Genomic DNA, 57,671 nt, shown 5'->3' on the forward strand with positions numbered 1-57,671 from the left:
AAGCCTACAAGCCTACAAATAGCTTATTCCCTAAATATCAACCTTGCAAATTTATTTTGGGAGGTTGTTAATGAAATCTGAGCAACTAATACAAAATGAATTGTTTTCTCATAGCGTTCATATTCTTGATAAATATGAATGTTTTAGCTTAGGTTCAACTACGATCTCAAGCTTAATGAAGTCAAAATACATAAAAAAATTTTCAATAAGTAGAAATTTATTAAGAAAAAAACCTGATGTATTGATTATTGATAACCATAAAAATATCGTTATATATTGTGAACAAAAGCATCCTAATAAATTCAAAACAAATAAAGACATATCAAATGCAATAAATCAAGAAATTGATGTAGCTAAAGCTGTTAATGCTCTGATTTATGTAGTAAATGATGGAGATAGATTTATTTGGGTTAACCCAAATACTGGTAATCCTATATTAGATGAAGATGGGAATATCGTTGATTTACAAATAAAGCCAAAAGAAAACGCCAAACAAATAGCTAAATTAATAAATGATATTAGCCAATCTATTAGTAATGATAATGATAAGATATTAAAAAAGGAAGAGTTAGATCCAACCGATTTAGCAGTAAAGATAAATAGAATTTTAGTTAACCTAACATTTGCATCATCAAAGAAGTCACTCTATACATTTGTTGAATTATTCTTATTTAAATACTTGTCTGATATTGGTGTATTAAAAGGAGAAAACTCTTTTTCTTATATATCTAAAATGTACTCTAATGAATATAAAAGAGAGAATCCAGTTACAACTGATGCTGATGTTTTAGGAAAATATATTGATGGAGCAAGGGAGACTATGAAAACTTTGTTTCCAGAAGGTGAGGATGGGACCAGTATTATTAATGGACAAGTATTTCATGTTGAACGAGGTGATTATAATGAATACATCAGTATTGATGATACTGATAAAATATTTAAACAAGTTATTGAAGAATTTGAACGCTATGAAAAAAATAATGGGAAATTTTTAAGGATATCAAATGACTTTAAATCAAAACTATTTGAAACATTTATGAAAAATTCAAATGAAACTTCTAATATGGGGCAGTTTTTTACTCCATTAAAGATTGTTAATGAAATGGTTTCAATGGTCGATATAAAGGAAGGTATGAAAATCTGTGATCCTGCTTGTGGTGTTGGAAAGTTTCTTCTCGAAGCTGTTGAAACAAAAATACAAGATCTTTACAGTTATCATGATGGTGAACTGAAAAGTAAGATAGAACTTTATGGCTTTGATAAAATGATGTCAGATAAAGATGATTTAACTATTATTTTAGCTAAAGCCAACATGCTTATTTATTTTTCGCAACTATTTCAAGATAATAACTCATTACAAGATGTTAAAAATATTGCTAATGAATTATTGAACAAAACTTTTAATTTACATAAAACTATGTTAGGTACTTTATCAAATCTTGAAGAAAATAAATACGATCTAATATTAGCAAACCCTCCATATTTTCAGTCCAAACCAATGATGGATTCAGCTAAAGAGACTGATAAATATAAATTAAACGGAGGAGGAGTTGAAAGTTTATTTTTAGAATGGATAATGAAGTCTTTATCACATAACGGGGTCGCATCAGTTGTATTACCGGATGGAATATTCTCTAATTATATAAATCATAATCTAAAGAAATATATGTTAAATAATTTCTTTATAGAAAATATTATTTCACTACCTGTTGGTGCATTCTTTAATACACCTAAAAAAACATATATTCTTACTATAAGAAAGAAAACACATCAAGAAATAAATGAACATGCAAAACAAGATTATCCAGTTTTTACATATATAGCTAACTCTATTGGTGAAAGTCTAGATTCTTATAGGTTTGATATAGACGATAATGACTTAAAAGAAGCCGCTATAAAATATAACTTTTTTAAAAACTTTAATAAAAAAGAGCTTATTGAGCCAATTAAATCTTATATTGAAGATGATCGTAAACTAAAATTGATACCAATTGATGAGTTTGACCCTGACAAGTCTTGGATAATCGAAAATTGGTGGACAGAAGAAGAAAAAGTTGAAATTGGTTTAAAAAAAGCTAAAACTTTTGTAAGTCCTACAGAGTTTCAAGATCTATTATCAGATATGATCTCAACTCTAAAAGATTTTAAGGAAGAAATTGAATGGCTAAATTAAACTATAAAAGTATAACGCTAGAAAAACTATTTGATTGTAAAAGAGGAAATAGCAAATATACTAAAACATATTGTAATCAGCATAGTGGTGATTACGAAGTTTTCACTGGAACAACAATTGGGCATTTTGGATTTATTGATTCTTATGATTATGACTGTGAAAACTTAACATATTCAACAGATGGGGAATACGCAGGTACTTTGAAAGTATTACATGGTAAACATAATGTTGGGGGACATAGAGCAATTCTAATACCTAAAGTTGAAAATTTGGTATTAGAGTATTTTAAATATATTCTTCAACCAATATTTTTTCTCCATAAAAAGAAAGGTGATGTCCCATCATTATCGTGGAGAAATATTAAAGGATTATTAATTGAAGTTCCTATTGATGATAATGGGAACTACGATATTGAATCACAAAATCTAATTATTAGTAAATATAAGTCTATAGAGATTAAAAAGAAAGAGCTTGAAGATAGACAAAATTATATCAATAGAATTGATGTGAAAATACCTCATTCTGATAAATATAATTATATAAATGAACCCATCCATAAACTTTTTTATGTAACTAGAGGAAATAGTCTATATACAAAGAATTATTGTAAGCAAAATGCAGGGGAATACCCTATTTATTCTGCCGCAAATGATGAGCCTTTAGGGTATATGAATACTTACGACTATGATGGTCGTTATGTTTCAATATCAATAAATGGTATTGCTGGAGTTACAAAAATAATAGAGGGGTGTTTTTCTATAAATGCAGATAGAGTAATTTTAACACCTAAAACATTTGATATCGATTTAGATTACGTTGTATATATTTTAGAGCCAATATTAAGAAATCTATCAAAAGGTAGAAAAGGCATTAATAATAAAAATGAGTTTTCAAAATTAACACCACGAATGATCGATAATGTTAAGATTTCAATACCTATAGATAGTAATGGTGACTATTGTTTAGATGAAATGAGAGAGGTTTCCAAAAAGCATTTGAATATATTAGAAATAAAAAAACAATTAAATGATAAAGTTAGTGAGCTTTTATCTACTGAAATTAGTTTTTAATGTCTTGAATTTACTAAAGGACGAGAATCTACTAAATTATATAATTAGTCAAAGAATACAATTTTATTCAATCACCAATTAATACACATTAACAGGTGTGTAGCGAATGTTTAGGTGGCAGAAAATTTCATCTTGTAAATTTCCTGTTTTAACAATCGCAATTTCACTCATTTTAAATGAGCCTTCCACAAGTTCCTTGTGGGTAACGGTATTCGAGGCATAAACGCTTTGAGCCGACCTGAAATTCAGGTGGGCTATTTTTTATGTCTAGCGTTTGGCTTTGAGTACCTTGTACACACAAGGAATACTTATGGCGCAGCATTATCTGCTTTCAAGCAAATCTAAAAATTTAAATCTCAAACAAATCTTTCGTTTAAGTGAAGACGAAGCCTTGCAACTTTTAAAAGCCAACCGTCGGGAAAATCCTGATAAAATCCTCCAAAGTAGTACGTCTAAATTATAGAATAAGCCACTTAAGATAATCACTCAATGTGTTTAAAATATCAGCAATTAAACTTATCGAAAAATTTCTCTTGACAGAACTAAGACCTTTTTTGAACTGGTCACATTCAAAAACACAAAAAAATTCAAAAAACACTTGACAAAAGAAAGTGCTTGACAAATACTAGTATTTATTATACCTTTTTGCTCACAGAGAATAGTCCCTTCATTATGACTTTGTTTTTTAAGCCTAAAAAGGCTTGGAGATTTCGGAGTTTTAATGAAGGGATTTTTGTTTCTATGGCACAACATTTTCGGTTATCAGCGGCAGCACGCCAGCTATCTGTAGATAGCTTGGCGAGTTTGTCTGATACCGAGATTTTTCAGCTATTGAAACAAGCTCGTTGGGGTAATGTAGATGAAATGAATGATGTTATTTGTCCGCATTGCCATACTCGCCACCACGCCTATTTCATTTCTACTCGTAAACAATGGCAGTGCAAACATTGCCAGCATCGTTTTTCTATTACAGCAGGCGCAATTTTTCAAGGTGCAAAACTTTCCTTGCGTAAAATTGTATTGGCAATTTTCTATTTTGTGACTGAAAGCAAGGGATTATCCGCTATTACGTTATCACATAAGCTCAACGTGCAATATAAAACGGCATGGGTACTGTTGCATAAATTTAGGGAAAGTTTAGAAAAAGCCAAAGATTTAACGCTGTTAAATGGTGAAGTACATATCGACGGTGCTTATGTGAATTACTACATTCGCCCTAAAAATTTCTGTCATAAACGTATTGATAGACGGAAGAAACACTATCAGCGTGTGGATAAGTCTTGTGTATTGGTATTCCGCCAACATGCGGCGAATCAAACCGTGATGAAAGGGGCTGATAGAAGTATTGTCGCCCTAATTAAAGAGGAAAATACGCAAGATATACTTGATTTAACGCAACGCTTAGTCAAGCCGAACAGCACCATTCATGCTGACGAAAACCCTGCTTATGACAGTCTCGCCTTTCATTATGATTTATGGCGAGTAAACCATTCACTGGAATACTGCTCGATTGACGGTATCACGAATAACCTTGCCGAATCCTTTTTTGCACGGTTACGGCGCGCAATTACAGGTATCTACCACAAAATGAACAATAAATATCTGATGTTCTATGCCAATGAAATAGCGTGGCGAGAAGATAATCGCCGAAAAAGTGTAAAAGAGAAATTTGAGCAATTACTAAAATGTTGCTTAAACACCTTGCCATCACGAGATTTTACAGGGTACTGGCAAGGTAACAAAAAAGCCGAAGCATTGTTTGGCGTAGCAAGCCTGACAGCTTCAAACGATTCACACTACCTAAATGCAGCCTAATAAGGAAATTAATATGGAGATATTTCTTTTTATTTATATGTTAGGGATTAGCTTTATCTATCAGCGATTAAGACGATTGCTGATTATCCACTATATGCTTTCAGTCTTGATTATTTTGCTTGTGAGCAAAGGGTTAGAATATTTCTACCCTAGTGTGGAGAGTATTCAGTTTATTGCTGATGTAAATACCTTTTTTATATCTCTTGATGTAACGGTACTGTTTATTAGTGCTGTGTATCGCTTTAGTTATCTCAAAACGAAGGTTATTAATCAAGCCCAACTTGATTCATTGTCCTTAATGCCAACGTTCGCTCTCTTTCCTAGAATACTGTTACATCCATCAGCAAGAGATATTCACGATGATTTTTGGCAACGGTATAAAAACCTGAAATAGCCACTATTTTTACTGCAACAAAAAGGAATACAAATGACTGAAAAAAGAATCAATACAGACCTAACAAAAATGTCTTACGAGCAGTTTCAAGCGTTTATGCAAGGGATTGCTTTGCTTTATTCTAACGTGAGCTTTGAGCGTAATTACATGTCTTTATTTAGTGACTTAAGCTCAATGGCGAAACATGTTGAACGACTACCTTCGGATTTCTTTACTTTTTATGGGGCGTATGAAATTGCGGATAATCAAGTTGTGCTTGCTGTGTTTGGAATTAACCTCTCTGAATCAGAGAGCGATGAAAGTCCAAATATCTCAGATATTGAAGTGAGTTTTGCAGAAGATGAACGTAATCTACGATGCTTGGTTCGAATCAGAAAATATCTCACCCAATCGGATTTTGTAGCAAGGGCAAATGTTGCCTATCCACCAGTAATGGAAGATTTGTTATGGGAAAAAGATTCTGTCAGTAAAAAAACATCTAAAAAGACATCTTCTACTGAAATGGAAAATCCTGTTTGGGATTTCGATGACGATGTTTCTTTTTAAGTGAGTTATATTTTTCAATATCCTTTAAATCAGAAAGCCTTTAACTTATCATCAAACTAAAGGCTTTCTTTTCAACGGTTAATTATTCAAGTTTTGGTTTTGTGCAACTGCTACATAATACCGTGTACTATAAGGCTTTAGCCCACTTTTTACCAACACTTTTGTCTACTATGCCTGGAAAATTATAAGTTTAAGTGTTGAAGATGGCGGAACGGACGGGACTCGAACCCGCGACCCCCTGCGTGACAGGCAGGTATTCTAACCAGCTGAACTACCGCTCCGCAAAAAAATGACTAAACTAAATGGCGGAACGGACGGGACTCGAACCCGCGACCCCCTGCGTGACAGGCAGGTATTCTAACCAGCTGAACTACCGCTCCGCATTTGTGGTGCGCATAATAATATCGTTGAGAGATCTCGTCAACCTCTTTTTATGAAATTTAGTTTAATTGATGAATTGATAAGCTAAAGAGCAAAATTTACGACAATTTCTTGCAACAAAAATGTCTTAATGGCGAATTTTTTGCCATTTTAGAAAGGTGGCATTTTTTGATTTTTCAGAAAGTAACTTTGCTTAAAGCAGAATCATTTGAAAATAAACAGCTAAAAAGATGAGCAAAATTATCTTTTTATCCAATTTTCAGCAATTAGCAAACATAATCAATAACAGATATTTTCACCTTTATCCGTATTCAGTGTTTTACTCAAATTTATAGTGACTTTTACTATTTATTATCAGATATGTGAAATACTGATTAGAACACTTCGTTTTCAAGCCTTTGATTTTTTTCGGTAATACTTTTCTATTACGCTGTTTTTAAATTTTACACCGATGTTTCATAAACGATATGAGCAGTTGTTTTATCATTTTTACCACTATCAATATCATTAAGTAAAAAATAAAATCTACATTTGGTCGAAACCAAAAAATTACATCCAATTCAACTGCTTCAAAATCACAATCCCAATGGCAGAACTCACAATCGCGCTAATGGTGGTGATGCCAACAATATTAGCGGCGGTTTTGGCATTGCCGCCCATACTCCGCACCATTGGGTAACTGGCGACGGCAACCGGTGTGGCGCTCATTAAGAAAATCACGCCTAAACTGATGTTGTCTAAATTAAACACTCGTGCGAAAACCACCATCACTAACGGTGCAAAAAAGATGCGCCCGATACTGGATTGAAAAGCGATTTTTGAAGAGGTATCCATTCCTTTTAAATCCAAGCTGGCGCCGGTGCAGAGCAGTGCCAACGGTAATGTCATTCGGGAAAGATAATCGCCGGTGCTGATCAGCGGTTTAGGAATAGTGAAACCGAGTTTGCTGATGAGTAATGCCAACACAATCGAAATGACCAATGGATTTTTCGCAATTTGGCGCAAGATGTGCATAAGGTTCGGTTTGCCGTTGGCAGCAAGTGAACGGCTTAGGGTAATCACAGCTAAAATATTGTATAAAATGGTGATGACCGCCGTATAAACCGATGCGGTGGCGATGCCGGCGGAACCGTAGGCATTGGCACAGAGCGATAAGCCGATAATGCCGCTGTTGCCACGAAAAACGCCTTGTACAAAGGTGCCGCGTTCACGTTTATCTTCAATATATTTGGCGGCGTAAAATTCAGACAGTAAGAAAATAATGATACAGCCGAGATAACCGACAGACACCATTTTGAGCTGTGCGGCATAATCGGTCGGATGTTGCACAATGCTGAGGAAGAGCAGTGCCGGCAAGGTGATGTTGAAAACTAATTTTGATCCCTGTTGGCTGAATTGATCGTTGATCATTCCGATACGGCGCAGATAGATTCCTAAAAACAGCATTAAAATATTGGGCAAGGTGACGCCGATAGAAAATGATATGGATGCTAGAAATCCCTCCATTTTTACCTCACTTGTCGGGTTAATATAGCAACGAGGAGTTAGCTCATTGTGAGTAAAAAAAGTGTGCTGATGAAATTGATCAGCACACGTTGCCATTATTTTATGTTTCGTTGCGAAACCAATTGAAAGGAAATTAACCTAAAATTTCTGCCAATTTTGCACTGACAGCGTCAACGGTTAAGGTGCCGTCAAGACGGAAATAGGCAGTTTTACCGGCATCCGCTTCTTTTTTATAGTAATCAACTAATGGTTGTGTTGTTGAGTGATAAACTTTTAAACGATCCAATACAGTTTCAGGTTTGTCATCGGCACGGATAATTAAATCTTCGCCGGTAACGTCATCTTTACCTTCCACTTTAGGCGGATTGTAAACAATGTGGTAGCTGCGTCCGGACGGTTGGTGTACACGGCGACCGCTCATACGTTCCACAATCACTTCATCCGGCACATCAAACTCCAATACGAAGTCGATCGCAATACCGGCAGCTTTTAAAGCGTCCGCTTGTGGAATAGTGCGTGGGAAGCCGTCTAATAAGAAACCTTTTGCGCAATCAGGTTGTGCAACACGATCTTTAACCAATGCGATGATTAAATCATCCGGCACTAATTTACCGGCATCCATTAACACTTTTGCTTGTTTGCCTAAATCAGAACCGGCTTTGATTGCGGCACGCAACATATCGCCGGTTGATATTTGTGGAATACCGTATTTATTCATAATAAATTGGGCTTGTGTGCCTTTGCCTGCGCCCGGTGCGCCTAAAAGAATAATTTTCATAGATACCTCTTGTCGTTCAAAAATGTGAATACCTTACCTGTATGTGGTAGTAAACACAAGCTAAATTAAAAATTTATTGCTCAGTTGTTGTTGCTTTGTAAGGAGCAACCCAAAGCAAGCATAACATCCCTGGAATCGCCAACACGAAACAGAGTAGATAAAAATGATAATAACCTAATTGCTCAATCAGCCAACCTGCGCTTGAGCCCAATAATGTGCGGGGCAGTGCCGCTAAACTGGTGAATAAGGCTAATTGGGTGGCGGTATAAAGCGGATTGGTTTCTCTTGCCATAAAGGCAACAAAGGCGGCAGTACCCAAGCCGATACCGATATATTCGCCGCCGACCACCAACGCTAACGCGAACAGTTCAAAATGTCCGACTTGTTGGAATTGTCCGAAATGCGCCAACCAAGCGAAGCCTAAAATGGTGAGAATTTGCACCAGCCCGAACCACCATAACGCTTTATTGATGCCGATTTTTAACATCAAAATACCGCCGACAATACTGGCGATCAACATTGGCCATAAACCGGCGTTTTTGGCGATGAGCGCAATATCCAAACTGCTGTATCCCATATCGATATAAAAAGGGGTCAGTAATGCGGTTGCCATTGTGTCGCCGAGTTTATACAGGCACATAAACGACAACACTAAAATCAGCTGTTTTGCACCTTTGCGTTGGTAAAATTCGGTAAAAGGTTCGATCACGGTCTGTTTTAAGGTTTTCGGCGGTGCTGCTTTCAGGAGCGGTTCACGAGCGATAAAGAGTGTTGCCAGTAAACCGGGCAGCATAAAAAGAGCGGTGATAATAAAGACGCTGTGCCAGCTGTAATAAGCACTTAAAAAGATCGAGAGCGAGGCTGGCACTAATCCGGCAAGACGATAGGCATTAACGTGAATCGAGTTCCCTAGCCCCAGTTCATTGTCGCTTAAAATTTCACGTCGATAGGCATCCAGAACAATATCTTGCGTTGCAGAGAAGAAAGCCACAATGGTGGAAAGTGCGGCTATCATTGTTAAATCTTGTTGCGGTGTCAGCCAAGCAAATGTCAGCAGAGTAAACAGCAACAGTAATTGAAACAGAAAAATCCAACCTCGCCGCCGACCTAACAGCGGTAAGGCGTAACGGTCGAGCAGTGGCGACCACAAAAATTTCCAAGTGTAGGGTAAGTTGATTAAGGTGAACAGACCGATCGTTTTTAGATCGACCTGTTCGCTGCGCAGCCAGTAGGGAATCAGGCTGACTAAAATATAGAGCGGTAAACCGGAACTAAAACCGGTAAATACACAAATAAGCATATTACGGCTAAAAATTTGCTTGGAAACGGAGGTATTTACCGGCATAGGTGGTTCCTGATTAATCTTTATATCCGTTCGGATTATTTTTTTGCCAATTCCAAGTGTCGCGCATCATCTGTTCCAAATCACGCTCGGTTTTCCAACCCAGTTCTTTTAATGCCAATGACGGATCGGAATAACAGACGGCAATATCGCCCGCACGGCGTTCGGTTAGACGATATGGAATCTTGATGTTATTCACTTTTTCAAAGGCGTGCACCATATCCAATACAGAATAACCGGTGCCTGTGCCTAAATTGTAGATATGCAGACCGGCATCATTTTCGTGACGATCCAACGCTTTAAGATGTCCGATGGCTAAATCGACCACGTGGATATAATCACGCACACCGGTGCCGTCGTGGGTCGGGTAGTCGCTGCCAAAGACGGAAAGTTGTTGTAATTTACCGATTGCCACCTGGCTGATATACGGCAGTAGATTATTTGGAATACCGTTCGGATCTTCACCGATCAAACCGCTTTCGTGCGCACCGACCGGATTGAAATAACGCAAGATGGTCATACTGAATTGTGGAATGGCTTTCACCACATCCATAATGATACGTTCCACCATAAATTTTGATGTGCCGTAAGGATTGGTTGTGCCTCCAACATTGCATTGTTCTGTAATAGGGATAATTTCCGGATCACCATAAACAGTGGCTGATGAACTGAATACAAAATTGAAAACATTAGCTTGACGCATTTCATCAAGTAGAGTCAAAGAACCTTCGACATTATTACGATAATACTCAATCGGTTTCACCACGCTTTCGCCTACCGCTTTTAAGCCGGCAAAATGGATCACGGATTCAATTTTATGGTCGGTAAAAATGCGTTTTAATAAGGCACGATCCAACACATCGCCTTGATAAAATGTTACCGCTTTGCCGGTGATCTGTTTAACACGATCCAAAGATTTAGCAGAGGAGTTGGAAAGATTATCCAATACCACCACTTCACGATTGGCATTGAGTAGTTCGACAACAGTGTGCGAGCCGATATAACCGGCACCGCCTGTAACCAAAACCGCCATTGTTACCTCCTTCGGTAAATTAATTTAATATTTTACGGTTAAGCCGAATTGTTCCAACTGAGCCTTAATTTTTTCCAATGACTCTTTTGTTGGCGGCTTAACATCTTCCAATTCATATTTTAAGCCGAGCGTTTCCCATTTATGTTTACCCAACTGGTGATAAGGGAGCAGTTCGACTTTTTCGATATTCTTCATATCTTTAATAAATTCGCCCAATAACTGCACCGAGTGTTCATCATCGGTGTAACCCGGCACGACAACATAGCGAATCCAAGTTTTTTGATTACGTTTTTGCAGATATTTAGCAAATTCTAAAGTGCGTTTATTGGATACACCAATCAAATCTTGATGAATACTGTCATCAAGCTGTTTTAAATCCAACAGAACAAGGTCAGTTACATCAAGCAATTCATCGATCACCTGATTATAATGACGCACAAAACCGTTAGTATCCAAACAAGTGTGAATATCCTCTTTTTTGCAGGCACGGAACCAGTCTCGAATAAATTCTGGCTGCAAAATAGCTTCCCCACCAGAAGCGGTCACACCACCTCCAGAGGCATTCATAAAGTGGCGATAGGTCACCACTTCTTTCATTAATTCTTCAACAGTAATTTCCTTACCGCTATGTAAATCCCAAGTGTCACGATTATGACAATATTTACAGCGCATTAAACAGCCCTGAGTGAATAAAATAAAACGGATTCCCGGGCCATCAACCGTACCGCATGACTCAAAAGAATGGATTCTTCCAACTGCTGACATTTTACCTGCCTTTATGATTATAGTATCTTCAAAAATTTTTTAATTTTAACTGAATTTGTTGTAAATGTCAGGCAGCATATGCACTAGCTCTACTGTAGAAGATCTGATGATATTAAATCTGCCATTGCGAAAGGCACTGCTAGAGATATAGCAACAGCTGTCGTTATTTCTGCTCTGAGTTGCTCTGTTTCCGTTTTCTGTATTGTATTTCCTTGAGAATTATAGAATCCCCAAATTTGCCCTCCTATCAAATCATGTGTCCCAGCAAAAGATTCTACTAATCTATCTGAGAAACTTCCCACTTTATACGGTATAGTTATATTAGATGGTAGATACCAACCACCTTCAATCGCCTGAAAGCCACCCGTAGAACCATATAACTCTTGTACTATTTTCGATTGGTTATAACTGGCGGAGGCGGAGAAGCCGTAACCGATACATCCCCCCTAAAATGTTAATTTCTATACTTCATATTTTCTATGCAAGTTCTAGTATTATTTCCATCTTGAGCTAAGCACCATTTTAAAGGAGGTCTAAAACGATATCCTATATCATATAAGCATTGATTAACTAAAGCATTTTTTTTTCGATAAAGCTTCATAAACTCATCATCTTCCCTTTTATCAGAAGTTGAATTATTAAATTTATTTTCCAAATAAAAGTAATGATTTCCCATTTGTGCTTTTGCAAAATCATCACAATTTTTAAAATATTTAAATGGTATTTTTTCGCCATCCTTAACCCAGTAATTTGTTGGATCAGGAGACCCGTTGGCTAAATAACATCCTGATAATAATAAAGAAAATAAAAATATAATTTTTTTCATTGTTTTTTACCCGCTTCATTATTAAGAAAAATTTCTCTATTGAAATTTATACGTTCTGTTTTTGGACCTACTTTCCCCCAAATATTTTTCTGATAATTTATTATTTCTTCGGATTTTTGGGGAGAAATAAATTTAATTGCCTCCTCATCCCGATAATATGCCTTAGTATGATTCCCCATTAGCATATCCCATAACGGAATGCCTACACTATTATCTCCTGTAGTGTTGGTATTTCCTATCCCAATACTTAAACTCCCCGGTACAAACGGTAAATTAATCCCCGTTGCAACAATATCCCTCGGTGCTGAAGCATATTCCACGCTTCCATCTTTGAATAAACCGGCTGCTGTTTCGGTGTAGCCTTTGTCATATAAACCACCGGTTAATTTGCTGCCTAACGTATCATTGGTTATTGGATAGGATGTTCCTACGATATATGCATTTAATGTCGTATTTTTGAAAGACATTCCTTCATGTTTTGCCCAATTCATCGCATTTTTTGTACCTGAAGCGCCTAAGCTATGATTGACTGGGGATAAATTTACTCGGTTTGTTGGGTTCTGACGATTATATTCATCGACTAATCCCCAAATTTTAGCTTGGTCTCGACTTGCATTTGATGCACCAAAAATACTCGGCATATCCAATCCTCCTCTTAATCGTTCAAATATCGTAAATGTGAGTTCTGCTGGTAGACTGGAATACGCTCTACGTACAATTAAAGTATCATTGTTTAAGTATTCCTTTCCACCATATTGAATGGCGCCTATTGTTCTATCCTCATCAGACTGATTCATGATGCCGTGAACATAAAGACGTGCTAGTTGTTCCGCTTCCTCTTTCGTTTGCGGTACGCTCAGTCTATCAACATCAATTTCACTGGTCTTAATACACGATATATTGTCACAATCCGACGCTTTCTTATGTTTTAGATAGATATTCTGTTCATTTTTCTCAATTCGATAGTAGATTTCATCTCCAATTTTATTGGTATTATTGACAAACTCGGTTGCAGTGTTTAAATCACTTTCTAAATCTGAACGAATAGTTTCAACAGCTTGTTTTTTAAGTGCCTGATGAAGATTAGTTTTTTGAATGGCTTGTGCTGTTTCAGCCGCACTTTTTCCGGTTAAAGCGAGCTGTGCCTCGTTATCACGAATGACGATATTTTTCGTGTTGATAGCACTGTTGGTGATGCTGCTTTCACTGCCTTTATCATTCACTTGACCTAAAAGGGCAGTAGCTAACCCTTTCGCTATTCCCCAATTACCTTGTGTGCCCACGCCTGCTACACCACCATATTCTACTTTTGAACTGCCGTCTTTATGATTTTCACCCACTTGTTGCAGCTTCATTCCGCCGATTTCTTGCGGTGCATCGCCACCACTTATTGTTACTCCGCCACTTAGACTAAATCCGCTTGCCGAGTAATTGCTATAGTTTTGAATATCAGAATGCGAAAGCGTCCCAGTGCTGAAGCTGTTTTTTCCGTCTGCTTCCGCTTGAGCAGTGGAGGTGATTAAGCCACCGGTTAAATCCGTATGCTGACGCACATTGACTTGATAGCCCTCATCACCGGCAAACAGTCCGGACTGTTCTTGCACGCTGGCATAGTCGGCATTTATTTTTGATTGGTTGAAACTAGCTGAAACAGAAGCACCATAACCCACTGTCGCTTGCCCACTGATATTCTTCTGTTTGCCGGTATAACTCATTGTGTCCTGCACGCTTGCTATCGTGAGATTTTCAACGTCACTAATAATGCTTTTACCGAGTACTTGCGCCCCTTTGACGGTAGTGTTGCCACCACTTACCATCACGGTGTTGCTGGCTTTATCACCAATATGGCTGGTGCGCCACGTGGTTTCATCGCCATTGCCGTAACCTTTGCCATAATTACCGCCCGCGGTCACGCCAAAGGCAAAGCCGTCAGAACCGTAACTCGCTGATACCCCGGCATTCCAGCCGCTTGATTTATTATTGCTGCGTTCTTGGTGGGTTTGTTTGGCTGCCAAGAAATTAATTTCATCATCAGCGAGGAAGCGAGTGCCTTGTTTGCCGGAGACATCTGAGCCGACAATATTAATATCTGATGCGTTGTCTGCGCCGGTGGCGGTAATGGTCACATTTCCGCCGGCATTAATTGCACTGTTTGTAGCGGTGTTGCCTTGGATATGCTGCGTTTGCACATTCTTTTGCTCGCCATAGGTGAGGGAAACACTCACATTGGCATTTTTTATATTGCCATTTGCTAACGCCTGTGCTGAATACAAGGCACTGCCGACACTTTCCGCCGCTCGCATCGCTGCCCAAGCAGTATTCGCCGCTGCCAGTGCATTAATGCGGTTGTTTTTGCTTTCGCCTACTTGGTGGGTTTGTTCAACCACAGCCATTACATTTTGTGCCGCCTCATCATGAGTATTAATCATTTTTTTCCAAGTGTAATTAGCTTCTTGAGCGACTTGAATGATTAGACGAGCCACTGTTGTTTTTTCGTCTATTTTTTGTTTTTGAGCAAAATGTTTTGCATTTTATTTTATCCATTTTCATTTCACTCTGATGTAACTGGCGATTATGCCAATCCGTATTTGCCACTGCAATGTGTAATGCCGTTCTACCAATGTTTTACCGTGCAGTTTCGTACTTTCTTCCGGATTTGTGGTGCTTGATAATGCTGCTTCAACCTGTGATTTTCGCGCAGATAAAATTTCATAATTTTGCACCGCGCCGAGTTGTTCTGAAGCTAATGCAACACCTTGTACAACTAGCGAATAATCTTTGATTGTTATTCATTACAAAGCCCTTTGTCTGTTTTAGTATTTTTACGTCCACAACTTTTAATCCAAATATAACCTTTTTGCATTAAGCAATCATTAAACTCTGTCCATCGAGGTCCTGATGTGCCATAAATTGTAGCTGATCTAATGAACATAAAATATGAATCCCTTTTATCTCCTCCACAGGAAATCACATCTTCCCATCGTTGTTTTGAATCAGTTTTACCAATACTATATGGTTTTTGAAGCCTTGCTATTTTTGTATATTTTTCTTCTTTATCACAGGGAAATTCTAAAGGCATACCTCGACAATAATCAAATCCAATTCCCCATCCCCAATGATAAGAACAACTTGATAGAAATAATACAAATGGTATTAAAATAAATTTTTTCATTTGTATCTCACTCCAAACAGTAAATACATAGCTTCTAATGGTAAAGCATGGGGAACTGTGGTTGGCGTTACGCCTATAACAGCTGCTTCAGCTGCTCGATCAATCCAAAATTGTTGTCTCTCTGTTAAATTTCTTTTTCCATTCCCTAATTCATCATAGAAAAACAGTTGTCCCCCAATTAAATCATGCTCACCAGAATAAGTTTCCGTTAGACGGTCTAGGAATGAACCTGGTTTATATTTAATACCAAACATTTCTCCCTCTATCGCTTGAAAACCACCTGTTGCTCCAAATAATTTTCCTGATTTACTTCTATCATTTAATAAATCAGATACCGTTGTATATTTGTCTTTAGCATTATAAACAATATGACCTTGCTCATTCAGTTTTAGATTCCCTTTCCCATCTGTTTCACATCTTTCATTATTTTTGCCACAAATAACATCATAATTCATTCTTACACCCCCTAATTTAATCCCATCAAATGAGCCTGAGTTATGCCCAACATTACTATATAGTTTCCCACCATCCTTTATATCTTCAATTGGTATTGCCAATAGAGAATTCCTAAGAGACTCTTTTCTTGCCTCTGTATCAATAATAGAAATTAATGTTTTAGCTGACATAACTTTAGGTGCTCCCGTAATTAAACCAGTTGCTAAATCTAGTCCAGTACGAATATGCTCAAGAGTGTAAATATCTCTGATTAATTCATCTATTTTATTTTCATATTGAGTTTTACCTTCTGCTTTTGCATTATGATAATCTGTTATTGCTTGTCTTAGAGCTTTACGTTTAGGCTCTTGATAATAATCAATAATCTGATTTTTTGCTTCTTGAGCATTATCAATAAAATTACTAGTTGTTTTTACCTGAAGTTGAATTTCTCTAATTATTTCATCTTTATTAAAATGATTTTCTAATTTGCCTGAATTCTGCTCGGCAGACTCTGCTGTAATATCAGTTTTGATACCTTTCAACGTTTCTTCAACAGATTTTCCTGCCAGTGATTGTTGTGCCTTTTCATTGCGGATATGAATATTCGCCGTATTAATCCCGCTTTTTGTCACGTTGGATTGACTTGAACTATCCGAGCCGAAGCCAAACGAAACATCGCCGGTTAACGAGTCCAGCCCTTCTGCTAATTTTGGTTTATTTGCATTGCCTGCACTATCTCGGCTTGCCGTTGTTGAGTTGCCTTGGCTGTTAATATAGAGCTTCTCGCCTTGTTCATTAACGGCTTGTTTATTGCTTTGTGCTTGTCCATATTTACCAAGCGGTGTGTTGAAATTCATTGCCACAGAACCACTTACACCAAACGCACTGCCGCTATAATTGGTGTGGTTTTCAATATCTGAATAGCTCAACGTCCCAGTGCTGAAGCTGTTTTTTCCGTCTGTTTCCGCTTGTGCAGTGGAGGTGATTAAGCCACCGGTTAAATCCGTATGCTTCCGTACATTAACTTGATAGCCCTCATCGCCGGCAAACAGTCCGGACTGTTCTTGCACGCTGGCATAGTCGGCATTTATTTTTGATTGGTTGAAACTAGCAGAAACAGAAGCACCATAACCCACTGTCGCTTGACTTAACTCATCAGAACCTACAATATTAATTTCTATACTTCATATTTTCTATGCAAATTTTAGTATTGTTCCCATCTTGAGCTAAACACCATATTAAAGGAGGTCTAAAACGATAGCCCGAATCATATAAACATTTATCGACAAACTTAAATGCTATACTTAAATAAGAATCATATTCTTCAGCTTCGCCTTTATTTTTATAAAATTCAATCCAACCTAATTGTTCTTTTTTTATAAAGATAAATATATCTATCTCCTAGACTTGGAAAAACTTTCTTAGCACAAACATTATATTCTTCAAAAGAAATTTTTTTGCCATCTTTTACCCAAAAATTCATTTCACCTGGAGAACCATTTGCCAAATAACATCCTGATAATAAAAAGCAAATAATAAAAACTATATACTTCATTATGGATTTATTCCTGTTATTTTTATTTATAAATTACATTTTCCCGTATTATATTTTGGATTTTGATAACCACATTGTGCAGGGGAAAGATGAATATATCCTTTACCCAGCATACAATAATGAAAAGTTTCTTGTTTATTGAAAGGGATACTTGTTTGGTCATAATCCAAATATTTGCCACCACAAGAAATTACGTCTTTCCAACGTTGATTACTATCAGTTTTTCCTAAACTATACGGTTTCTGATAACGAGATATGGGGGGAAATACTTCCCCTTTTTCTATATAGCAGTTAACCATTTGGGGGGAATAAATACATCCATCAGAGTAATAACAATTTGACAATACACTACAGCATATAATAAGAAATAGAATTCTCACTTTATTGCCCTCCAATTTTCATTAATGTTTCAACAAAATCAGATGACATTAAATCTGCCATTGCAAATAGTCGGAGACAAGAGCTGAAATCATTATTATCTGTATAGCCTATCATAAATATAACCTTTATTTCTCATACACATACTAAACTTATGTGCTATATTTTCATTGGGGTATCTTTCATATAAATCATGAAAGATGTATTTTCTATAATCAATATTATTATCATATTTTCCAAGGCAACTTTTCATATCTATAATTTTTTGCTCATCAGTAACTCCCTTTTTCTGATAAGAATCAAAATCACTTTTATATTTACGTCCACAATAAACTGATTGAGGAGCATAAAAACAGCCTGTCTTAAAATTGTAATAACACCCATTCAATAGAAAAATAAACATATATTTTTTCATATTAATTTCCACCCAGTTTATATAAAACCTCAACAAAATCAGATGACATTAAATCTGCCATAGCAAATGGAGCAGAAACTGGAATTGCTGTTATTGCTGTAATAGATGAAATTTTTTCATCATTTTTATTAGGACTGTTATCTAAACCTCTACCTCTAGTAGTATTACCAGCAGCATCGTATAAGCCCCAAATTTGCCCACCGAGCATATCGTGTGTTCCTGCAAAGGATTCAACTATGATATCTTGCCAACTACCAACCTGATATTTTCCTAACATTTTTCCATCAATAGCTTGGAAGCCACCTGTTAATCCATACATATTTTAGTGTCAGGATGTAAATATTGTTTATAAGACATTATTAAAATATATTTTAACGATAATGAAGTTAATATTTTAATTTTTATGTTTTTCAGACAGGAGAAATTAAATAAATAACTATTATTTCGGTGCTTATAACATTCATAAAGAATTAATTTTTTCCATGCCTTTATCATCATAATAGGATGTACTAAGACTTTATTTCTTTCTTGTTTTCCAGTTCTATACAGCTATTTTTATTCCAATCTAAAAAACAATTATCAAAAGGATTTATAAGTTCTATGCAACTAGAAATAGAAAATAAAAAATAATTATAAATTTAAAAAGAACTTTTATCATATAAATTCTCACTTTGAAATTTAGTTGGTTTTACAAGTCTGGAAAATAGTTTATTCATTTCTGAATGGAAAACTTTTGGTCTAAAATAAATTCATATTTCCCATAAGTGCTAAAACACTGATTAGATATATATATCTGAATTATACTTCTCTTTTAATATTTTTTCTGCTTGCTTTTGTTGTTTTTTCTTGCATAAAAGAGACGCCTTATACCAGGGATCGTTAACTACAATATCGTCACTATTCCATTCTAAAAAATTATGATTATAATTGTCAGAGCATCTATTTATTATATAAGTTTGAATTTCCTTGTTAAATTTATTTCCAAGTTTTTTTTGTGCAAGAAATGTCTGCTCATTATCACATTTTTCAAATCTCTTATACCATATTGTATCTTGTATATGATTGCAATTCCAATCTAAAAAAGCACAAGGATAACATCCGGTTAATAAGAAAGATAAAATAACATTAATAAGCATTTTTCTCATATAAGTCTCCATCTTTTACTTTTGTTGGTAAGACTAACTTAGGTTGACTTATATTATTTGTTCCATCAAATTCTCCCCAGGTATGTTTAAAATTTTGATATAGATCTCTATTTAAGATTAGATCAGGCACTTCCGCAAAATAACTACTATGCGAATAACAGATCCAACAATTTCCACCCGTAACCTCATTGCTTCATAATAAACCTAGTGGCAATTTATTTCTCAAAAAATCTGTTTTATAAAAATAACTATGATTAACATAATATTTTCATGCTAATGATTCAAATATTTATCATTATTTTTAAATTTATAATCAGAATTGTCAATACATTGATTTATTATATAAATATGCAGCTTTCTATCAAATTTATATTCTAAGATTTTCTTTGCTATACTTACTTGCTCATTAATACATTTTCGAGAATCTCTATGCCATTTCGAATCATGATTATTGCAGTTCCAATCAAGGAAGCGGCAAGGATAACATCCGGTTAATAAGAAAGATAAAATAACATTAATAAGCATTTTCCTCATATAAGTCTCCATCTTTTATTTTTGTTGGTAATACTAACTTAGGTTGGCTTCTATTATTTATTCCATCAAACGCTCCCCAAATACGTTTAAAATCTTGATATAATTCCGTACTTGAAGTTGGATCAGGCACTTCCGCAAAATAACTACTATGCGAATAACAGATCCAACAATTTCCACCTGTAACCTCATTGCTTCCTAATAAACCTAATCCCCATTTATTACCAACCGGATCGGCTTGGTGTACCGCTGAATAAGCGCCACTTTGATAAGTTTTGCCATCTTTGGCTGTATAGCTATATCCATTACGTTGCAATTGATTGGAATAGGCTTCTACATTAGTCGCTGTGCCATAAAAACGTGATTTTCGGATTGGAATATTGGTTTCTCCTTTCCAAATATTCATATCTTGTAGCGCAATGCTTGCCGTTAATCCACCACGACTATGATTACTTGTGTCTATTTGGTAACCGGCTTGTTCTGCCTGTCTGTACAAGTCTTGATTTAATTTTTGGGAATTGTTTAGCGGTAACGCTGCCTTTAGATATTTATCATTTACTTTGTCATATGCTGCGTACATTAATTCCGATACTAAAGAGGTCACAATCCAGCCACCATCATATCGCCCTGTAGGGCGATTCATCACAACTACGATACCTTTTTGGTTGGTTTCTGATGTATTTTGTTTTTGCGCATTCTTTAATGAGTCGTTTCTATCATTAAAAATACCCGGATTTGAAATGGTTAAAAGGTTTTCATTTGTTCTTAGGTTAGCTTGCTCCTCAGCTGTCAAATCATTGAGCGACCAAATTTGTCTCCGATTTGCTTTATCACTACAAGCGCCATTACTTGATGAACATTTTTGATACCACATCTCTTTCGGGGCGGTTGCCGATCGAACAGCACGATCTGCTTGTGTGCCGGCAACTATTCCCAACATTGTTTTTGTATCACCAGCACTGCCTTGTAAAATACCTAATCCCATATCCAACCACCTTACTGTTTCATCTAACTCTGTAGCCTCACGATCTAATTGAATAGAATGCTCAGTATCATAGCCACCATTTGTTTTGCGAATTTGAGTCGCCTCTTCTCGTTGTTTATCCCCAATAGAGTATAACCGCTCTTTTATCTCTTGACGATTTTGATCAAATTTTTGAGTCACATCGCGCTGTAAATCCAATTCATTTTGAACCTTTTCTTTATCAAAATTTTGTCTCAACTTACCTGAATACCGTTCAGCAAACTCTGCTGTAATTTCCGTTTTGATACCCTTCAGCGTCTCCTCAACCGATTTTCCCGTTTTTGCAAGTTGAGCTTGTTCATCTCGAATATGAAGAGTTGTGGTATTAATTCCACTTTTTGTTATGCTAGCTTGGCTTTCTTTGTCATAGCCAAAACCAAATGAAACATCGCCGGTTAACGAGTCCAGTCCTTCTGCTAATTTTGGTTTATTTGCATTGCCTGCACTATCTCGGCTTGCTGTGGTTGGGTTGCCTTGGCTGTTAATATAGAGCTTCTCGCCTTGTTCATTAACGGCTTGTTTATTGCTTTGTGCTTGTCCATATTTACCAAGCGGTGTGTCGAAATTCATTGCCACAGAACCACTTACACCAAACGCACTACCTTTATAATTGGTGTAGTTTTCAATATCAGAATGCGAAAGCGTCCCTGTGCTGAAGCTGTTTTTTCCGTCTGCTTCCGCTTGAGCAGTGGAGGTGATTAAGCCACCGGTTAAATCCGTATGCTGACGCACATTGACTTGATAGCCCTCATCACTGGCAAACAGTCCGGACTGTTCTTGCACGCTGGCATAGTCGGCATTTATTTTTGATTGGTTGAAACTAGCTGAAACAGAAGCACCATAACCCACTGTCGCTTGCCCACTGATATTCTTCTGTTTGCCGGTATAACTCATTGTGTCCGGCACGCTTGCTATCGTGAGATTTTCAACGTCACTAATAATGCTTTTACCGAGTACTTGCGCCCCTTTGACGGTAGTGTTGCCACCGCTTACCATTACGGTATCGCTGGCTTTATCACCAATATGGCTGGTGCGCCACGTGGTTTCATCGCCATTGCCGTAACCTTTGCCATCATTGCCACCCGCGGTCACGCCAAAGGCAAAGCCGTCTGAACCGTAACTCGCCGATACCCCGGCATTCCAACCGCTTGATTTATTATTGCTGCGTTCTTGGTGGGTTTGTTTGGCTGCCAAGAAATTAATTTCATCATCAGCGAGGAAGCGAGTGCCTTGTTTGCCGGAGACATCTGAGCCGACAATATTAATATCTGATGCGTTATCTGCGCCGGTGGCGGTAATGGTCACATTTCCGCCGGCATTAATCGCACTGTTTGTGGCGGTGTTGCCTTGGATATGCTGCGTTTGCACGTTCTTTTGCTCGCCATAGGTGAGGGAAACACTCACATTGGCATTTTTTATATCGCCATTTGCTAACGCCTGTGCTGAAGACAAGGCACTGCCGACACTTTCCGCCGCTCGCATCGTCGCCCAAGCAGTATTCGCTGCTGCCATCGCATTGATTCGGCTATTTTTGCTTTCACCTACTTGTTTGGCTTGTTCTGCTACCGCCATTGCCCCTTGAACAGCTTGCACCACAGGGCTATTCACCGCAATGGTGAAGCCTTTTTGTTCCATAATGTGTTTGTAATGGGTTTCGTATTTATCGTCTGCTGCAAGCACATCGACTTTTTTCGAACCAATATTCACATCACCCTCAAGGGAAGAGACAGTACTGCCTTGTTGGCGATAATGATCTTGGGCGAGTAGAGTCGTGTTCCCTTTTAGGCTGCCCACTTGGCTGCCGCTGGCATAATATTTCGTTTGGTCGTTTTCGGTGGTCTCTTTTTTGCTACCGATGCTAAAGCCAATACCGCCTGAACTCATTAATCCCGACTTTTGCTCACTGTAAAAATCTTCTGAATAAATACGGTTCTCAGCCTCTTTAATGGTAATGTTATTAGCTTTAGCAATAAGTTCATTTTCCGCAACAACGGAAGCGCCCTGAATGGTCAGATCGCCATTATTCGTGTTAAAGCTCACATTTTTGCCATCAATGTTCGAACCTTGCGCTAAATCATAACGATGATCGTGTTTTATTGTGGTTGTGGTGGTGCTGAGCAGACTTTTATCTTTGTATTTGGTTGCAAAAGCGAGTGTTTCTTGGTGGCGTCCTGTTTGTATTTGAATATCACCCTGTTCACTGTGAACAAGCAAATCACCGCCGCTGCTTATTTGTGCGGCGCGTAAAGTGACGCCTTGTTTGCCGCTGAAGACGGCATTTTCTTCAATATCAAAGGTCGAGCCGATTTCTCGTTTCTGTTCGAATTTCCAATAGTTTTCGGCATTCGATACATAATTTGCTCGTTCACTTTCAGTAACGGTGCCGATATTGATATTGCCCGCCGCGTATAATAAGGCATTGCCTGCTTTCACCCCAACCGCGTTGAATTCGATATCACCTTGACTTCGTAACAGTAAAGCCTGTTTTACTTTCACTAACGCTTGTTGGTCTAATTGGCGGTAAGCAGCGTAGCCATTGGCGTTTGCTTCGCTCATCAGGCTTTCAAATTGAATCAAGCCGGCATTAGCTTGCAAATTATCCGCAGAGAGTTGACCGCCTTGTTGATAGAAGCGGTTTGCTAAATTGAAATTGAGTTGTTTCGCACTGATAGCACCGCTATTTGTTAAGTTTTGTGCTGTGATGTGGGTTAAATCCCGACCGGCAATGACGCCACTATTTTTCACATCACCTTCATTATTGATTTCAATTTCCCTTGCTGAAATAACAGCACCTGTTGGTTGAATATCGACATCACGTTTGACGAGATAAACTTGTGGCACAAGCACTTGAACTTGAGTACCGTCCTTTAAGGTGACGGTTTGTGGCGCAAGCCAGACCATATCTTCAGTAAGCTCTTTCATTTGAGCCGCACTAAGTGTTATTCCCGGCATTAATTGATGTTGTTTCGCATAACGAATACCGGCATCCATTAATGCCTTGTATTGTTCATAATCCGAAGTGTAATTGCCTAAGAAGCGTTGCCCGGTCAGTTGGTTAATCTGCTCGTTAATTAAACGCTGTTCATAATAACCATCTCCTAAACGTTTAAGCATCGTTTGTGGTTCGGCGCGTAAGGCATCAAACATATAATCGGAGCTTAACCATTTGCGTTTATTGGCAAAGCGTGGATCTGTTTCAACTAAGATATGGCTATCCGTCTTTGGATTAATACGATAGAGGCTGACTTCCGGTAAACGAATGTCGGGTTGATAAGTTCGTACTTGACCAACCGCTTGACTCATTTCAACACTGATGATTTTTGGTAACACCGGTGTTGATATTTGATGTGGCTCAATAGCAGAAACAGGTGCGACCTTTAATGATTGCTCCGCAAGCGTGGAAGCTTGATGCTGTTTATCAATAGTGACTTGAGAGGCTTGGCTTGCTACGGCTTGCGCTTGACCGATGGTGTTTTCTACTAGGTGAAATTTAAAATATTCCACCGGTAAATCACGACTAAACGGTTTATCATCATCACCGTATTTAGCCCAGACTTTTTTGTGAATACCACGACGTTTACGTTTTGTTACCATCGTATACCAAGTGCCTTCATCATGGCGGTGAATTTCCCCAATCAGATCTTTATTCTCTAAGCGGACATCATTGCCTTTTAAATTGCGATTTTTTTCATTTTGATTAAATACTCGCCCACCCATACGGATACGATTACCCACCAAAATTTGTGAAACATCGTTCACTAGATCTTCACCATTTAAACGTAAATCGCCTGCAATCAGCAATTTAGCCGGGTCACGATGTTCCAATGTCGTTGTGACAGTATGGCGATTAAAATGCCATTGTACCCAAGTTGGATTGCCGACTCGTGCTCGACCATCATTAAAATTAAAATAAGAGTTTTTGTCGTGCCGATTATTATTATTGCGATTAAACCACCCTTCAAGGCTGGAATAGCGTTTCCCTTTGTTGTGTACTGCATATTCGCTGATACGTTGATCTTGATGATCTTCGCCGGTAATTAAATGCAAATCGTGATTCCACAACCGTTTAGTATCTATTTTTCCATTGCCTTGCGCTTCAATAGTGGCACTGCCATTATCGACAAAATCAGCTTGTCCGGTAGCTTGCTGATGTTTATCTAATTTTCCACCAATGGCTAAATTACCTAAACTTAAAATCAACGCATGATCACGATTTGTTAGGGTTCCCACACCGAGATCAAGTTGTTGTCGTGCGGCAATGGTGGCGGCAATATTATCGTCATTTTCCGGTTGATTATTTAATACATGAGATTGAATCGCTAATACATCGCCATAAATTCGCCCAGTGCCGAGATTATTTAAAGTATTCACATAAATTGCATTTTGTGTACCATCAATTAATCCCCGATTGGTCAATGAATTTGCAGTCAGTTGGGTATTGGGCGAGGTAAACTCGCTGTTTGTTGGATTCTCAATCTGTTTTGCTGTGATCTGTAAACCTTTTCCCGTGATTAATTGAGTCTGATTAATAAAATCGCCCATTGTTTTTATCGCTAAATGGCCAGCGACAGTAAAAGGTTGGGTAAGGATTAAATCTTTTTGTAGCTCAATCAAGGCATCCTGATGACTTTTAATATTACCTTCATTATTAAACTGTTGCAGAACCAACCTTAGATTTTGCCCGCTTTCAATGATACCGTGTTGATTATGTAATGTGAGTGAATCTCCTTGAAGGCTCACGTCACCTAAAGAGAGGATTTCACCTTGTTGATTCTGGATATCTTGTGTCACATTGGCATTAAGTAGGGCGGTGGTATAAATGCCACCTTGCTGATTATCAAGTTGATCACTGTTCAGGGCAAGCTGATGAGCTAATAAGCCTTGTGTTGGTGTCGTTGTCGTTGCTTTAGTGCCTTGGTTATTTAGATGATTTGTGATTAAGGTGAGTGCCGCACCGCTTTGGATAACGGAACCTTGCGCAGTGACAGTTTGGTTGTTAATGTCACGATGTGCCGTAATGTGCGCGTTTTGTTGTGTTTGAATCGTTCCTTGACGGTTATCTAATGTTTCGCCGGTTAACGATAGTTGTTGGCTTGATACATTGCCTTGTTGGTTATCAACCTGTTCACTTTGTATATCCAAATTGCCGTTGGCACTGATATTACCTTGCTGATTGGTTAATGAAGTGATGGCGTGTAAGGAAATGTCGCCTTGACTGGTTATCCCTTGATGTTGGGTTTGTTTATTATTCAACGAGTGGTGATGTGTATTAATGATAATGCCACGTTGTCCCTGAATCAAACCTTGCTGATTATTAAGCTCACCGCTATTGAGAAGTAGACGTTGTTGGGCAAATAAAACACCTTGTTCATTGCGTAATAACGCCTGATGGGTGTCAATGGTCAGGTTTGCTGAACTACTTATTAACCCTTGTTGTGCATTATCAAGACCAAATACAGTAATTGTGGCATCACCTTGGCTAAGAAGATTGCCTTGCCAGTTGGTAAATTGCCCGTGTCCCTGTAATGTCATTCGCCCTTTTTCTGTCGCAATCAAACCGTTATCGTTATTCAGATCGCCTGTATCAAGAAATAAATCGTTGCTTGCTACGATTTCACCTTGTGTATTGTCGAATGCCCCTTGACTCATTAAATGCTGTGTATGATCACTTTGAATTACCCCTTTCGAATTTATGATGTGAGAGGCATTTATTTTTTGGGCTTGATGACTTGCAATAAAGCCATTTTGATTGAGTAACTCACCTGTTTTTACAGTTAATTTATCAAACGAAATGATCCCTAGCTGACGTGAGGATTGCTTCGTTGCTTGATTGTTTAACTGTTGTTGATGGGTATTAATATTCATTGCAGCAACACTTTGAATCAACCCTGAATCGTTAATAAGTTCACCACTCTGGAGATCAAGTTGCCCCTCAGTATTGATCACACCTCGTTGATTATTGAGCAAAATGTGCTGACTATCTAGTGTTAAATTTCCTTTAGCAAAAAACAGACCTTGCTGATTATTAATCCCTTTAGCGAAGATGTTGAAACTGCCTTGCGTCACCATTTGCCCTTGTTCATTATTAAGTCCTTTTGGTAAGTGAAGGCTGAATAGTTGTTGATCGCGGTTAATCCAAGTACCTCGTTGGTTATCAAGTGAAGAGGCAGTGGCAAAAATATGGTTCGCTTGTAAATTCGCTTGCTGACTGGAAAGATGGGTTGGGGTAGCTAAATGAAGCGTATTCTTTAATTCAAAATGACCTTGATCTAAGACTAAATGGTTTTGGGTTGCGGTTAAATCTGCTTGATATGCCAATAGTCCGCTTTGCGAGAAGTCAAGTTGTTTCGCTTGAGCGGTAATTTGCGTAGAGGCAAGGTGTTTCCCGTGAGAGGAAATAGTTTCTTCTGCTGTAAATTTCAAGGTATTCCCCGAAGCGTGATAAGAAGGAATAGTAACTTGCTCACCTTGTGCTGTATGTGTAAAGGCGCCTCCGGCGATGAATTTTGCTGTAGGATGCGTTTCAATATCCTTCGCTCGATAGCGGATATCCCCCTCTGCCAAACTTTCACCGGATTGACTAATCGTTTCCTTGGCTTTCAGGGTAATATTGCCTTTTCCTTGCGCTTTGCCTTTGGCAATGAAACTGCCTTGTTGTGTGATCCCTGCTTGATGACTGGTAACGCTGAGATCGCCTTGTTGGCTGTAAAGGATGCCGTTTGCTTGGTTTTCTGTTTGTTGGCGGCTTTGTAGGCGAATGTCTTGTTTTGCGCCAATATAGCCTGTGTTGACAAGTTGTCCTTCGCTGCTGATTTTCACCTCACCTGCAGCCGCACCAATATGCCCGGCATTGCGCACGCCTAAGCCGTGTTCCGTGCCGATAAGATGAATGTTGTTGGCGTACATTCCGCCCAATTCGGCAACATCGACCGCATAACCTTGCGTTTGAGAGGCATCGCCGGCACGGATCACTTGGATGCTGTCATTGTTGGCAGAGACTTGATTTTGTCCGGTAGTCACTTTGAGTTCATTTGCCCAAATACCGGCATTTATCTTGACCTCTTTAGCAATAATGTCGGTGTAATCTTGACGGCTGCTGTCTAAGCCTCGACCGGCAACGCTGACCGTGCCTTTTTCCACGCGATAGCCTCTCACTTGCCCATTTTCAAGTTGCACCTCGCCAGTGGTTAACGTGCTGCGTCCGGCATTAATAATGCCGCAGCCTTCGCAATGAATCCCACTTGGGTTGGCAATAATTACATCCGCTTTTTTGCCTGCTACTTCAATATAGCCTTTTAATTGGCTTGGCTTTTTGGCATTAATTTCATTTAAAATGACTTTCGCTTCACCACCCACCAAGTAAGGGTTCGCCTGTACCCAGCCGCCTTGTTCTGTTTGCGTATTTTTACGGCTGTTATTGAGAATCGCCCCTTTTTGTGCCACATCAAATTGTTGGTATTTATTATGCGATAACCCTTTATCGTTTGGCGTTTGAATATTAACTTGCGGCAAGCCGTTGGCGGTTTGTAATACTATCGGTTGTTGGTTTTTTGGTGCCGTATTGTCTGCGCGGATTTGTAATTCATTTGCTTGCGCTACAGAAAGAAAGAGGTAACCACATAAACTCAATAAACTGAGGGCTATCGGTTTTAATCGCCAGTGAGGACGTTTATTCAGCAAAGTGAAACCCTGTTGCCCCTCACTTTTGGCTTTGCCTTCACCGGTTGCGATATCAGAAACGACGACCAAACGTTGCTGCGTTTTGCTGAAAATAATGCGGTAAAGATGTTTGTTCATCATTGCCTCCCCAACGCTGCGTTTAGAATGAATAATTTAAGTTGAAACCGGTGGTCACGTGCGAGGTTTGAAAACCTTGTGGTTTGTGTAACGGCACTCCAATAAAATAATCATAATTCAAGCCCCATAATGTGCCACGTAAACCGATAGCGCCACCTACCAAATTTTTGCCAAGCAATTCTTTGGTATAGTTGCCGCTGACGTGACCGCCGTCTAATGCCAGATAAAGTTCGTGTCCTTTATTAGCGATATTCCAACCCAACTCATTTCGCCATAGCCAGCCGCGTTCGCCTAACAAGGTTAATTCGCCGTCAAAACCTCGTACGGTATAACGCCCACCTAAGCTGAACATATCTTGTAAAATCAATGGCGTTTTATTCCATTGCGCCTGCCAATAACTGTTGAATTGGAAAGGTTGATTACCTAAGGTAAAAGGTTGCTGAAAACCCAGTGAAGCACTCAGAATAGTCGGTCGGGAAGTGCCTTCGCCAAATTGTTCTTCCGGTGCCGGACGTGAGTGGTAAGCACCGGTGCCTTGTTTATAATGGAAATGAAGGTCTAAAGTTGCGCTGCCTACATACTCACGATGAGATAAACCCAATTGCCAGCCTGCCATTCGGCGGCGTTGAATCTCAATTTCCGCATTATCAATAAAATTGGCACTTTCACGATGCCAAAGGCTGGCTTCAAACGTGGTTTTTCGAGTGCTGTCACGATATAAAAGTCGTGACAGTCCAATTTGTGTGCTTTCACTGCGACCGGCATATTCATAATTAGTAAAAGCGCCAAAAACGGTTTGGTAGTAACGGTTTTGTGTTGATGAAAAGCTGAGTAACCACGTTTTGTAAGGAATGGCATAATAAAGGCTGAGGCTGTGACTGCCGTGTCGCCCCGGGTCATCACTGTCACGTGAGATGCTGTGTGTGAATGCGCCATAAAAAATATCATTCAGGGATAGCAAGTTTTCAATTGACACCGTAGCACCTGCTTGCAATCGACCGGTAGCTTTGCTGCCACTATCATCCAAAGATAATGCTAAACGATAGGGAAAGGCTTGTTTAAAATCGATCAACAAATCACTTTCACCCGGCAAGGATTGCGCCCCATCAGCCGGCACAATCTGCATATTCGCTTCAACGTGCGGTGGGCGTTTTAAGTTTTCTAAACCTTGTTCAATGTCACGAATATTCAACAAATCACCTTGTGTCAGCGGCAAGGCAAACCAGACGGTGCCTTTATGCACTTTCGCGATTTCACTGTGATCGCGCACGACAATCTGTCGGAGTTTGCCGGGGATCACCGTCAACACCAAACGTCCTTGCCGCAAATCCTGCGGTTGCGCCAAGACACGCGTGGTGACATAACCTTTCGCAATGATGGCATTTTGTAAGCGTTTAATCAGTTCATTAATCCCTTGTGCACCAAAACAGTGTGGTAAAGTCAAATCTTTAGCGCGGTAAATTGTCCATAATGCCCAATCAAATTCGGTGTTTAGATCTGCTGCAGTGAGTTGATCAATGGCACGTTGTTGTGGTGAAAAGGTCGTAAAATAGATGTTGGAGATAGGAAAACAGGGAGATTCTTCGGGGAAAGGCTGTGCTGAGCCGGTGGCGGTTTCAACATTTACTTCACGATGGTGAGTAAAGTCGGCTTGGCGATTGCTTTGCTGCTGTTGTTGGCGTTGTTGCTGTTGCGCATCTATTTTCCGCTGTTCCAGTGTGTTTTGAGGAAAGGGTTGTTGCGTTGTCGCTGCGGACGCCACAGCATAAGCCATTAGCGGTAAGCTATATAAGAAAAAGCAATAATAAAACTTTCGTAACATTACACCACCCTTTCCAAAATGATTAACAAATATAACAATTTCTAAAAATTATAAGGCGTTGTAATAAAAAGCAAGAAAAATTTTTAAATTGGCATAAAAAATTATCAGCACTGTTTGCATTAAATTGTATAACAATAGAAATTTTGTTCACTTACTTGGGTATAACTTTCCATTTAGTGGTTATAAATCTTACTTCTGTGGATAACTTTGTGGAAAAATTTAGATAAATTTGTGAAATGTGGTGGATGTATATTTTTTCTAATTGATTTTAAATAAAATTTTAACTATGACAGTTTTTGAGATTTTGTCTAATTTTTTATAAAATCACACATTGCTATTTCCAAAAGATTAATCTTTGGGTCATAAAAGTTTTAAAAAGCTGTTAAATTTAAAAAAATCAATACTGTTTTTTTATCCATATTGTGAGTTATTCAGAGAAACTGTGGATAAAATTGTGATTGAATGGCAGGAATTATGCGTATAATTAAATTAGCGTTGTTTTTTTAAACAGTGTGAAAAATAAATTTACTGATAAATCATTAGCTTAAAAATAATTGCCTAAAAAATAGTAAATTGGAAAACTCGAGTTTATTTTTTAATCAAATATTAAGGAGTCATCTTGAACGCCCCACTTACGGAATCACAATTAATGCAACGAGCTTATCAGCTTGCTGGCAGAACATTTGTTGATATTGCCGAGCAATTACATATTGTCGTACCACAAGATTTAAAACGAGATAAAGGTTGGGTAGGTAATTTAATAGAGTGTGCTTTGGGTGCATCTGCTGGCAGTAAGCCGGAACAGGATTTTGCCCATCTCGGTATTGAATTGAAGACTGTGCCGATTAATCGTTTTGGGGAGCCGTTAGAAACGACTTTCGTAAGTTTGGCACCGTTGATAGATAATAATGGCATTGTGTGGGAGTGTTCGCACGTGCGTTATAAATTGTCAAAAGTGTTGTGGATCCCAGTTGAGGGTGAACGAGGGATTCCATTGGCTCAGCGTCGTGTTGGACAGCCGATTTTATGGCAGCCGAGTGCAGAAGAAGAGGAGCAGTTAAAACAGGATTGGGAGGAGTTAATGGATTTAATTGTGTTAGGAGATGTAAAGAAAATCAATGCGCGTATAGGGGAGGTAATGCAGTTGCGTCCGAAAGGTAATAATAATCGAGCGATTACTAAAGCTATCGGACAACAGGGACAGATTATTGATGCGTTGCCATTAGGTTTTTATTTGCGAAAAAATTTTACTGCCAATATTTTGCGTAATTTTCAAAATAGAGGCTATTCCCTTTCACATCGTTAACTTTTATAGTATTGCCCTCTTGTCGTAGTGAAATAGGTGGCGAGAATTTGATTAACTTTTAATTTGGAGCATTTATGTTGGAGTGGATCAGTAGCCCGGAAGCGTGGGTTGCTCTTTTTACCTTAACGGCGTTAGAAATTGTATTGGGTATTGATAACATTATTTTTATTAGTATTTTGGTGGGGCGTTTGCCTGTACATCAGCGCCAATCCGGACGAGTTTTAGGGTTAGGTTTGGCGATGGGAACACGTATTTTGTTATTGCTTTCATTAGCGTGGATTATGCGTTTAACCGAACCGCTTTTTTCCGTGATGGGGTATGCAATTTCTGGACGAGATTTGATTTTATTGATTGGTGGTTTGTTCCTATTGGTAAAAAGTACTTTGGAAATTCATCATAATATGGAAGAGAGTGCCAGTACAGAAGAAAAACCAGTGAAAACAGTGAATTTTATTGGTGTTTTAATCCAGATTGCATTGCTTGATATTGTGTTTTCACTCGATTCAGTGATTACTGCGGTGGGAATGGCTAATGATGTTGAAGTGATGATTTTAGCGATTATTTTGGCGGTTGGTGTGATGATGATTGCGGCAAAACCGATAGGAGATTTTGTAGAAGAACATCCGACATTAAAAATTTTGGCATTGTCGTTCTTAATTTTGATAGGTGTGTCTTTAATTGGCGAAGGTTTGTCGTTCCATATTCCGAAAGGTTATATTTATTTCGCTATGGGCTTCTCGGTTTGTGTTGAGATGATCAACCTAAGAATGCGCAAACATTTGAGCCAAAAGGGGTAAGTGAGTTTTGGCTATCCTCTCGATAATTTGGGGGATAGCTGAAAATTTTAAGCTTATTTAAATTGTTCTGGTGATAAAGCGTGTTAGAAAAATGCTTTATGTTGCTATATGGCAGAGTAAGGATAATTTATGCAAATTTTCGGTGTTTTATTAAGTTTATTTTTTATTATTGCCGGAGTTATTGGTTTAATTCGACCTAAAGTATTAATTTTTAGGAATAAATTTTTTGCTAGATGGCAGATTCTTATTTTGTCTATATTAGGTTTTTTTATCGGTGCCGGTATCACTGCTATTCCTAATGAAAAGCCGGAACAACAGCAAAGTTCGTTGATATTACTGGCAATCTTTATTGTCTGTTTTATATTAGTCGGCTTGAAAAGAAAAAGTATACCTGAAGAAGAGAAACAGGCGGAAACAGACACTATTGTCGAGAAGACAATATCTCAAACTAAGATGACTGATAAAGAGAAAAATAAAGTATTTTTTCAGATCAATAGTATTTTGAGAAAGTGGTGGAAATCGATTAAAGATGCAATAAAAGAAGAACAGAAAAAGCAAGAATTGCGCAATCAACTTCTTCAGTTACTGAAACAATTTAGACAAGCTTCATATATGGATGAAAAATTACGTAATGATCTGAAGAAGTTTCATTATCAAGGTTTAACCTTATTATCGGATAGGGAGCGAATAAAATACGCTGAAGAGGCGTGTAAATCACTGGTTAAATCTACGGATTATTTTATTGTGAATTCATCTACCATTTCTCGGTTGAAAAATGCTTTTGATGCAGTGAAATTAAAACGAAGTGAGAGTACAGAATGTTATCGGGTTTTGGATGATCTTTCACGAAATTATAATTTACGTAATAAAGATTTGAAATCCGTTTATAGTGTTGCCTCTTTTTTTAAAAATCCGGGCGAAGTGGTGTACCTTGAAGTCACTGCGCAATGGATAGGAAAAGATATTTCTTATGTATTACGTGGAAATACAACAAGTGGCTTTATTGGTATGGGACTTGGTTCGGAATCAAAAATAGGTGTCGGTGTTGGATCGGGGTACACAAACGGTAGACTTGAAAAAGAAACGCAAACGACCAAAGCTTGGGGTGACTTGGTGATCACTAATCAAAGAGTTGTCTTTTCCTCAATAGAGAGAAGTTTTTCTATTCCTTATGCTGAGTTAATTAACTATTTTTGTTTAGGCGAGCAAGTAAAATTGAGCAGCACAAAATCGGCAGAATCTATTGAATTGGAAGTATCTACCGCCGATGCTTATGCAGTAGAAATTGTTTTGAACAGATTGGGGTCATAGTACCTTTTTAGAAAGTTGCTAATAATCTTAGAAAATATTATTAGCAACTGTGTGATCTGTTATTCCTGATATTCAACAATAGGTGAAGTCAATGGTTTATCGTCGAAATAGGCTTCGGTGTGATAGCTAAGACGACCCTCGACAAACCAAGAAATCACTTGCGGATAATAACGCTGTTCATACTGTTTGACTCGATTGCAAAGTGAATTTTCATCATCTGTCGCCAAAATCGGCACTTTGCACTGAAATACTACCTGTCCGCCGTCCATCTCTTCATTGACAAAATGAATACTGAAACCGTGTTCGCTATCGTGATTTTCCAATGCACGTTGATAGGTATGTAAACCGGGATATTTAGGTAACAGAGAAGGATGGATATTGAGAATTTTTCCTTCAAAACGCTGAGTGAAAGCAGCGGTTAATATTTTCATATAACCGGCAAGCACAATCAGATCAACCTGATATTGGCGAAGAATATCGGCAATCGCCATATCCATTTGTTGATTATCGACATAAGATTTACGCAAAAAAATATGCGTTGGAATATTGGCGTTTTTAGCACGTTGTAAACCATAAACATCTGCTTTATTGCTGATAACGGTAACAATATCGGCATTAAGTTTACCTGCATTACAGGCGTTGATAATCGCCTGTAATGTTTGTCCTTCGCCTGAAATCAGAACGGCAATTCTTTTTTTATTTGATGACATTAGCGGATAATTAGCTGTTTTTTGTCTTGTTCATCAAGATGTTCAATTTGCCCGATAACCCACGCTTTTTCGCCGGTTTGAGCGAGTAGAGCAAGTGCGGTTTCAACATCTTCTTGCGGTAATGCGATCACCATTCCGACACCACAGTTGAAAGTGCGATACATTTCGTGAGTATCGACATTACCGTTTTGTTGTAACCATTTGAAGATTGCCGGCCATTGCCAACTCTGTTCATTAATAACGGCACGAACGTGATCCGGCAAAACTCTAGGGATGTTTTCCCAGAAACCGCCACCAGTAAGATGAGCAATAGCGTGTACATCAACACGTTTAATTAATTGCAAAATAGATTTCACATAAATTTTTGTTGGAGCGAGCAGATGTTCTGCTAACGGTTTGCCCTCTAAAAGAGTTTCGGCGGCGGAAACCTTTGCGACTTCAAGAATTTTACGAATCAAGGAGTAACCGTTGGAGTGCGGACCGGAAGAGGCTAATGCAATTAATGCATCACCGACACGAACTTCGCTGCCGTCAATAATTTCATTTTTTTCTACTACACCGACACAGAAACCGGCAAGGTCATAATCATTAGCGTGATACATTCCCGGCATTTCAGCAGTTTCACCACCAATTAATGCACATCCGGATTGTTCACAACCATCCGCAATACCTTTGATCACATCACTAGCAATATCAACATCCAATTTGCCAGTGGCATAGTAATCAAGGAAAAAAAGCGGCTCAGCGCCTTGAACAATTAAGTCATTGACACACATAGCAACCAAGTCAATACCAATAGAATTATGTTTGTGTAGATCAATCGCTAAACGCAGTTTTGTCCCGACGCCGTCTGTTCCGGACACCAAAATCGGCTCTTTATATTTGCTCGGAATAGCACACAATGCGCCAAAACCGCCCAATCCGCCAATCACTTCAGGACGACGAGTGCGTTTAACGTGAGGTTTGATACGATCAACTAATTCATTACCGGCATTAATATCGACACCAGCATCTTTGTAACTTAAAGTTTGTTTGTCCACTTTTGCTCCTTTGCAGGGTTTATAGATGATTTCGGGCGCAGATTGTACCACGATTACGCAATCGTTTGCGATATTGATCAAGGGGAAAACGGAGAAATATTTTGAGGTAGATTAGGTTATTGTCATATTTTTCCGTTATTCGCTGGCTATTTTCAGTGTGAAAGTATAAAATCGTGCGATTTTTTTAAATTTTAGAGGACAGCAAAATGAAGATCGTTGAAGTGAAACATCCGCTTGTAAAACATAAACTCGGCTTAATGCGAGCGGCTGATGTCAGTACTAAACAATTTCGTGAATTGGCTACAGAAGTGGGCAGCTTGTTGACTTATGAAGCAACCGCCGATTTAGAAACTGAAGTGGTAACGATTGAAGGTTGGTGCGGTCCGGTACAGGTGGATCGTATTAAAGGTAAGAAAGTGACAGTTGTGCCGATTTTACGTGCCGGTCTTGGAATGATGGAAGGCGTATTGGAACATATTCCAAGTGCGAGAATCAGTGTGGTCGGAATGTATCGCAACGAAGAAACTTTAGAACCTGTGCCTTATTTCCAAAAATTGGCGCCGGATATGGAAGAGCGTTTAGCGATTATTGTCGATCCGATGTTGGCGACCGGCGGTTCAATGATTGCAACTATCGATTTATTGAAAAAGGCGCAATGTCCAAAAATCAAAGTGTTGGTGTTAGTCGCTGCGCCGGAAGGTATTCGTGCGTTACAGAATGCACATCCGGATGTAGAACTTTATACCGCATCCATTGATGATCATTTGAATGAAAACGGTTATATCATTCCTGGTTTAGGGGATGCCGGCGATAAGATATTCGGTACTAAGTAGTATTGAATATCTTTTTTTTAGTTAATTTATCCAGAGAGGTGAAACTATTTTATGAGTCAAGATACTCAATCTCAAATTGCTGAAAGCAAAGTGAAGCAGGCGTTTGTCGGTCTGCAAATGTTGTTCGTTGCTTTTGGTGCATTGGTGTTGGTGCCGTTGATTACCGGTTTGGACAGTAATACCGCATTATTGACCGCCGGTGTCGGTACGTTGTTGTTTCAATTATGTACCAAACGCCAAGTGCCGATTTTCTTAGCATCGTCTTTTGCCTTTATTGCGCCGATTCAATACGGTATTGCCACTTGGGGCTTGCCTGTTACACTCGGTGGTTTGACTTGTGCAGGGTTAGTTTATGTTGCATTAAGTGCATTGGTTAAAGTGAAAGGTGTGGAAGCGTTGCAGAAGGTCTTCCCACCGATTGTGGTCGGTCCGGTGATTATTATTATCGGGATGGGGCTGGCACCGGTTGCTGTGGATATGGCATTGGGTAAGAACAGTAATTACAGCTATGATCAGGCGATTTTGGTGTCAATGATCACGTTGCTGACAACCTTATGCGTGGCGGTTTTTGCTAAAGGTATTATGAAATTAATTCCGATTATGTTCGGTATTGCCGCCGGTTATATTGTTTGTGCTTTTATGGGCTTAATTAACTTGCAACCGGTTTATGATGCGCCTTGGTTCAGTTTGCCAACAATTACGACTCCGGAATTTAAGTTGGAAGCGATTCTTTATTTGCTACCGATTGCGATTGCTCCGGCGGTTGAACACGTTGGCGGAATTATGGCGATCAGTTCGGTAACCGGAAAAGACTTCTTACAAAAACCGGGACTACATCGTACATTGCTTGGTGATGGTGTAGCAACTTCAGTGGCATCGTTTTTAGGTGGGCCACCGAATACCACTTATGCAGAAGTTACTGGAGCAGTAATGTTGACGAAAAATTTCAATCCAACCATTATGACGTGGGCAGCAGTTTGGGCAATTGCAATTTCGTTTTGTGGTAAAGTTGGTGCATTTTTATCCACTATTCCAACTATTGTAATGGGGGGAATTATGATGTTGGTATTCGGTTCGATTGCTGTGGTTGGTATGAGTACTTTGATCCGAGGTAAAGTGGACGTTACTGAGTCTCGCAATCTTTGTATTATTTCTGTGGTAATGACATTCGGTATTGGCGGAATGTTTGTGAATTTCGGTGAAGTATCATTAAAAGGAATTAGCCTCTGTGCGATTGTGGCGATTTTATTAAACTTAATTTTGCCGAAAGCACAAAAAACAGAAAATTAATTGTGAAATCATCAAAACAGGCGGTTTGAGTGCTTGCTCAAGCCGTCTTTTTTCTTTATTCTTATAACCAATTTTTTGCCGGCTATTTTAGGTATTTGTTTGCAATATCAATACATTTTACCGATTTACGAATTTGATCCTGAAACATTTGATAATTTTGATGCAGACAGCAATCAGTTGTTATGTAATTCGCTGTTTGAGAATTTTGCTCATCTGCAACAAAATTTTTTCTATATTTGGGGAGCGAAAAGCAGCGGTAAAACGCACGTGTTGAAAGCCGCTAATAATCTGTTTCTGCAACAGGAACGTAGCGCAATTTATATCCCTTTGACCAAAACCCACTATTTTTCACCGGAAATTTTAGAAGAGTTGGAAGAGCTGGATTTGGTCTGTCTTGATGATTTGGGGGCGATTGCCGGCAATGATGAATGGGAAGTGGCGATTTTTGATCTGTTTAATCGCATTAAAGAAACCGGCAAAACCTTGTTATTGATGAGTGCCGATCAGCCGCCGCAACAGTTACCGATTAAATTGCCCGATTTGCGTTCCCGTTTAAGCTGGGGGGAAACTTATCAGCTGGCGGAACTTTCGGATGATAAAAAAGCCGCTGTTTTGCAACAGGCGGCTCGTAAACAAGGATTGGAATTGCCCGATGAAGTGGCAAAATTTTTGTTGAACCGTTTGGATCGTGATTTAACCTATCTTTTTTCTGTGCTTGAGAAGTTAGATAAGGCTTCGTTACAGGCACAACGCAAATTAACTATTCCGTTCGTTAAAGAGCAACTCCATTTATAAATTATTTGCCTAATTGGACATTCAATTCGCCGATTTTTACCCCTAGCAAACCTAAAGAAACTGGATCAAGTGATTCGCCTAAGAATTTAAACAGTGTTTCTAAATCATCAAACTGTTGAGAAAATTCAACTTTATCTTCTACTTTACGGCTAAAGTGAAAGCTAAGTGCGGTGCCGTTATAGTGTGCATCCAGTTGTACATAAACGGTTTCAAATAAATGGTTTCTCGCCCCTTCTTCACCCGGATCGCTCTGGCGTACCACCCAGCTGTTTTGGTAGAGAGGGTAAGTTTGATTTTCTGCTGATTTACTCATTCGTGCTTCCTTATATAGCCAATAAAAAGGTGCGCATAGTATAGTTTCTCCCTTTATTCAAGTAAATAACTTGCTTATAATCTAAGGGTTTTTGATTAAGGAGTAGGGTATGTTGGCTGTATTTAAAGAGTGGTATAGACGTCGTTTTAGTGATCCACAGGCAGCAGGACTGTTCAGTCTGTTGTTGATAGTTTGTGTCGGATTTTATTTTTTTAGCGATCTTTTCACACCGTTATTGATTGCGATTGTGTTGGCATACCTATTGGAATTACCGATTCAGTATCTGACGACAAGATTTAAATTTCCACATTTATTATCTTTGGCATTGGTGCTGGGCGGTTTTATCGCTGCAGTGCTGTTTGTCTTTATTGTGATGATTCCGACCCTTTGGAATCAAACCGTAAACTTATTGAAAGATCTGCCGACAATGAGCAATCAGTTGCATCAATGGGTGCTTTCTTTGCCGGAAAATTATCCTGAGTATGTGGATTACGCAATGATTGATACCGTTTTCAATGGTTTACGTGAGAAAATTCTCGGTTTCGGTGAATCGGCATTGCGTTATTCTTTAACTTCTATTGTCAGCTTGGTCACATTGGGCATCTATGCCTTTTTGGTGCCGTTGATGGTTTTCTTTTTATTGAAAGATAAAAACTATCTGATTTCCGGTGTGAGCCGTTTTCTGCCTAAAAATCGCCAATTAGTAAATCAGGTGTGGGATGAAATGAAACAGCAGATTGCCAATTATATTCGCGGCAAGGTTGTTGAAATTGTGGTGGTAACAGCGGTCAGTTATGTTACTTTCCTGATTTTCAAACTGAATTACTCTTTATTGCTGGCAGTAGCGATTGGTTTATCGGTGTTAGTGCCTTATGTCGGCGCTGTCTTGGTGACGATTCCGTTGGCGTTGGTGGCACTGTTTCAGTTCGGTTGGTCAGCAACGTTCGGTTATTTAATGCTGGTTTATACCATTACCCAAATTTTGGATGGTAATTTATTAGTGCCGTTGCTGTTCTCGGAAGCGGTTAATCTGCATCCGTTGGTGATTATTGTATCGGTTATCTTTTTTGGCGGTTTGTGGGGCTTTTGGGGCGTGTTCTTTGCCATTCCGTTGGCAACGCTGGTGAAAGCCATTATCACTGCGTTGCCTCCGGTAACTAACTCTGATTAACGTAGTGCCAGTTTACGGCGTAATCCTCTTAGGATCAGGAATAACCAAGGCCATAAAATACCACTTAAAACTGCGCCAATAAATTCTTGAGAATTAAATATGGCACTGTGTAAAAAGAGTGCCAACAAGAAGATACTACAACGAATCAGAAAGACGAAGAGAATGACCAATAGGCTTTGTTGCCACAAAGAGAGATTGCGTAAAATCATAGAGTTAACAGCAATCAGGTAAGCAAAAATGGATAAGACTAAGGTATGGATACCTAAAATAGAGCCTAAAATGAGATCCCAAACTAAGCCGATTAAAAAGGCGATTCCGATATTGACTCTATTCGGAATTGCCATTACCCAATATAGCAATACTAATACTACCCAAGCTGGACGATAGCCTCTAAATTCTGCCGGCCAAGGCATAATTTCTAATACAAAAGCGATAACGAAAGTAAAGGCGATCATCAGCCATTGAAATAACACATTTGCTTTCATAAAGATTCCTTTTATTCTTCTTCTATTTTTTCTTTAGCAGGCGGTAGCTGACGGTTTTCTAAAGACGGAACAGTATTATCACCATTGTTTGCTCTATTTCTGAGGTCGTAATTTTCTTGAGAGGAAGATAACCGCTGTTTAACCACTTCTTTAATTTGATTAGGAGAATTGTGTAAACGTTTGATGTCTTCATTAGTCGGCCATAATAGCAGTAAATAGCGTAAACGTTCTAAAGAGGCGAGTGGTTTTGCCACTACAGTTGCAAAATAATTATTTCCTTCTCGGGATACCGATTCAACAATCGCAACCGGATAGCCCTCCGGAAAACGGTGCCCTAACCCGGAAGTGACTAATAAATCACCTTTTTCAATGTCGGCTGAACGGGATACATTATCTAAAACCAATTCGTCTGCACGACCGGTACCGCTGGCGATAACACGAATATCGGAACGTAGCACTTGTAGCGGAATGGAATGGGTTACATCGGAAATGAGCAAAATGCGACTGGTATTTTGTCCGACAGAGATAATTTGCCCGACCACCCCTTTTTCATCAATAACAGGTTGTCCGACATAAGCGCCATCTTTTTCACCACGATTAATCACTACCTGCTGACGATAAGGATCGGTTTCCGCCGTAAGCACTTCAGCAATTTTTTTATATTCATCGTGGCGTAGCGGTGAATTTAATAATAAACGTAGCCGCTGATTTTCTACTTTTAATTGATCAAGCAATAACAGATCGGCATTTTTTTCCAACAGTTGATCTTTTAAGACTTTGTTTTCAATTTGCAAGGTGTTGGTATCCACCAAATTATCAGAAACGCCGTCCAATAAAGAACGTGGCGTATTGGCTAAATAATAGATCCAACTCACCGCCGTTTCCAATAAACTGCGGAGCTGCAATAGATTACGTGTTTGCCCGTCGGAAAACATTAAAATAACCGATAATATGGTTGCAAAAACTAATCGAACACCAAGAGAAGGGGATTTTGAAAAAATTGGTTTCATACTGTGAAAGCTAAAAATAGCGTAGCTTATTGCTAAGCCACGCTAAATGAATGATTTAAAAATTAATCGTCGCTGAAAATATCGCCGCCGAGTTTGTCGATCATCTCTAACGCTTCGCCACCACCGCGCGCTACGCAAGTTAATGGATCATCCGCTACAATCACCGGCACACCAGACTCTTTCGCTAACAGAATATCAATATTTTTCATTAATGCACCACCACCGGTAAGCACCATTCCACGTTCAAAAATATCAGCCGCTAATTCCGGCGGACATTGCTCAAGAGCAGTGCGTACTGCACGCACGATACCGTCAAGCGGTTGTTGAATTGCTTCCAAAACATCGTGAGTGTTTAAAGTAAAGGTTCTTGGCGCACCTTCCGCAAGATTATTACCTTGCACTTCCATTTCTAAAATTTCATCACCTTCGGCAATGTAAGCGGTAGCAAGTTCTTTCTTAATTTTTTCTGCGGTGATTTCACCAATAGATGAACCGAAAGTACGGCGGACATAATTGATAATCGAGTCATCAAACCGGTCACCACCGATACGAACAGAAGAGGAATAAACCACACCATTTAATGAAATCACGGCAACTTCAGTTGTACCGCCGCCGATGTCAATGACCATTGAGCCGGTCGCTTCAGAAACAGGCAGTTTGGCACCGATTGCGGCTGCCATTGGTTCTTCAATTAAATGCACTTCACGAGCTCCGGCGCCATAGGCGGATTCTTTGATTGCACGGCGTTCTACCTGAGTTGCACCGGCAGGAACACACACTAATACACGAGGGCTTGGACGCATAAAGTTATTACGGTGAACTTGCTTAATGAAATATTGCAACATTTTTTCAGTTACAAAGAAGTCGGCAATCACACCATCTTTCATAGGGCGAATGGCACTAATACTTTTTGGTGTTCTACCGATCATCAATTTTGCTTCGTGACCGACAGCGGCAATACTTTTTAAAGAACCGACGCGATCCTGACGGATAGCCACTACAGAAGGTTCATCAAGCACAATGCCCTGACCTTTAACGTAAATGAGAGTATTAGCTGTACCTAAATCAATAGAGAGGTCATTAGAAAAAAGACCACGAATTTTTTTAAACATAATTTTCCGCTTATCTGAGTAATTAAATTGGGGTTGTTTTTTTACAGTGAAAAAAATTGGTGTAAATTTACCAAAAAATCGGGCTGTTTAATAGGGAGAGGATAGGATTTTTTTGATATTGTCTCCCTTCTAAAGGAGGTGTTTTGCGATACAGAGCGGTAAAAGGTAAAAAAACAGAGTGCGGCTCACAAATATCATTTTTTCTAATTGATTTCTACCCCCCCCCCTAGGTAGAATGCTTATAACAAAAAGTCTTTTTATGAATTAACTTAGAAATTAAAGCTTAAGATAAGCAATAAGTTAGTCTAAAAAATGTGAGTAACTAAACTAAAATAAGGGGAAATATCTATGTTAATTAAATTAGATAGATCATTTTTTATGTATTTACCACTGATGTTGTCAATATCTTTTAATGTTTTTGCTATGCCCGAAGACAATGGCAATCCAATTCGGGGGCAGGACACTGAAAGGAATAGACAATATTATGATAATGGAGAATATTATAAAATTTATGGGACAGGTGAAGTATTCGAATGTGCTCCTTGTGAGAGATTAAATGTGATTGACAAAATACTTGGCATTGATTCTGAGTCCTTAGTAATTGATTATGAGTCGTCCGAAGCTTATTCCTTGCAAAATACAGAATGGTACAGGAAGTTTGTCGCTGAAGAAGTTGAAGATGAAGATGAAGATGAAGAAAATTATCCATATGAGAGAGAAAAATTTATAAAAAGGACAATATTTGGTGTCATAGAAAAGGCGATAGAGGCGAACAACAAAGCTATAACCAAAAACACTAGTGCGATAGAGGCGAATAAAACTGCTATAACAAATAATACTAATACGATAAATACGAATAGAATTGCTATAACCAACAATACTAATGCGATAAATGCGAATAGAACTGTAATAGAAAATCATGAAGATCGTATTCAACAACTTGAAAGCAGAAAATTAAATTTGGATAAGCAAATTAATCAATTACATCGCGATATAAAATCATTAGATGATCGTCTTGCTAGTGGGATTGCAGCTAGCAATGCAATGGCTGGTTTAGTTTCGGCGACTAAAGATGGAAAAAGTATGATTGCTGTCGGTTTAGGAACTTATCGTGATCGTAGTGCTATTGCGATTGGAATATCAAAATTAAGTAATGATGGGCGTTGGAAAGCAAAATTTAGTTTTGCAACAGGAATGAATGGTAGTAATAAAGATCTTAGTACATCAACGTCTATTGGCTATCAATTCTAATTGTTGTTGAATCTTAAATGAAAATGTTCCTTTTTTGTTTTTAGATTATTGATAAAGGTCTGGATAATGCTCCAGACCTTTTATTTTATTAAAGGGGATAATTAAGAAGCGCTTTCTTCAAAGACTGGCAACGGCTTGTGTTTACTTGCTACCAAGGTATAAATTACCGGTAATACAAATAAGGTAAACAATGTGCCGATAGCTAAGCCAGATACGATCACAATACCAATACTAAATCGGGATACTGCACCAGCACCGCTTGCGTAAAGCAAAGGAATTAAACCTGCAATCATCGCAGCTGTAGTCATTAGAATTGGACGTAACCGTACTTTCGCCGCATAGCTAATAGCCTCGATACGATCTTTTCCGAAAAGTAATTGTTGTTCTTTTGCTACTTCACACATCAAGATTCCGTGTTTGGTGATTAAACCGACCAAAGTAATCAATCCCACTTCTGAATAAATATTGAGCGTTGTACCGGCAATGCCGAATAACGACAGAATATTTAACATCAATAACGCGCCACTGATTGCCAACGGTACGGAGATCATAATGACCAACGGATCGCGCATTGATTCGAATTGGATGGAAAGTACTAAGAAGATAATCAGTACCGCCAGTACGAAAGTGACTGCAAGCGCATTACCCTCTTGTACGAATTGACGCGCTTCGCCTTTGAAGTCATAGCTGTAATTGCTTGGCAACAAAGAAGCCCCTTCACCTTCAAACCACTCTACTGCATCACCAACAGAGCTGGTCGGCATTGGAATGGCACTGATAACGGCGGAACTTAACTGATTGAAACGGCTTAAAGAAAGCGGCTCAGAGTTAATTTCCATTTTGATTAAGTTACCGAGCGGCACAGAATCACCGTTTGCAGCAGTAACGAAATAGTTATTCAAATCTTCCGGATTTAAACGATCAGCACGTGGTACTTCAGAAATAATTTTATATGAACGTCCATCGATACCGACACGAGTGATTGTTCCGCCGGCGAGATAACTTCCCAATAATTTACTGATCTGCTGCATACTGATACCGTAAGTACCTGCTTTTTCTTTATCGATAGTAATGTGCATTTGCGGCGTATCGAATTTTAAATCAAGACTGTTATAAATAAATTTGCCTGATTTTTTTGCTGCTTGTAACACATTTTCAGCCACTAAAGCGAGCTTATGTATATCATCTGCTGAAGTGATTACGAAACTAACTGGAGGCCCTTGTTCACCGGTTTCAATTTCTGGGAAAGAGAAGCCGTTTACACTGATTTCAGGGATAGCTTTCGCTTTCTGGTTGATCTCATTTGCAATTTCAGTTTGGCTGCGATCACGATTGCTCCAGTTGGTCAAACAGGCGATTGCCAATGAACGGTTGGTACTCGGCACACCGGAAATCACCATAGAGAATTCCACTTCAGGCGTTTCTGAAAGGATTTTCTCATACTGTTTCATTGCATCCTGTACATAATCAATATTGGCATTAGATGGTGCTGTACCCAATGCTAAAATCGCACCTTTATCTTCATTCGGGGTTAATTCACTGGAAAGATTGCTCATTAACACCGGCAAGCTGGCGAAAATCAATACTGCAAAGAAAATCACCAATTTGCGGCTGTCCAACATCAATGCCAACATACGTTGATAGAGATCAGTTACACTGTTCAAAGTACGTTCAACACGAATTTCCAGTTTGGTCGGATTGGTGTGAGCCTTGAGGATATTACCGCACATCATTGGTGACAGTGTTAACGCAATAATACCGGAAATAAACACCGCACCGGCAAGGGTTAAGGCGAACTCTTTAAACAGCGTTCCGGTAATTCCGCCCATCAACGCCATTGGTGAATATACCGCACAAAGCGCAATAGTCATTGAGATAACCGGAGTGGCGATTTCACGTGTACCGATAATTGCCGCACGGAATGGGGTTTCGCCTTCTTTGATATGTCGGTCGACATTTTCCAACACTACGATCGCATCATCCACCACCAGACCGATAGCGAGAATCAACGCCAGTAGCGTCATCAGGTTGATCGAGAAATCAAAGAATTGCAGCAACATAATTACCCCGATAAGTGAAATCGGAATAGTGACCACCGGAATAATCATAGCTCGGAAAGAACCTAAGAACATTGTAATCACGACAAGCACGATTACGGTTGCTTCAAAGATGGTGTGAATAACCTCATTGATAGAGTCGTTAATCGCAATGGTTTTATCGTAAAGTACACGGCTTTCGATACTGTTAGGCAAGCTCTCTTTAATAGAGTTATAAAGTGGATAAATGTTTTTTACCACTGTCAATGGGTTAGCATCCGCCGCCGGCTCAATGCCTAAAACGACCGCATTTTCACCATTTGCGGCTGCACGAGCATTATCACTTTCTTTATCCATATCAACTTTAGCAATATCGCCAAGTTTTACGATATTACCGTTTTTAGAGAATAACACTAAGTTGCGTAATTCATCGGCAGATTTTGTGGTAGTATCAACTTTGTTTTTATAAGTTACATAATAGCTATTGGCACTACCGGCTGCAGTTTGCACGTTATTTTGGGATAATGCTCCCATTACATCGCTGGCGGACAAGCCGAGCGCTGCCATTTTTTCAGGTTGCAGCCAAATACGCAAAGCGTAAGAAGCACCGCCGAAAACTTCCACTTTTGCCACACCGGATACTGTAAAGAATTGCGGTTTGACAACACGTTCAATATAGTCAGTTACCTGACTGGAATTTAGTTCTTTCGAGGTGAAGCCGATATACATAATACCGGAACCACCAGTAGAAGAAGTAATGGTCGGGTCTTCAATGTCCGAAGGCAGTTGTGAACGAACGGAGTTTACTTTTGCCAATACATCAGCTAATGCACCGTTTGGATCAGCATTTAACTTCATTTTCACTGTAATGCTAGATGAACCCTGAGCGCTGGAGGATGACATATAGTCAATATTATCCGCCTGTGCTACTGCCTCTTCAATTTTTGAAGTAATAAAGGCTTCGACAAGTTCTGCATCTGCTCCTGGATAAGCTGTTGTAATATTAATTACAGTAGTAACGAGTTTTGGATATTCCCGAACAGCCAGTTTTGATATTGCTTGTAGTCCCAGAATGACAATCAACAAGCTAATCGAAATGGCAAGCACCGGGCGTTTAATAAAAAGATCGGTAAATTTCATCTTTTTTCCTAATTTGCTAATGCTTAAAGATTAGTTTTTGTTTCTGGTTCAGTAGCACCAATCACCGGTTTATCAACCACTCTGACATAACTGCCGCCACTGACATTTTGCAACCCACCGGTAATGATATAGGTGCCGGCTTTGAGCGCAGGGTTTGCTGCTAATTGAGCGTGAACACTGCGACGGTCTTTGGTTTGCACTGTGATTTGTTGTGCTTTATAGACATTATCCAACGGTTGGTCGCCGAGTTTCGCTTTATCTTCTTCTGTAAGCGGAACGAGGATATAAGCGGTTTCACCATACATATTGTAGCTGATGGCAACTTGCGGCACGACCACTTGATTGGTTTCGGTTTGACGTTCTACTTTAAGATGAACGAACATACCGGAAATTAATTTGGTCTGCCCCTCAAAAGTCGCTTCCACTTCAACTAACCCGGTGGATTTGTTAATAGCCGGTTCGATCGCGGTGATTACTGCTGAGAAAGTTTCATCAGGATAAACATCGCTAACCGCTTTTACCTGCTGTTGTAGGTGTAATTGACTGAGTTCGTCTTGCGAAATACCGAAATTGACTTTCATTTTGCTACGATCTTCGACACGTACAATTTCAGTACCGGCAGTAACGTATTCACCGACATTCACTTTAATGATACCGGCTTCACCATCGAACGGTGCAACAATCTGACGACGCTGAATCGTTGCTTTTAAACCATTGACAGTAGCAACCAAATTTTCATAAGTGGCTTTTGCATTATCCAATTCAGTTTTTGAAACGCTATTGGTTTTCATCAAAGCAAGGTAGCGGTTATAAGTTAATTTAGCCGCCGGAAGTTTTGCTTCCGCCGCAACCAGATTGGCTTTTTCAACTGAGTTATCCAACTCAACCAATACTTGCCCTTTTTTCACGTGTTGCCCGGATTGAATATTGACGCTGGCAACAGTGCCGGTGCCTTGTGAACTCAACATTGCACCTTGGTTCGGTCGCACCAATGCAGTGCTGTTAATCACCGGAATCCAATCTTGAGGTTCAATTTTCACCGCCGTAATTGGAATAATGTTAGGCGGCATATTGCTTAAGAATTCGTTGGTTTTCACTTTTTTAATAAAATGCGCAGCAATCACCAACGCAAATATCAACAGTGTGACTAACAAAACGACTTTGACAATAAAGCGTTTTGAACGACGAGGCTTTACAGCCTGATTTTCAGCCATTTAAATTTCTCCGTATTAAAAAATAAATCATATTAAGAAAGGGGCAAAATAGCATTCCAGCTATGTTGGATAATCTTTTCTAAATCCTGCTCATCACTTTTCATTCGTAAATGAAGATCTTTTTCTGCCATATTGATTGCACTTTCTAAGCTCAAACTGAACAAAATATCTGGATGTAGATCGGAAATTTCACCGCTTTGTTTTCCTTTTTCGGTTAAACAATGCCAAGCATCATCCGTAATATTCAAGCACTCTTCGATAATATTGTAAAAATCTGGTAGAGCGCGATATTGATTCATTGTTAAAATGACTTGAGGATTAGCGTGCAACCAGTGCCATAAATTCCACCACATTTGACGATATTGTTGAAATAGTGGTAAATCCGGATTAATTCCTTTATTAACACAAGTTTGGAAGCGTTGGAAAAGATCAAAGGCAAGACGTTGCAATAATTCTTCTTTGCTTTTGAAATAGATATATATAGTGCCGGCAGCAATTCCTGCTTCTTTAGCGATTTTTTGCATAGAGAGTTGGTGTACGCCATATTGAGCAATCAACTTTTCTGTTGCACGAAAAATCTGCTGAAGCATTTCGTTTTCTGCTGTCATTATGAGTTTTCTCTCCTATTAAAAGGTATGAATGAACGTTCGTTCATTCTATTTTTTTTGTGATCAATGTCAAGGTTTTCGTGAAAGTTTAAATGGTATTTGTTAGAGGAGTATTAGTTTTAATACTCATTGAGTGAATAATTAAAAAATCCCACATTTTTAGCAATAAAAATGTGGGAAAAAAGGAAAGTCAATGTCGGAGGAAATTATTTTTTATCCATTGGTTCAAAATCACGTTGTGTTGCACCGGTATAAATTTGTCGAGGACGTACAATTTTGAAATTGCCTTGATTGTACATTTCTTTCCAGTGTGCAATCCAACCAACTGTACGACCTAAAGCAAACATTACGGTAAACATTGAAGTTGGAATACCAAGCGCTTTTAAGATAATACCTGAATAGAAATCAACGTTTGGATAAAGATTCTTTTCAATAAAGTACGGATCGTTAAGAGCAATACGTTCCAGCTCCATTGCTACATCGAATAATGGATTATCAATTTTCAGTTCCTGCAATACTTCGTGGCAGGTTTGACGCATTACTTTAGCACGAGGATCATAATTTTTATAAACACGATGACCAAAGCCCATTAAACGGAATGGATCATTTTTATCTTTTGCTCGGGCAATAAATTCAGGAATACGATCAACTGTACCGATTTCTTCCAACATATTAATGCAGGCTTCGTTTGCACCACCATGAGCAGGCCCCCATAAAGAAGCAATACCAGCGGCGATACACGCAAATGGGTTTGCACCGGAAGAGGCGGCTGTACGTACGGTTGAAGTTGAAGCATTTTGTTCGTGGTCAGCGTGAAGGATAAAGATACGATCCATTGCTTTTTCAAGAACTGGGTTGACGATATATGGTTCGCAAGGTGTAGCGAACATCATATAAAGGAAATTACCCGCATAAGATAGATGATTTTGCGGGAACATAAATGGTTGGCCGATAGAATATTTATAACACATTGCCGCAAGGGTTGGCATTTTTGCCAATAGGCGAATTGCTGTCAATTCACGGTTTTTAGCATCTTTAACATCGATAGAGTCGTGATAGAACGCTGCTAATGCACCACTAACACCGCACATTACCGCCATAGGGTGAGAGTCACGACGGAAACCGTTAAAGAAGCGACTTAATTGTTCGTGTACAAGAGTGTGTCTTTTTACTAATTGAGAGAATTCTTTGTATTGCTCTAAATTCGGACGTTCACCGAAAAGCAGTAAATAGGCAACTTCAAGATAATCAGCATTTTCTGCAAGTTGATCGATTGGATAGCCACGATGTAATAACACGCCTTTGTCTCCATCGATATAAGTGATGGAAGATTTACAAGTGGCGGTTGACATTAAACCCGGGTCGAATGTGAATAATTTTTGTGAAGTTAATGATTGCACATCAACCGCATCATAACCTAACTCAGCGCGATGTACATTCAAATCATATTCTCTTCCATCACTGATAGTTAGCTTTGCAGTAAGTTCTGACATAAATTCCTCCTTCTTGTCTTTTTTAGAAAAAAGTCAGCATGATATTGTGGGTTTGTTTAACTGTATGTTAATAAGTTGTTATGCAATATAACATCATTATTTTTTGCTTGCCCTCACTTTTTTTTCAAAATTAGAGGTAGATCAAAAAATTTTTGCATTTTTATGTTTTTTTTTTGTTAAAAATGTAACAAATGTCACAGAAAAAATTTTTTTAATGCATAATAATAAGCATACTCCACTTTAGAGTGAATCATCTAGTTATTTTAATGGGTATATTAGTAATGTTTTACCCGATAAAATAACAAAGTTGTAGTTCAACTATAAGTAAAAAATGAAGGACTTATCAATGCAATCTAACAATACAATGAAAGAATGGCTTGCTTCCACAGCTTTTGGTGGTGCAAATCAATCTTATATTGAAGATCTTTATGAATCTTATTTAACTGATCCAAACAGTGTATCCGATGAGTGGCAACAGATTTTCCAACAATGGAAAACCGACAATGACCAACCTCACGCACCGGTAAAAGATTATTTTCGTAAATTGGCTAGTGAAGGTCGCCGTAATCAGCAAACTATTATCGATCCGGAGGCGGGTGCGAAGCAGGTGCGTTTATTACAATGGATTAATGCATATCGATTTAGAGGCCATCTCAATGCTGATCTTGATCCATTAAAAATGTGGAACAGACCTGTTATTGATGAATTGGATTACCATTACCACGGTTTTTCAGACGAAGAGTTGGATGAACACTTTAATATTGGACATTATGTGTACCAACGTGAAAGTATGACATTGCGTGAAATCGATAAGGCTTTAAAAGAAACTTATTGTGGCCATATCGGGATTGAATTTATGCATATTACTGATATTGATATTCGTCGTTGGTTACAAGAGAAAATAGAATCGGTTTTGAATAAACCGTTGTTCAGTGAAGAAGAGCAGTTGACTTTCTTAAGAGAGTTAACCGCAGCGGACGGTTTGGAACGTTATTTAGGCGCAAAGTTTCCGGGAGCAAAACGTTTTTCATTGGAAGGTAGTGATGCTTTTATTCCCTTAATGAAAGAGATAATCCGTCACGCCAGCAAACAGGGGGTAAAAGATGTGGTGATGGGAATGGCTCACCGTGGGCGTTTGAATATGCTGGTGAATGTGCTAGGTAAAAAACCAAGTGAGTTGTTTGATGAATTCGCCGGAAAACACTTCACTGATCGTACCGGTGATGTGAAATATCACCAAGGTTTCTCTTCTAATTTTATGACCGAATACGGTCTTGTTCACTTAGCGTTAGCATTTAACCCTTCTCACTTGGAAATTGTTAGTCCAGTTGTTATTGGTTCCGTGCGAGCAAGACAAAATCGTAGCCATGATACTGAACGTCAAAATGTGTTGGCGGTAACAGTACACGGTGACTCTGCCGTTGCTGGACAAGGTATTGTGCAAGAAACATTAAATATGTCGGCAACTCGTGGTTATACTGTTGGTGGTACTATTCGTATCGTGATTAATAACCAAATCGGCTTTACTACTTCTAATCCGCACGATACACGTTCTACTGAATACTGTACCGATATTGCAAAGATGATTCAGGCTCCGATTATCCATGTAAATGGCGATGATCCGGAAGCAGTGGCATTTGCTGGACGCATTGCAGTGGAATATCGGGCTAAATTCAAACGTGATATTTTCATTGATTTAATCTCTTATCGTCGTCACGGGCATAATGAAGCAGATGAACCTTCAGCCACCCAACCTTTGATGTATAAGAAAATTAAAGGTCATCCAACCCCACGTAAAGTGTATGCCGATTATTTAGTGCAACAACAAATTATTAGTGATGAGGAAGCAACTGCTTTGGCGAATGATTACCGTGATAAATTAGACCAAGGTGAGTGCGTAGTAGCGGAATATACGCCAATCGATATGAATAAGATCGATTGGTTACCTTACCTAAATCACAGTTGGACTTCTCCTTATGAAAGTAAATTCCCAGAAGAGCGTTTTAAAGCATTAGCACATAAGATCAGTGAATACCCTGAAGATCACATATTACAAAGCCGTGTTGCGAAAATTTATAATGATCGTCAGGCAATGGCTCGTGGTGAAAAACCATTTGATTGGGGAATGGCAGAAACAATGGCGTATGCTACGTTATTGGATGATGGAAATCATATTCGTTTATCCGGTGAAGATGCTGGTCGAGGTACCTTCTTCCATCGTCACGCTGTGTTGCACAATCAACAAAATGGTACAACTTATACCCCGTTACAACATATTCATAGTAAACAAGGGGAATTTGAGGTATGGGATTCCGTATTATCAGAAGAGTCTGTTCTTGCATTTGAATACGGTTTTGCTACCACTACACCAAGAACATTAACGTTGTGGGAAGCACAATTCGGCGACTTCGCCAATGTTGCACAAGTCGTAATTGACCAATTTATTAGCTCCGGTGAACAAAAATGGGGCAGAATGTGCGGTTTAGTAATGCTTTTACCTCACGGTTATGAAGGTCAGGGGCCTGAACACTCATCTGCTCGTTTGGAACGTTATCTACAACTTTGCGCACAAGATAATATTCAAGTTTGCGTACCGTCAACACCGGCACAGGTTTACCATATGTTAAGACGTCAATTATTGCGTAAGGTACGCCGTCCATTGATCGTGATTACACCGAAATCCTTGCTCCGTCATCCATTGGCAGTGTCTGAAATGAAAGAGTTGTATGACGGTTCATTTAAGAATGCGATTGGTGAAATTGATCCGATTGATGCAAAACAGGTGAAACGTGTTGTGCTTTGTTCCGGTAAGGTCTATTACGATCTGTTGGAAGAAAGACGTAAACGTGAAATTAAGGATGTTGCTATTGTTCGTATTGAACAGCTTTATCCATATCCACACGAAGAGATCAAAGAAATTCTATCGGCTTATCAACACGTTACTGATTTTGTTTGGTGTCAAGAAGAACCGCAAAACCAAGGTGCGTGGTATTGTAGCCAACATAATTTCTATGCTTCTATACCGGAAGGAGCAAAATTACGTTATGCAGGTCGTCCGGCATCTGCATCACCGGCGGTCGGTTATATGTCATTACATATCAAACAACAAAAAGCATTGATTGATGATGCATTAACTATTGAAATTAAAGAATCTAACTAAAGTAGAGGGTTATATAAATGAGTAATATTGAAGAAATTGTTGTTCCTGATTTACCGGAATCTGTAGCGGATGCGACTGTAGCAACTTGGCATAAAAAAACAGGTGAATTCGTTAAACGTGATGAAGTCCTTGTTGAAATTGAAACAGATAAAGTGGTTTTAGAAGTGCCCGCTCCTATTGATGGCGTGTTGGATGCTATTGTGGAAGAAGAAGGTGCAACAGTTGTCAGTAAACAAATATTAGGTAAATTACGTGCTGTTAAAGAAGGCGAAGAAACAAATGCCAGCGTAAATAAAACTGAACCGACACCATCAGATCGTCAACAAGCGGCAATTGAGCCGGAAAGCACAAATGATGCATTGAGTCCAGCTGTTCGTCGTCTATTGGCTGAAAATGATCTTGAGCCGAGCAAGATTAAAGGTTCCGGTGTTGGCGGACGTTTAACTCGTGAAGATGTTGAAGCTTATTTAGCTTCCGCATCTAAAGCACCGGCAGCTGCAGCAGCTGAACCGGCTCCGGTATTAGCGGCACGCAGTGAAAAACGTGTTCCGATGACTCGTTTACGTAAACGTATTGCAGAACGTCTACTAGAAGCGAAAAACAGCACTGCAATGTTGACGACTTTCAATGAATTGGATATGACACCAATTAAAAAATTGCGTAAACAGTATGGCGAACAGTTCGAGAAAAAACACGGTGTTCGTTTAGGCTTTATGTCATTCTATGTTAAAGCCGTTGTTGAAGCTTTGAAACGTTATCCGGAAATCAATGCTTCTCTTGATGGCGATGATATTGTTTACCACAACTATTTCGATATCAGCATTGCCGTATCAACCCCACGTGGCTTAGTCACTCCGGTATTACGCGATTGTGATCAACTCAGTATGGCTGAAATTGAAAAACAAATTAAATCACTTGCTGAGAAAGGTCGTGACGGCAAATTAACCGTTGAAGATTTAACCGGCGGTAACTTCACTATTACCAATGGCGGTGTATTCGGCTCATTAATGTCTACTCCGATTATTAATCCGCCACAAAGTGCAATTCTTGGTATGCACGCGATTAAAGATCGTCCGGTAGCGGTTAACGGTCAGGTGGAAATTCGCCCAATGATGTATTTGGCGCTCTCTTATGACCACCGTTTGGTAGACGGCAGAGAATCTGTTGGTTTCTTAGTTACAATCAAAGAATTGTTAGAAGATCCGACACGTATTTTATTGGAAATCTAAACTTAATAACCATCACCTTTAATCAATGCCTACCGTAAAGGTAGGCACATACTAAATAGGAGAAATCATGAATTTACATGAATACCAAAGTAAGCAGATTTTTGCTGAATATAAATTACCAGTGAGCAGAGGTATTGCTTGTCAAACTGTTGAAGAAGGTTTGCAGGCAATGAAAACATTGGGTGGTAAAGAATGGGTGGTCAAATGTCAGGTTCACGCCGGTGGACGTGGTAAAGCCGGTGGCGTTAAATTGGTTCAGACAGAAGAGCAATTAACTGAATTTTTTAACAAATGGTTAGGTAAACGTTTAGTGACTTTCCAAACTGATGCTAATGGACAGCCGGTCAACACAATTTATGTGGAAGAAGCATCAGATCTTGAAAAAGAACTTTATGTTGGTATGGTTATCGACCGTTCATCACAATCAGTAGTGTTTATGGCTTCAACTGAGGGTGGCGTGAACATTGAAGAAGTTGCGGCAAAAACACCACATTTATTACATAAAGTGTATGTTGACGCATTGATTGGCGGTATGCCTTATCAAGGTCGTGAATTGGCATTTAAACTTGGCTTAAATCCTGAACAAACCAAACAATTTACTCAAATGTTTTGCCAATTAACTAAATTATTTATTGAAAAAGATGCTTCTCTACTTGAAATCAATCCTCTTGTGATTTTGAAAAACGGTAAATTACACTGTCTTGATGCAAAAGTAGTCATTGATGGTAATGCGTTATATCGTCATCCGGATTTATTGGCAATGCGTGATTTAAGCCAAGAAGACCCTCGTGAAGCAGAAGCAGAAGAATCACAACTTAACTATGTTGCTCTTGATGGTAATATCGGTTGTATGGTGAATGGTGCAGGCTTGGCAATGGGTACAATGGATATCGTTAAATTACACGGTGGTAATCCTGCAAACTTCCTTGATGTTGGTGGTGGTGCAACCAAAGAGCGCGTTGCTACTGCCTTCAAGATTATTCTTTCCGATAAGAATGTAAAAGCTGTATTAGTCAACATTTTTGGTGGAATTGTACGTTGTGATTTAATTGCCAACGGTATTATTGATGCAGTGAAAGAAGTCGGAATTAACGTGCCGGTAGTTGTGCGTTTGGAAGGTAATAACGCTGAATTGGGACGCGAAATTCTTGCCAACAGCGGACTTAAAATTACAGCTGCCAACTCATTAACAGAAGCAGCGCAGTTAGTGGTTAAAGCAGCGGAGGATAAATAATGTCTATTTTAATTGATAAAAATACAAAAGTGATTTGCCAAGGTTTTACCGGTGGTCAAGGAACATTCCATTCAGAACAAGCGTTAGCTTACGGCACACAACTTGTCGGTGGTGTTTCACCGAATAAAGGCGGCACTACACATTTAGGTTTGCCTGTATTCAATACCGTTCGTGAAGCGGTTGAAGCGACCGGTGCAACTGCCAGTGTTATCTATGTGCCTGCACCTGGTTGTAAAGATGCGATTTTGGAAGCGATTGATGCTGGAATTCAATTAATCGTTTGTATCACTGAGGGTATTCCAACCGAGGATATGTTGGTAGTTAAACAAAAATTAAATCAAACCGGTGTACGAATGATTGGACCAAACTGTCCGGGTGTGATTACTCCGGATGAATGTAAAATCGGTATTATGCCAGCACATATTCACAAAAAAGGTAGTATCGGCATTGTTTCACGTTCAGGTACATTAACCTATGAAGCAGTAAAACAAACTACAGATGAAGGTTATGGCCAATCAACCTGTGTTGGTATCGGTGGTGACCCGATTCCGGGTTCAAGCTTCATTGATATTCTTAAATTATTCCAAGCTGATCCGGAAACCAAAGCGATTGTAATGATCGGTGAAATCGGTGGTTCTGCGGAAGAAGAAGCTGCTGCTTATATTAAACAAAACGTGACTAAACCTGTCGTTTCTTATATTGCCGGGGTGACTGCACCGAAAGGCAAACGTATGGGACACGCCGGTGCGATTATTAGTGGCGGTAAAGGTACAGCGGATGAAAAATATGCGGCATTAGAAGCAGCCGGTGTAAGAACTGTTCGTAGCCTTGCCGATATTGGAAAAGCATTATGTGAAATTTTAGGCTAGTTTTTAGTCATCTGTATCATAAATAGCAAAAACCGGTATTCGAGAGATTACCGGTTTTTTGTTTGCTTAAGGTGGAAAATAAGTTTTGTATTGATAGATTAATTTCAAACTAGCTATTGGTTTGGCAGTATTTTTTTCAATAGTATTTTTCTTAATAAACTTCCTAATAAATGTAGGAAGAATAATATAATAGATAATAGATAAAGTGGGGTGTTGCCAAATACTGCAAATGGCGTTTTCCCACTGACTTTATACATTTCTGTCGTCAGTGTGGTCGCTGTGAATTGCGGTGCTTGTTTGATTACTTTACCGAATGGATCGATAAACGCCGTCACGCCGGTATTAGTACTCCGAATTA

General features: G+C 39.0%; 45 protein-coding genes, 2 tRNA genes and 1 pseudogene (1 of these 48 running past the window's edge). 18 read left to right on the forward strand and 30 right to left on the reverse strand.

Going from position 1 to position 57,671, the window contains the following annotated elements:
* Positions 1-70 precede the first annotated feature (70 nt).
* The 6 genes and pseudogenes from QV04_RS05515 (at position 71) to QV04_RS05535 (ending at position 5,998) form a co-directional block, all read left to right on the forward strand.
* Positions 71-2,173 carry an HsdM family class I SAM-dependent methyltransferase gene (locus QV04_RS05515; RefSeq protein WP_039174178.1) on the forward strand — a complete coding sequence of 701 codons (2,103 nt, stop codon included), beginning with the start codon at positions 71-73 and terminating at the stop codon, positions 2,171-2,173.
* Positions 2,161-3,243 (forward strand): restriction endonuclease subunit S, encoded by a 1,083-nt coding sequence (locus QV04_RS11280; RefSeq protein ID WP_081964374.1) that lies wholly within the window; start codon positions 2,161-2,163, stop codon positions 3,241-3,243. The genes QV04_RS05515 and QV04_RS11280 overlap by 13 nt, the downstream gene beginning before the upstream one ends.
* Positions 3,244-3,553: 310 nt before the next feature.
* Positions 3,554-3,679 (forward strand): annotated as a pseudogene (locus QV04_RS11485) (IS1595 family transposase); the annotation flags it as partial.
* 305 nt (positions 3,680-3,984) lie between these two features.
* Positions 3,985-5,058 carry an IS1595 family transposase gene (locus QV04_RS05525; RefSeq protein WP_065231597.1) on the forward strand — a complete coding sequence of 358 codons (1,074 nt, stop codon included), beginning with the start codon at positions 3,985-3,987 and terminating at the stop codon, positions 5,056-5,058.
* A gap of 13 nt (positions 5,059-5,071) precedes the next feature.
* The gene (locus tag QV04_RS05530; RefSeq protein ID WP_039174175.1) at positions 5,072-5,452 is read left to right on the forward strand and encodes a hypothetical protein; all 381 of its coding nucleotides are present in this window, start codon (positions 5,072-5,074) and stop codon (positions 5,450-5,452) included.
* A 33-nt stretch (positions 5,453-5,485) separates the two neighbouring features.
* Positions 5,486-5,998, forward strand: a complete 513-nt coding sequence (locus QV04_RS05535) for a hypothetical protein (protein WP_065231596.1) — start codon at positions 5,486-5,488, stop codon at positions 5,996-5,998.
* Positions 5,999-6,202: 204 nt separating this feature from the next.
* On the opposite strand, the gene QV04_RS05540 is transcribed toward QV04_RS05535, so the two are convergent.
* From QV04_RS05540 to QV04_RS05635, 19 genes are all read right to left on the reverse strand, one after another.
* Positions 6,203-6,279, reverse strand: a tRNA-Asp gene (locus QV04_RS05540).
* 22 nt (positions 6,280-6,301) lie between these two features.
* A tRNA-Asp gene (locus tag QV04_RS05545) sits at positions 6,302-6,378 on the reverse strand.
* A 550-nt stretch (positions 6,379-6,928) separates the two neighbouring features.
* Complete coding sequence (locus QV04_RS05550) at positions 6,929-7,981, reverse strand: AEC family transporter (protein WP_231924859.1); 1,053 nt, start codon at positions 7,979-7,981, stop codon at positions 6,929-6,931.
* Between the two features lie 37 nt (positions 7,982-8,018).
* Positions 8,019-8,663 (reverse strand): adenylate kinase, encoded by a 645-nt coding sequence (adk, locus tag QV04_RS05555; RefSeq protein ID WP_018347253.1) that lies wholly within the window; start codon positions 8,661-8,663, stop codon positions 8,019-8,021.
* 73 nt (positions 8,664-8,736) lie between these two features.
* A complete protein-coding gene (locus tag QV04_RS05560) occupies positions 8,737-10,008 on the reverse strand; it encodes an AmpG family muropeptide MFS transporter (RefSeq protein ID WP_065233284.1) in 1,272 nt (423 codons plus the stop codon).
* 13 nt (positions 10,009-10,021) lie between these two features.
* Positions 10,022-11,038, reverse strand: coding sequence for a UDP-glucose 4-epimerase GalE (gene galE / locus QV04_RS05565; protein ID WP_065231593.1), 1,017 nt, complete (start codon positions 11,036-11,038; stop codon positions 10,022-10,024).
* 24 nt (positions 11,039-11,062) lie between these two features.
* Entirely contained in the window at positions 11,063-11,803 is a 741-nt protein-coding gene (pflA, locus tag QV04_RS05570; protein WP_021461813.1) for a pyruvate formate lyase 1-activating protein, read from the reverse strand.
* Positions 11,804-12,257: 454 nt separating this feature from the next.
* The gene (locus tag QV04_RS05580) at positions 12,258-12,629 is read right to left on the reverse strand and encodes a hypothetical protein (protein WP_035685190.1); all 372 of its coding nucleotides are present in this window, start codon (positions 12,627-12,629) and stop codon (positions 12,258-12,260) included.
* Complete coding sequence (locus QV04_RS05585; protein WP_156548338.1) at positions 12,626-15,112, reverse strand: hemagglutinin repeat-containing protein; 2,487 nt, start codon at positions 15,110-15,112, stop codon at positions 12,626-12,628. Before QV04_RS05585 ends, QV04_RS05580 begins: the two co-directional genes overlap by 4 nt.
* 63 nt (positions 15,113-15,175) lie before the next feature.
* A complete protein-coding gene (locus QV04_RS11490) occupies positions 15,176-15,352 on the reverse strand; it encodes a hypothetical protein (protein ID WP_156539724.1) in 177 nt (58 codons plus the stop codon).
* Positions 15,353-15,414: 62 nt separating this feature from the next.
* Complete coding sequence (locus QV04_RS05590; RefSeq protein WP_065231606.1) at positions 15,415-15,801, reverse strand: hypothetical protein; 387 nt, start codon at positions 15,799-15,801, stop codon at positions 15,415-15,417.
* A complete protein-coding gene (locus tag QV04_RS11625) occupies positions 15,798-17,375 on the reverse strand; it encodes a hypothetical protein (protein WP_065231605.1) in 1,578 nt (525 codons plus the stop codon). Before QV04_RS11625 ends, QV04_RS05590 begins: the two co-directional genes overlap by 4 nt.
* 215 nt (positions 17,376-17,590) lie before the next feature.
* Entirely contained in the window at positions 17,591-17,746 is a 156-nt protein-coding gene (locus tag QV04_RS05600; RefSeq protein ID WP_156539723.1) for a hypothetical protein, read from the reverse strand.
* A gap of 74 nt (positions 17,747-17,820) precedes the next feature.
* The gene (locus QV04_RS05605) at positions 17,821-18,093 is read right to left on the reverse strand and encodes a hypothetical protein (RefSeq protein ID WP_230587076.1); all 273 of its coding nucleotides are present in this window, start codon (positions 18,091-18,093) and stop codon (positions 17,821-17,823) included.
* Between the two features lie 176 nt (positions 18,094-18,269).
* Positions 18,270-18,587 (reverse strand): hypothetical protein, encoded by a 318-nt coding sequence (locus QV04_RS05610; protein ID WP_039166996.1) that lies wholly within the window; start codon positions 18,585-18,587, stop codon positions 18,270-18,272.
* 1 nt (position 18,588) lies between these two features.
* Entirely contained in the window at positions 18,589-18,906 is a 318-nt protein-coding gene (locus QV04_RS05615) for a hypothetical protein (protein WP_039166993.1), read from the reverse strand.
* Between the two features lie 460 nt (positions 18,907-19,366).
* Positions 19,367-19,732 (reverse strand): hypothetical protein, encoded by a 366-nt coding sequence (locus QV04_RS05620; protein ID WP_065231602.1) that lies wholly within the window; start codon positions 19,730-19,732, stop codon positions 19,367-19,369.
* Between the two features lie 514 nt (positions 19,733-20,246).
* Positions 20,247-29,084, reverse strand: coding sequence for a hemagglutinin repeat-containing protein (locus tag QV04_RS05630; protein ID WP_065233286.1), 8,838 nt, complete (start codon positions 29,082-29,084; stop codon positions 20,247-20,249).
* A 22-nt stretch (positions 29,085-29,106) separates the two neighbouring features.
* Positions 29,107-30,906 carry a ShlB/FhaC/HecB family hemolysin secretion/activation protein gene (locus tag QV04_RS05635; protein ID WP_065233287.1) on the reverse strand — a complete coding sequence of 600 codons (1,800 nt, stop codon included), beginning with the start codon at positions 30,904-30,906 and terminating at the stop codon, positions 29,107-29,109.
* A gap of 619 nt (positions 30,907-31,525) precedes the next feature.
* Here QV04_RS05635 and mutH point away from each other — a divergent pair.
* From mutH to QV04_RS05650, 3 genes are all read left to right on the forward strand, one after another.
* Positions 31,526-32,212 carry a DNA mismatch repair endonuclease MutH gene (gene mutH / locus QV04_RS05640; RefSeq protein WP_021460796.1) on the forward strand — a complete coding sequence of 229 codons (687 nt, stop codon included), beginning with the start codon at positions 31,526-31,528 and terminating at the stop codon, positions 32,210-32,212.
* A 74-nt stretch (positions 32,213-32,286) separates the two neighbouring features.
* Positions 32,287-33,009, forward strand: a complete 723-nt coding sequence (locus QV04_RS05645) for a TerC family protein (RefSeq protein ID WP_039090150.1) — start codon at positions 32,287-32,289, stop codon at positions 33,007-33,009.
* A gap of 129 nt (positions 33,010-33,138) precedes the next feature.
* Positions 33,139-34,320 (forward strand): hypothetical protein, encoded by a 1,182-nt coding sequence (locus QV04_RS05650; RefSeq protein WP_039090152.1) that lies wholly within the window; start codon positions 33,139-33,141, stop codon positions 34,318-34,320.
* Positions 34,321-34,379: 59 nt separating this feature from the next.
* On the opposite strand, the gene purN is transcribed toward QV04_RS05650, so the two are convergent.
* Positions 34,380-35,030, reverse strand: coding sequence for a phosphoribosylglycinamide formyltransferase (purN, locus tag QV04_RS05655; protein ID WP_065233288.1), 651 nt, complete (start codon positions 35,028-35,030; stop codon positions 34,380-34,382).
* Positions 35,030-36,070 (reverse strand): phosphoribosylformylglycinamidine cyclo-ligase, encoded by a 1,041-nt coding sequence (purM, locus tag QV04_RS05660; protein ID WP_065233289.1) that lies wholly within the window; start codon positions 36,068-36,070, stop codon positions 35,030-35,032. Before purM ends, purN begins: the two co-directional genes overlap by 1 nt.
* 206 nt (positions 36,071-36,276) lie before the next feature.
* Here purM and upp point away from each other — a divergent pair, with 206 nt between their 5' ends.
* The 3 genes from upp to hda all read left to right on the forward strand — a co-directional run bounded on the left by upp (position 36,277) and on the right by hda (position 38,988).
* Positions 36,277-36,903, forward strand: coding sequence for a uracil phosphoribosyltransferase (gene upp / locus QV04_RS05665; RefSeq protein ID WP_013745231.1), 627 nt, complete (start codon positions 36,277-36,279; stop codon positions 36,901-36,903).
* 51 nt (positions 36,904-36,954) lie between these two features.
* The gene (locus QV04_RS05670; protein WP_039135481.1) at positions 36,955-38,193 is read left to right on the forward strand and encodes a nucleobase:cation symporter-2 family protein; all 1,239 of its coding nucleotides are present in this window, start codon (positions 36,955-36,957) and stop codon (positions 38,191-38,193) included.
* A 93-nt stretch (positions 38,194-38,286) separates the two neighbouring features.
* Positions 38,287-38,988, forward strand: a complete 702-nt coding sequence (gene hda / locus QV04_RS05675) for a DnaA inactivator Hda (protein ID WP_196247511.1) — start codon at positions 38,287-38,289, stop codon at positions 38,986-38,988.
* Position 38,989: 1 nt separating this feature from the next.
* On the opposite strand, the gene QV04_RS05680 is transcribed toward hda, so the two are convergent.
* Positions 38,990-39,301 carry a DUF5377 family protein gene (locus QV04_RS05680; RefSeq protein ID WP_039080966.1) on the reverse strand — a complete coding sequence of 104 codons (312 nt, stop codon included), beginning with the start codon at positions 39,299-39,301 and terminating at the stop codon, positions 38,990-38,992.
* A gap of 109 nt (positions 39,302-39,410) precedes the next feature.
* Here QV04_RS05680 and QV04_RS05685 point away from each other — a divergent pair, with 109 nt between their 5' ends.
* A complete protein-coding gene (locus QV04_RS05685) occupies positions 39,411-40,472 on the forward strand; it encodes an AI-2E family transporter (RefSeq protein WP_065233290.1) in 1,062 nt (353 codons plus the stop codon).
* Here the strand turns inward: QV04_RS05685 and mreD are convergent.
* The 3 genes from mreD to QV04_RS05700 all read right to left on the reverse strand — a co-directional run bounded on the left by mreD (position 40,469) and on the right by QV04_RS05700 (position 43,082).
* A complete protein-coding gene (gene mreD / locus QV04_RS05690) occupies positions 40,469-40,957 on the reverse strand; it encodes a rod shape-determining protein MreD (protein ID WP_065233291.1) in 489 nt (162 codons plus the stop codon). The genes QV04_RS05685 and mreD overlap by 4 nt on opposite strands.
* An 11-nt stretch (positions 40,958-40,968) precedes the next feature.
* Positions 40,969-41,967 (reverse strand): rod shape-determining protein MreC, encoded by a 999-nt coding sequence (mreC, locus tag QV04_RS05695; protein ID WP_065233292.1) that lies wholly within the window; start codon positions 41,965-41,967, stop codon positions 40,969-40,971.
* A gap of 62 nt (positions 41,968-42,029) precedes the next feature.
* Complete coding sequence (locus QV04_RS05700; RefSeq protein WP_039087557.1) at positions 42,030-43,082, reverse strand: rod shape-determining protein; 1,053 nt, start codon at positions 43,080-43,082, stop codon at positions 42,030-42,032.
* 345 nt (positions 43,083-43,427) lie between these two features.
* On the opposite strand from QV04_RS05700, the gene QV04_RS05705 reads away from it, so the two are divergent.
* Positions 43,428-44,330 (forward strand): YadA family autotransporter adhesin, encoded by a 903-nt coding sequence (locus QV04_RS05705; protein WP_065233293.1) that lies wholly within the window; start codon positions 43,428-43,430, stop codon positions 44,328-44,330.
* Positions 44,331-44,431: 101 nt separating this feature from the next.
* Here QV04_RS05705 and QV04_RS05710 read toward each other — a convergent pair whose 3' ends face one another.
* From QV04_RS05710 to QV04_RS05725, 4 genes are all read right to left on the reverse strand, one after another.
* Positions 44,432-47,506, reverse strand: coding sequence for an efflux RND transporter permease subunit (locus QV04_RS05710; protein ID WP_065233294.1), 3,075 nt, complete (start codon positions 47,504-47,506; stop codon positions 44,432-44,434).
* A 23-nt stretch (positions 47,507-47,529) separates the two neighbouring features.
* A complete protein-coding gene (locus QV04_RS05715; RefSeq protein WP_018347266.1) occupies positions 47,530-48,720 on the reverse strand; it encodes an efflux RND transporter periplasmic adaptor subunit in 1,191 nt (396 codons plus the stop codon).
* 32 nt (positions 48,721-48,752) lie between these two features.
* Positions 48,753-49,328 carry a TetR/AcrR family transcriptional regulator gene (locus tag QV04_RS05720; protein WP_013745221.1) on the reverse strand — a complete coding sequence of 192 codons (576 nt, stop codon included), beginning with the start codon at positions 49,326-49,328 and terminating at the stop codon, positions 48,753-48,755.
* Between the two features lie 206 nt (positions 49,329-49,534).
* Positions 49,535-50,821, reverse strand: coding sequence for a citrate synthase (locus tag QV04_RS05725; protein ID WP_065233295.1), 1,287 nt, complete (start codon positions 50,819-50,821; stop codon positions 49,535-49,537).
* A gap of 346 nt (positions 50,822-51,167) precedes the next feature.
* Here QV04_RS05725 and sucA point away from each other — a divergent pair, with 346 nt between their 5' ends.
* The 4 genes from sucA to sucD all read left to right on the forward strand — a co-directional run bounded on the left by sucA (position 51,168) and on the right by sucD (position 57,313).
* On the forward strand, positions 51,168-53,981 hold the full coding sequence (gene sucA / locus QV04_RS05730) for a 2-oxoglutarate dehydrogenase E1 component (RefSeq protein ID WP_065233296.1): 2,814 nt from the start codon (positions 51,168-51,170) through the stop codon (positions 53,979-53,981).
* A 17-nt stretch (positions 53,982-53,998) separates the two neighbouring features.
* Complete coding sequence (gene odhB, locus QV04_RS05735) at positions 53,999-55,210, forward strand: 2-oxoglutarate dehydrogenase complex dihydrolipoyllysine-residue succinyltransferase (RefSeq protein WP_039148590.1); 1,212 nt, start codon at positions 53,999-54,001, stop codon at positions 55,208-55,210.
* A gap of 67 nt (positions 55,211-55,277) precedes the next feature.
* Positions 55,278-56,444: an ADP-forming succinate--CoA ligase subunit beta gene (gene sucC, locus QV04_RS05740; RefSeq protein ID WP_013745217.1), complete on the forward strand. Its 1,167-nt coding sequence runs from the start codon at positions 55,278-55,280 to the stop codon at positions 56,442-56,444.
* Positions 56,444-57,313: a succinate--CoA ligase subunit alpha gene (gene sucD, locus QV04_RS05745; protein WP_065233297.1), complete on the forward strand. Its 870-nt coding sequence runs from the start codon at positions 56,444-56,446 to the stop codon at positions 57,311-57,313. Before sucC ends, sucD begins: the two co-directional genes overlap by 1 nt.
* Before the next feature lie 113 nt (positions 57,314-57,426).
* Here the strand turns inward: sucD and lnt are convergent, their stop codons facing one another.
* On the reverse strand, positions 57,427-57,671 hold the final stretch of the coding sequence (lnt, locus tag QV04_RS05750) for an apolipoprotein N-acyltransferase (RefSeq protein ID WP_065233298.1). It continues 1,297 nt past the right edge of the window; 245 of the gene's 1,542 nt are visible here — the last part of the coding sequence; its start codon lies off the right edge, out of view — the gene reads right to left on this strand; its stop codon occupies positions 57,427-57,429.

This window comes from Gallibacterium genomosp. 1 (assembly GCF_001678575.1).
Classification (GTDB): Bacteria; Pseudomonadota; Gammaproteobacteria; order Enterobacterales; family Pasteurellaceae; genus Gallibacterium.

What these genes read in the sequence shown, in the direction of transcription:
- QV04_RS05530 (WP_039174175.1), top strand. Translation starts at nt 5,072, where the DNA reads ATGGAGATATTTCTTTTTATTTATATGTTAGGGATTAGCTTTATCTAT.
- QV04_RS05620 (WP_065231602.1), bottom strand. Translation starts at nt 19,732, where the DNA reads ATGAGAAAAATGCTTATTAATGTTATTTTATCTTTCTTATTAACCGGA.
- QV04_RS05580 (WP_035685190.1), bottom strand. Translation starts at nt 12,629, where the DNA reads ATGAAAAAAATTATATTTTTATTTTCTTTATTATTATCAGGATGTTAT.
- QV04_RS05680 (WP_039080966.1), bottom strand. Translation starts at nt 39,301, where the DNA reads ATGAGTAAATCAGCAGAAAATCAAACTTACCCTCTCTACCAAAACAGC.
- QV04_RS05515 (WP_039174178.1), top strand. Translation starts at nt 71, where the DNA reads ATGAAATCTGAGCAACTAATACAAAATGAATTGTTTTCTCATAGCGTT.
- pflA (WP_021461813.1), bottom strand. Translation starts at nt 11,803, where the DNA reads ATGTCAGCAGTTGGAAGAATCCATTCTTTTGAGTCATGCGGTACGGTT.
- sucD (WP_065233297.1), top strand. Translation starts at nt 56,444, where the DNA reads ATGTCTATTTTAATTGATAAAAATACAAAAGTGATTTGCCAAGGTTTT.
- sucA (WP_065233296.1), top strand. Translation starts at nt 51,168, where the DNA reads ATGCAATCTAACAATACAATGAAAGAATGGCTTGCTTCCACAGCTTTT.
- adk (WP_018347253.1), bottom strand. Translation starts at nt 8,663, where the DNA reads ATGAAAATTATTCTTTTAGGCGCACCGGGCGCAGGCAAAGGCACACAA.
- QV04_RS05605 (WP_230587076.1), bottom strand. Translation starts at nt 18,093, where the DNA reads ATGGTTAACTGCTATATAGAAAAAGGGGAAGTATTTCCCCCCATATCT.
- QV04_RS05715 (WP_018347266.1), bottom strand. Translation starts at nt 48,720, where the DNA reads ATGGCTGAAAATCAGGCTGTAAAGCCTCGTCGTTCAAAACGCTTTATT.
- QV04_RS05650 (WP_039090152.1), top strand. Translation starts at nt 33,139, where the DNA reads ATGCAAATTTTCGGTGTTTTATTAAGTTTATTTTTTATTATTGCCGGA.
- upp (WP_013745231.1), top strand. Translation starts at nt 36,277, where the DNA reads ATGAAGATCGTTGAAGTGAAACATCCGCTTGTAAAACATAAACTCGGC.
- QV04_RS05535 (WP_065231596.1), top strand. Translation starts at nt 5,486, where the DNA reads ATGACTGAAAAAAGAATCAATACAGACCTAACAAAAATGTCTTACGAG.
- QV04_RS05645 (WP_039090150.1), top strand. Translation starts at nt 32,287, where the DNA reads ATGTTGGAGTGGATCAGTAGCCCGGAAGCGTGGGTTGCTCTTTTTACC.
- galE (WP_065231593.1), bottom strand. Translation starts at nt 11,038, where the DNA reads ATGGCGGTTTTGGTTACAGGCGGTGCCGGTTATATCGGCTCGCACACT.
- QV04_RS05525 (WP_065231597.1), top strand. Translation starts at nt 3,985, where the DNA reads ATGGCACAACATTTTCGGTTATCAGCGGCAGCACGCCAGCTATCTGTA.
- QV04_RS05725 (WP_065233295.1), bottom strand. Translation starts at nt 50,821, where the DNA reads ATGTCAGAACTTACTGCAAAGCTAACTATCAGTGATGGAAGAGAATAT.
- QV04_RS05590 (WP_065231606.1), bottom strand. Translation starts at nt 15,801, where the DNA reads ATGAAAAAATTTATTTTAATACCATTTGTATTATTTCTATCAAGTTGT.
- QV04_RS05685 (WP_065233290.1), top strand. Translation starts at nt 39,411, where the DNA reads ATGTTGGCTGTATTTAAAGAGTGGTATAGACGTCGTTTTAGTGATCCA.
- mreC (WP_065233292.1), bottom strand. Translation starts at nt 41,967, where the DNA reads ATGAAACCAATTTTTTCAAAATCCCCTTCTCTTGGTGTTCGATTAGTT.
- purN (WP_065233288.1), bottom strand. Translation starts at nt 35,030, where the DNA reads ATGTCATCAAATAAAAAAAGAATTGCCGTTCTGATTTCAGGCGAAGGA.
- QV04_RS05705 (WP_065233293.1), top strand. Translation starts at nt 43,428, where the DNA reads ATGTTAATTAAATTAGATAGATCATTTTTTATGTATTTACCACTGATG.
- mreD (WP_065233291.1), bottom strand. Translation starts at nt 40,957, where the DNA reads ATGAAAGCAAATGTGTTATTTCAATGGCTGATGATCGCCTTTACTTTC.
- odhB (WP_039148590.1), top strand. Translation starts at nt 53,999, where the DNA reads ATGAGTAATATTGAAGAAATTGTTGTTCCTGATTTACCGGAATCTGTA.
- QV04_RS11280 (WP_081964374.1), top strand. Translation starts at nt 2,161, where the DNA reads ATGGCTAAATTAAACTATAAAAGTATAACGCTAGAAAAACTATTTGAT.
- QV04_RS05550 (WP_231924859.1), bottom strand. Translation starts at nt 7,981, where the DNA reads ATGGCAACGTGTGCTGATCAATTTCATCAGCACACTTTTTTTACTCAC.
- QV04_RS05615 (WP_039166993.1), bottom strand. Translation starts at nt 18,906, where the DNA reads ATGTATGGATTAACAGGTGGCTTCCAAGCTATTGATGGAAAAATGTTA.
- sucC (WP_013745217.1), top strand. Translation starts at nt 55,278, where the DNA reads ATGAATTTACATGAATACCAAAGTAAGCAGATTTTTGCTGAATATAAA.
- QV04_RS05610 (WP_039166996.1), bottom strand. Translation starts at nt 18,587, where the DNA reads ATGAAAAAATATATGTTTATTTTTCTATTGAATGGGTGTTATTACAAT.
- QV04_RS05630 (WP_065233286.1), bottom strand. Translation starts at nt 29,084, where the DNA reads ATGAACAAACATCTTTACCGCATTATTTTCAGCAAAACGCAGCAACGT.
- QV04_RS05635 (WP_065233287.1), bottom strand. Translation starts at nt 30,906, where the DNA reads ATGTTACGAAAGTTTTATTATTGCTTTTTCTTATATAGCTTACCGCTA.
- QV04_RS05560 (WP_065233284.1), bottom strand. Translation starts at nt 10,008, where the DNA reads ATGCCGGTAAATACCTCCGTTTCCAAGCAAATTTTTAGCCGTAATATG.
- QV04_RS05710 (WP_065233294.1), bottom strand. Translation starts at nt 47,506, where the DNA reads ATGAAATTTACCGATCTTTTTATTAAACGCCCGGTGCTTGCCATTTCG.
- QV04_RS05720 (WP_013745221.1), bottom strand. Translation starts at nt 49,328, where the DNA reads ATGACAGCAGAAAACGAAATGCTTCAGCAGATTTTTCGTGCAACAGAA.
- QV04_RS05670 (WP_039135481.1), top strand. Translation starts at nt 36,955, where the DNA reads ATGAGTCAAGATACTCAATCTCAAATTGCTGAAAGCAAAGTGAAGCAG.